This is a genomic window from Methylophaga sulfidovorans, from assembly GCF_900114205.1.
Classification (GTDB): Bacteria; Pseudomonadota; Gammaproteobacteria; order Nitrosococcales; family Methylophagaceae; genus Methylophaga; species Methylophaga sulfidovorans.
This window is the reverse complement of sequence record NZ_FOSH01000001.1, coordinates 230,523-271,047: the sequence shown is the minus strand read 5'-3', so window position 1 is coordinate 271,047 and position 40,525 is coordinate 230,523. Positions and strand designations below refer to the sequence as shown.

Genomic DNA, 40,525 nt, shown 5'->3' with positions numbered 1-40,525 from the left:
AAGAGACAACCTTGATACCCATTATTAGACAGACGGTGAAACCTGACAGTATTGTCTATACCGATACTTGGCGCAGTTATAATGCGTTAGATGTAAGCGAATTTAAACACTATCGTATTAACCATAGTAAGCTTTTTTCCGATAAGCAAAATCATATCAATGGTATTGAGAATTTTTGGAATCAAGCTAAGCGCCACTTACGGCGATTTAACGGTATTCCAAAGGAGCATTTTCACTTGTTTTTGAAAGAGTGTGAGTGGCGATTTAATAACAGTGACCCAAAGAGTCAATTAAAACAATTAACTCAATGGGTTAAAGCGAATATGGGCTAGTTATCTGGATCAGCCCCTTTTTCTTTCTTCACAACAACGCTATAAAAAGATGACAGGATGAATAAAAAGAGCGCTTTGATTAAGCGCTCTATACTACGATTAAAATGCTTTTTTAAAGCAGTGTGAATAAAACAATCTACTACTGAATAGCAAACATAAGTAAGCTGTATGCAATCCAGGCAAAGCCAATAGTTGTAATAATAAAGCTCAGTGCAGAGAAAATTTTCCAGATAGTTTTATTCCAGAAATCGGTATCAAAAGCGGCGATGACAAAAATCGTTGGGTTGGTAAATCCGCCAATAGCGACACAAAGACAGGCGATCTTTGACAACTCAATATTGGCTCCAGTAGCTGCACCATAGAAACCTAAGCTAAATAAGGCCATGAGTGCATAGTCCACGTGAGCCCTTATCATGGTTTTGTAGTCGACTAAAAAATCGCCATCTATTCCTTCTATAGGAAACCATCTGGCAAATGTCATTAACCATGCCGATAGAATTAATGCTGCAATCATAGCAACAGCACCTATTAACAAAACATTCATTTCTCTCTCCTTAATGTTGGAGAGCATATTAAAAATGTTTATATAGTTTGGAGCAGCTGATAATTACCCCAGATTTTCGGGCATATATCCTAGCTGTTCGCGTTCTACATGGAGCGCATCGGCAATGAAGATCTTGTCCTCCAGTAAACCTGGAGTTAAAAAGTTGAAATACGTTCACCGCCTAACTGGCTCAAGCGCTATTTATAAGCAGAGATTAGAGACATCAGTTGTCGGGCATACGTAGTTTCACGTGTTGCTGAAAAGTCTTGAAGTAGATTCAATGGGGAATAGTTGAGTTATTCACTAGGAATTAAAGTGTTTGGTCTTGGACTTATAAAGCATAAAAAAAAACTAACGGAAGGTTTTTCGAGCTGTTTTTCTCCTCTGAAAGATGAGCTGGGGAATGTACCAGTAGAAATGCAGTTTGATGCGTTTACAAATGGCGCTGTTTTACAGGTTTGTGAAATCTATTTGGAAGAGCATATTATTCAAAAAAACACATCAAAAGCGTCTATTCTTGATGCTGTGTTTGAAGAGATATATCGAAGAGAATCACTGAACGTACAAGAGCGTGTACAGGCATGGAATGAAACAAGTGACGAACATTTTAAACAAGGGCAGGAACAAGCAAATAGACATGGTGATTCTTCTGGGCAACTCAAATGGTTGTCAAAATATTCACAAGAGCATTTTAAGAGAGCAAATAACTTGATGCTATAGTTTTCAACTAGCATTCAACTTCTTTGAGGCGATATGGTTATGTTAGGGCTATCAGTCGTAAAATATAAACGAGAACTTATGCAGGCATTTTCAGACTGTTTTCTACCTGTTAAAGATTCGCTTGGTAATGTGCCCGTTTTAATGCAGAAAAGTAAATTTATTACTGCTTCAATATTGGGAGTTTGCCGAGGTTATAGTGAAAGCCGGGTACGGGATGAATCAGATTTTGATCTCATCGTCGATGCGGTATTTGAAGAAATCTTCAGGCGAGAATCTGTAGAAGTACAAACAAGAACAGAGTCCTGGTTGCAAAGCAGTGACGATGAGTTCATGTTTTTTTATTTTCAAGCTAAATACCGAACGAAAGATAGTGCGGATTTAAAATGGCTGCAAAAGACCGTGCTTGATTATTTCGAACCTGCCCATACAGTTGTTTTTCCTCTCTGATAGCAGCAATGCTGCCAGCATCAGTAAAAGCACGTTCCCATATTCATCAGCTGAGTAGTTGATTTGTCTGGTATTTGTTCTATGAGATAAGGCCCTCGTAATGGTGAGGGCCTTATCTGAACTGAAATAGTGTAAAAACTACCACTCAACGCAGATTTTACCAAAATGTGAACCATTCACCTGAAACTCAAAAGCCTCAGCAAGCTGTTGGTATTTAAATACTTTATCAATTACCGGGCGCAAATCATTCATTTCCAGCGCTTTGACATAGTCTTGTTGCTGGCTGCGATTACCGACGAGTAGGCCTTGTAGGCAAATCTGTTTCATCATCAGTAAACCAGTTGGAATTTTCCCTTCGAGTCCCGTCATAACGCCAATTAGAGAAATATGACCACCAACGGCAGCCGCTTTTATGGATTGTTCTAATGTGCCTGGTCCGCCCAGCTCAATGATGTGATCAGCGCCCTGATTATCAGTTATGGCAGCGACTTCACGTGCCCACTGTGGGTATTCTTTGTAATTAATTGTGGCATCAGCACCCAGCGCTTTAGCTTTTTCGAGCTTTTCATCGGATGATGAGGTAACAATTACTTTAGCACCGAAAAGTTTGCCAATTTGTAATGCGGCAATGGAGACACCGCCGGTACCTAAGGTCAGGATTGTATCGCCGGCTTTTAGCTTGCCATCAACCACAAGCGCTCGCCAAGCTGTCACTCCAGCCGTGGTGATAGTTGCTGCCTCAGTATGCGACCATCCCTTAGGCGCATGCGTAAATGCCTCAGCAGGTCGGGTGACCACTTCTGCCGCAAATCCATCAGCGCCGTCTCCAGGTGTCTGCTGGAAGCTGCCAGCAGATTGAATGACATCACCTGCCAACCATTGAGGAAAGAAGGTAGAGACAACATGATCTCCTATTTTAAACTCTGTGACTCCTTCACCTACACTTTCTACGATACCGGCGCCATCTGAAAGCAATATACGACCATTCTCCGTCTTGAGTTGTCCAGCAGCTACTAGATAGTCGTGGTAGTTCAATGAACTGGCAAGAATACGAACTGTGATTTCGCCTTTCTGCGGACGCGTGGGTTCATTCGTATCATCAATGAAAATATTATCTAAGCCGCCAGGTTGATTTACCTTGATTGTGAGCATAACTGAATCTCCATAAGACTATAAGTTTGACGTTGAAATGTTACAGAAAGCCGGTTTGGTATCCAATAACTAACTTCAGTACGATGTTTAATTACTCAATAAGTTATGAACCATCTGTTTATTTAGATTTGATATATCTTTTCTATAAAGAGTAGGGTTTTTAGCAAAAATCAAGCTGACAGTTTATTTGACCGCCATCATAAGCTCTTGGAATCGTGGAGAAAATGATAACTGCACTCATAGCCTCCACCGTTTATGATTGGCCTAAATATTGATGAAAAGTCAGGCTACAGTAGGTTTAACCTTTAGATTTGTAACAATCTATAGTTTCAAACACGCATAGAAAAGAATGCTTATTTAGCAATATACGCGGTATCTAGTTGCGTTAAAAAAGACCAATTCCGCTTCAGCTATCATGCTCTAGAAGACGGTATCGATCATTTCGTGTAACAGTTTTTTGGTTTCTTCATCATCAGTAATGGCATTAGCTACGCCGCATTTGCAGGCTAAATTAGCTTCAAAGCCGCGCGAGATGAGCTTAGCCGTGTGAACCAACAAACGAGTACTGGCACCTTCTTCAAGACCATTACCGACTAAGTTTCGTGTCATATGGGCTAACTTAACTAGGTGCTCACATTGTTGCATAGATAATTTCGATTCTTGATGAACAATGGCCGCTTCAATATTTTCAGCAGGATAACTAAAATCGATAGAGATGAAACGTTGCCTGGTACTTGGTTTCAGATCTTTAACAGCGCTCTGGTAGCCCGGGTTATATGACATGGTTAGACAAAAGTCAGGCGAAGCTGGTAGAAGTTCACCTAATTTTTCCAACGGCAAAATTCGTCTATCGTCACAGAGTGGATGAATAACCACGGTTGTATCTTTACGAGCCTCGACAATTTCGTCCAAATAGCAGATGCAGCCATTTCTCACTGCGGTTGTCAGTGGACCATCCTGCCAGACAGTACTGTTATCTTTGATCAAGTACCGACCTACCAAATCAGAAGTACTGAGATCATCATGACAAGATACTGTGATCAAAGGTCTTTTGTGATACCAGCTCATATATTCCATAAACCGTGTTTTGCCGCAACCAGTCGGACCTTTCAGCAAGACGGGAATATTTTCAGCTAAAGCACTGTTAAAAATGTCGACTTCATTGGCCGATGGCTCGTAATAAGGCTCATCGTGGATGAAATATTCTGCATTGTTGATAATGTGTTGTTTATTCATAGTTTTATGTTGTGAGTTGTTTATAAATTGTTGAAATCTGAACCGGAAGCATTGATATGTCGGAAATCAGTTTGTAGCGGTTTTTACCTAGCATATATGGCAAATAATCCATCGCTTCCTGATCAAACGTTAAAACGAAAGGATTGAGATAGAGCGCTTTTGCCTCATTGAATGCGCGGCGGGTATCTTCCACGCCATAGTTACCGCGATAGCTGTCAATATCATCTGGTCTACCGTCAGTGAGGACGAATAGAATTTTTGTTTTGGCGTCAGCCTGACTCAATACTTTGCTCAAGTGCCTGATTGCCGCACCCATTCGGGTATATTGCTTGGCGCTTAAGTCGGTGATTCGTTGTTTGATAGTATTGCTGTAGTTTTCATCAAAGCGCTTTACTGGGTAGATATCACATTTTTCACGGCCGACGCCGGAAAAGGCATAGATGGCAAATTGATCATCAAGTTTTGATAGTGTTCGGGATAGAAGCCATGTTGATTGTTGTATGATTCTATTCTTCCAACCGGAGGTTGAACCACTGATATCAACGGCGAACATAATGGCAATACTGCGTGTATTTTTATTATTTCTGATATAGAGGCGTTGGAAGTCGTCAGCCTGCTTGATTTTGTTCGAGCTTGCTTCCACCCAGGCATCAATATCAATGTCTTCGCCGTCATCCTGATGGCGCATCAGTTTTTGATTATTAATAACCTTGTCTAGGGTCTTTTTGATTTTATATTCGGAAAAACGGGTATCAGCGATATCAAGACTTTGCTGGCTAGGATTATTCGCAGTAATGGCGATTTCTTCTACACGACACCAGTTCTGACGGTATTGTTTCAACGACGCATCCCACTCAGGATAGAGATAAACATTTTGTTTATTCTCATCACGTAGACTCTCTTGTTGCTGCTGATATTGCTTCACAGTTTCATCAAGTTGAGACCAGATATCAGTTTTGGCATCCCCGGATTGGTAAACAGGTGCCGCACTGGCATTGTGTCTTAAGGTAATGCGATCTGCCGCCTTGTCATCCTCAGTAAATGTTTCTTTGAGATCATTATTATCTAACTGAACATTCATCAAAACAGATTGGTCAGCTTCGACATCGACTTCGAATAGAGAAAATGCTCTGGCTGAGAAATCACTCATATATGGTAGTGGAGTAGGAAAGCTGACTTTTTTGTCAGACTGATCTATCAGATCCAGACTATCGAAAACGCTGGTTTGTTGGTCGGAGGAAAACATTTTTTCTGGATAACTAGGAAGATCTAGTAATTTGTGTATATGTAGAATATTCCTCCAGACACCAGGAAATGATTTTTTGAGATGATGATTAATTCTTAATGTTTCTATGATGCTGAATTGTTCAAGAAATTCATTATCCTTAGCAGAAGTAGCCTGCGATATACGTTTTTTTGCAAGGATAGTGTCGCATTGAATCTGGCCGAGCAATTGAAAAATAATAACTTTTAGCAGTAAGTAGTTATCGTCGTAATGATCAAATAGGCTAATAGATGATGGTACGAATAATTGGTTACCGTCTGTATAAGCACGTTTTATTTCTGACTCTTCGATAGTACTCAGTATTAAATCTTTTTCAGTAACAGATTTAATAAGCTTTTCAAGTCTTTCAGATACCTCTTCAAGCTGAACCGTTGATTTATCGAGTGTAGATGCAAACTTACTGTAGTTATTAATTAGTGAGCTTGCCTCATCGGAGTGCCCCTCATTGAGGGTGTGCTTTATCTTTTCCAGCCATAGGCTATGTTCTGCACGACTCATACTATTCAATGCGGGGGTGTAAGCCCGCATGAGTGCATTTGCATGTGTGACTGACAACTCAGCGACCTCTGCCAGCTCAGTCAGAAACTCCGATTGTAAAGCGTGACTCAGTGCGGCGATCTTGGTAACTGGCTCAATAATATGATTTGTATCGATACCATCAAGGATGAGCTCAATACGTATTTTGAGCTCAGTTGTGCTCATACCACCACAAGAACCTGTTTGCCGGGACTCCAGCGACAGTTTATTTGAATCTCTTGGTGGTCGTAACCATGGCCTGACCAATGAACGCAATCCCATCGCTTACCCCACAATATTAATGTTTGACAGTTTAAAGCTGTATACCGTTGTGACGTGACTCGTATTTGTACTTAGAACCAACTGAGACACTAACCTGAAAATAGCGTTAAGTCGGGCGACTAAGTGAGCTTATTAATCTAGGTGTACTAACTGCTTTTCATAGTTAGTAGGGATATATACGTATTTAAATATCGAATATAGGGTAATAGAGTTGCTGACAGTTGGATACAAATCTACCGCTTATTTAGTGGTTGACCAACATTAATAGACTAAGTCATTTAGGAGCTGGAGGGAGAATATATGAAAAAAGTACTAATTAATATTCGATACTTTATGGCGCCGTTACTCATACTTGTCAGTATGATCGGTGTTCTTGTAGGTGGACAATTCGCTTGGACAGGGGTTGTTTTATTTGGCGTGGGTATTTTACTCGATACGCTAAGTATGCCAATGCACACGAAGGGTGCTGGTTTTGATGAAAATGGTGAAACAAACGGTATTCCTGGCTTACAGAATGCGGTTATGTACATCATGCTGCCTATCTTTGCGCTTTTACAAGTAGTAATGGCATGGCGCATTTACCAATATGTGAATGGTGTACCAGTTGAACCAGGTATGTTCATGGGCTTCCCAATTCAAATGGGTATGACAGGTGCTGAACTTATCGGTGCAACTATCTCAACAGGTATCTTTGCCGGAATCGGTATCATTTACGGTCATGAACTGGCTCATACTAAAGGGTTTAGTTTCGTTATCTCTAGATGGATGATGGCATTAAGTGGTTCTTCTCACTTCTGTTATGCCCATGTTTACAACCATCACTTGGAATTAGCACATCAGGATGATCCTGCTACATCTCCACGTGGTCGTAGTATTTACAGACACTTCTGGTTATCTCACATGGGGCAGTCAAAATTCCTTTACAAAATGGAAGAAGCTCGTCTGAAAAGACTGGGTAAATCATTTATTTCACTTGAAAATCGCTGGATCCGCGGTTACTTCATGAGCCTGCCTACATTTATTCTGTTCGCTTGGGCTGGTGGTCCGATCGGTGTGGCTTGCATGTTCCTTATCTGGACGATTTCTAACTTCGAACTTGAAGCTCTGAACTACATGGAACATTACGGTCTTATCCGCGAAAAAGGTCAGCCTATCGATTATCGCCATTCTTGGGATAACGACAATATGTTCACTAGCTGGTTCTTTATCGAAATCGGTCGCCAAGGTGATCACCATGACCGTGGTGAAACACACTTCTGGGAGTTAGATGAAGTTGGTTCTCCTAATCCAGGTTGGGGTTACTTCACTGAATTCTCTATGGCACTGGTTCCACCACTATGGCACTCAGTTTATAAGAAAAAACTGGCTACATGGGATAGAGATTTTGCTTCTGAAGGTGAACAGGCAATCGCAGCCCGAGTTAATGCTGAAGTGGGTTACGAAGTGAATGACACACCAAGTTCATACGCAAAAATATAGTTGATAAATCTGATTGACGGCTGGGGCTTTTGCCCCAGCCAACAGGACTAAACTTAGGAGAATAGATATGAGTGAAGAAAGTTTATATCAAAGATTAGGCGGTCATGATGGCATTACTGCTCTAGCACGCACCGTTTTCAACAATCACTGTAAGAACGAAGTAATTAAAAACCGTTATGCCAAAAGCGACCCTGAAAATGTCGTTCAAAAAGTCGGCGAGTTTATGTGTGCTGGTTTCGGTGGTAGTGAGAAATACACCGGGGAAGACATGCTAACAGCGCATACAGGAATGAACATCTCTGATGAAGAATTCAATGCCGTTGTCAATGATGTAATGAGTGCTCTCGATACACATAATGTAGCTCAGAAAGAGAAAGACGAAATTCTGGTAGCTCTCTGGTCCATGCGTCCAGAAATTGTTCATGTTTAATACTTACCTGAGGATAACGAAATGAATGTGAAATGGGATCAAGATGTATGCCAGCACGCTGGTGTATGCGTTACAGAGTATCCATCTTTATACAAAATTGAAGATGGTCAATTCGTCATCACCCTTGAGAATGCCTCAGAGGAACAGATCAGAGAAAGTGTTCAAAGATGTCCCTCCGGTGCACTGAAAATCGAAGACTAAACCACGTATAAACCCAAAACTATAAAAAATGGGAGAGAGGAAATGGCAATAGGCGATCACCTAGCAGATGTAAAAGTTTTATATGGTATAGCGGGCTGCTCGAATACAAGTAAATGTTTGTTTACAGCAGCTGAAAAAGGCATAGATATTGAAGGCAAAGCGGTAGATATCAACTCAGAAGCTGAGATGGCAGAAATTCGTGCGATTTCTCCATTTGGTACATTGCCTGTATTAAAAGATGTTGATTTCTATGTATACGGAATTGAAGCCATCCTGTCATATCTTGATGACAAAGGCTTTGGTAACTCACTGATACCTCGTAACGGTGTTGCAAGAGCACAAATGTATCAGTGGATCCACATTGCTCAGCATGTGTTTTCACCAGCGGTAAAAGCGCTTAATGAAGACGGAACTGGTGCTGCAGAAATGGAAGCTGTTAAAGGCATCCTCTCAAAACTAGAAGATCAACTTAATGCCCGTGGTAAACGTGGTGACTACATTGTTGGTGATCTGACTTTGGCTGATATTCACTGGGCCCCTTATATCCACAATTGCTGTTTATATGGGCACGAATCAGTTATTGATGCTTTACCAGGCGTGAAATCTTGGTGGTCAAATATGAAAGTGAGAAAGAGCACAAGTAAAGAAAACTATGTGGCTTATACCGTTTTGCCATCGATTGATGAGATACGCAATAACAAAATGCGTTCAGTCAGCATCAATGTCTAACAAGTCTGCATTATTTTCACTTAACTAGAAGAAGTAGCAATTATGTTTGGATTTTTCAAAAATAAAAAGCAAGACTACGAAGCGAAAATTAACTCAGTAGACACGCTGATTGTTAGAGCTGGCGATAATCTGTTGAAAGCAGCATTAGAGTCAGATATCGCATGGCCTCATGATTGCAGAGTCGGTAGTTGTGGTAAGTGTAGATGCAAGCTTGTGGACGGCAAAATCAAACCTCTTGCAGATTTTAGTTATGTTTTGGGAGGCGAGGAGCTTAATCAAGGATACATCCTCGCCTGCCAAACACAATTAAGATCAGATGTTTCAATTGAGGTTGAATTACTCAGTGATGCTGAGAAGCAAAGTCACTGGGAGGCGGATGCGTCCATTACCAAAATCAATGATCTGACACATGATATTAAAGAGATCATTGTTGAGATCAATGCGGCTGAGTTGCCTAAGGGTATCGAACTCTTCAAGGCTGGTCAGTACGCTGAACTCAAAGTACCTGAGGTTAAGGACGGTAGGAACTATTCATTTGCCTCTGCACCACAACCAGGTCAGAACGTATTCCAATTTTATATACGGAAAGTACCTGGAGGTGAATTCACTGGTTGGTTGTTTGATCAAGACTGTACTGGTGCATCACTAAAAATGTCAGGACCTTATGGTTTATTTGGTTTAAAAAATGACCCTGTTCCTATGACTTGTGTCGCTGGTGGTAGTGGAATGAGTGCCGTCATCAGTGTTCTACAGGAAGCATTAGAGTCAGGTGTAAAACGAGATGTGCGATTCCTGTTTGGTGCTAGAACGCAGGGTGATCTCTACTGTGAAGAGTTGATCCAGCAAATAGCAGCAGATTGGGAGAAACAAAATCTCGGTTCGTTTGAATTTATTCCATGTTTATCAGAAGAACCTGAAGATAGTTCATGGCAGGGAAGAAGAGGTTCCTGTGTCAATTTTATTGTAGAGAATGGGGCTGCACTTACAGGTCAAGCCTATCTTTGTGGACCCCCAGGAATGATTGATGCAGCAATAGAAGTATTTGTAAGTAATGGCATAGCGAATGATGACATCTTCTTTGATAAGTTCCTTGATAAGAGTAATACACATCCAGTCGCGAGTGCTAGAGCGTAACCCTTAGGAGAAATTAAATATGGCTTCATTTAAAGCAATTGTAGTTATGGTTTTCTGGACAGCATTAGTTGGCTACGGCTTATACAGCGTAGGTGCTCAGGATAATTTCCGTGATCCATTATGGGCGGTTGGCATTGGTTTAGCTTTGCTAATCACTCACATGGTGAATATGGCGATTTATTTCAAAGTGGCTGGAGAAAAGCCATTTCAATGGCCTGGCTCTGTTAATAGCTAATCTGAGAGCAGCCTTCAACGTTGGCCATCTATAGATGGCCAACTATAGCAAGAGACGCGGAGAGAGAAATGAATAATAAAAAATATTTAGCTATAACAATCGGAATGTTAACGTCATCTTCAGCAGCATTAGCAGGAACATTTGGTACTGATTTAAATAACAATATGCTACCAGCAACTGGCGGTATGGGTGGAGCCAGTGTTGCACGTACGGTTGAACCCGCTGCAGCTGTTTTTGGTAATCCAGCCAACTTGATTGAATACAATAAAGGCACTAGCTTCACCTTCGGGGCGACATTTTTTGATCCCCATCTGACAGCTGATCACGATGATACTACTGCGCTTAGAAATACAGGCACGCGCTGGAAAGGTACATCAAATGCTGATGATTATTTAGTCCCCACCGTCGCTATTACCCATGCCATTAATTCCAAGGCTGTCATAGGGCTCGGACTTACAGCGCAATCTGGCGTCGGTTCAGATTTCAGGGAAACATCAAATAGTTTGAATCCAACTGGCGAGCTGCTTGTATTTAACGCCAATGTTGGCCTTGGATATCAAGTCACTGATAATTTATCACTGGGTGCAACAGCTACGATTGGTAATGGTTATTTTCAAGCCAGTCTTTCTGATGCCACAGGTTCTGCACATGGTTATGGTGTTAGAGGTACTGTAGGTGCGAAATATGATATCGGAGCTACGAGTTTGGGTGCCTATTACAAAACTCCGCTTAATATTGAGTATAAGGATTATATTGACCGTGGTGATGGTACTTTCTGGAGTGACGATGTAGAACAGCCACAGGAATTTGCTGTAGGTGTGGCTAATAATAGTTTTATGGGTGGTAATTTGCAACTTAACGCCGATATTATCTATAAAGACTGGTCAAGCGCTAGATTCTATAAAGATTTCTATCGAGACCAAACCGTGTTTGCCCTGGGTGCTCAGTTGACGACTGGTGATGCACAATGGCGTATCGGTTACAGCCATGCAAGAGATCCTATTAAACGTAATCTTCCTGTTAATGAGGTCATTGGTATTGGTGGGAACACTAAAATAAAAAGTGCAATTGGACCTGTTCCTGTTACCGGTGGGATAGTTGAATACTTTCAGGCTACTAATGCTGGCGCTATCTGGGAAGACACTGTCACGGCTGGCTTTGGCTATCAATTGACCACTGCATTAAAAGTCGATTTACATGCGGCATATACATTGAAAGAAAACCAGCAAATAGGTTCAACGAAAGTCGAAGCTAGTGCTTGGCAGGCAGGTGCTGGTCTCACATGGCACTTCGAATAAATCACATAGGACATGTAGAAATGAAATTAAAACTTAAAACATTACTAGCAAGCGCCATTGTGATTACTCCGATGTTATTTGGGGCCGTACAAGCGAATGATGAAGCTGATGAAAGTCTGTTTGAACGTTTAGGCGGACCAGAAAAAGTGAGAGTGATTGTAGAGGATACATACCACAATCATGTGACTAATCCGATCATTAAAGACAGATTTGTAGATAGTGATCATGAAGTGATTAAACAAAAGGTATATGAAATTTTTGCTGCGGCTACAGGTGCAGAAAATGTTGAATATACTGGTAGAAGTATGGATGCAACTCACAGGGCAATGAATATCAATGAAATGGAATTCAATGCCGTTGTTGATGATGTCATGGCTGCTCTTGATAAAAATGGTGTAGGTCAGCAAGAAAAGAATGAAGTATTAGCTATTCTATGGTCTGTACGTGGTGATATTGTTAATCCGAATATTACGACAAAAGCACTTACTTCAGCAGATAGGTAGCCCTGAATAAATAAGGGAATGTAAATGCCCCAGGAAACTGGGGCATTTATTTTGAGGCTCTAGAAATTGAGCTTGAAGTCTGAGCCATTCATTAACGTAATTATGTAGAGGTTGACAATGCCTAAATTTATTATCGAGAGAGAAATTCCCGGTGCAGGTGATCTAACCAAAGAAGATCTGACAGGTATCTCTCAAAAGTCTTGTTCAATTCTGAAAGAAATGGGACCACAGATTCAGTGGGTTCAAAGTTATGTTACAGATAACAAGATTTACTGTGTTTATAACGCGCCTGATGAAAAAACGATAATGGAACATGCAAAAGCGGGTGGTTTCCCTGCAAATCAGATAACACAAGTGAAAAACATTATTGATCCAACAACTGCAGAGTCATAGTAACCGCTTACTCAAAAGATAGTGAAAATGCTATTTACAGACCTATTAAATATTGATTTTCCTATTGTGCAGGCCCCGTTGGTTGGAGGCTATAGCAGTCCTGAAATGGTTGCTACAGTCTCTAATCTCGGCTGTTTGGGAACATTAGCTCTTGGTAACTCAAGCCCTGAGCAGATTGAGGCGCAATGTCTTGCAACACAGGCCTTAACTGATAAGCCTTTTGCAGCTAATTTCTTTGTTATCCAAAACCAAAGTTCTCCTGGCGATTCAGAAAAAGTGAAGGCACTACAGGCTTTAGATGCTTATTACACTGAGCTGGGTATAGATCCATCATGTCTTTATCAGGAAAAATTATCTAAAAGACCTGATATTCATGAACAAATTGAAGCAGTTATGGCCTTCAATGTGCCGATAATTACTTTTACGTTTGGAATTCCTTCAATAGATATTCTGAAAAAACTCAGAGAGAAAAGTACTTTTCTGATGGCGACAGCCACAACTATCGACGAAGCAAAGATGATCCAGGATATTGGCTTCGATGCCGTTGTGCTTCAGGGGATTGAAGCGGGTGGTCACCGAGCTTCTTTTCTGTCTGAAGGGAATAAAGGGCCTGATACCTCATTACTTTTGCAACAGATGAAAGGATCGATTTCCATTCCTAAAATTGTGACTGGTGGGATAATGAATGGACAACAGATCTCAAACTATATCAAGCAAGGTGCTGATGCTTGCCAACTGGGAACGGCATATTTGTTTACCCATGAAGCCAAACTTAACGAAGATTATATTGCGGCAATACAGAAAAGCCCAATTGATACTTGTCTCACCAAGACCTTTACTGGCAAATATGCACGGGTTGTTCGGAATAAATTTACACAAGAGATGGAAAATAAAACGGCGATGGATTTTCCTTATCAATCTCAATTAACATCAGTTATTCAGAGGAAAGCTGCTGAACTTAAAAAGTTTGAATATATGCCATTTTGGACAGGTAGTTCAGATGTTCGGGGGTATAAACAGTCAACGGAATCACTCACCAGACAGTTGATAAGTGATCTCCAACTTTCACTTAGCAGAAAAAACTAAACACATCTTATTGTTGCAGTTTTAATCAGACATTTCTTAATGTTTCATCTCATCTATGTCATAGCCAAGAGAATAAAAAATGACAGATCTAATAATCCATAAGAATGAAAAATATATTGAAGAGGATCTCGCCTATTATTTTTCTGATCAACGTGATGTCAATAATCAAATACGGCCTAATCAAAATATTTATAGTCTTACGCCTGACTCACAACACTTTGATCTTGACTTTAATGATGGAAAAATAGGCAATCTATTTTTCCCATTCGCACCATATTCTATTGACCGAATATACATCGGTATCAGTTTCCCATTATTTTCAAATAATTGGGGAACAGCATTCCTCAGACATTTGATGACACGTGTTAAACCAGAAGGAAGTGTTATTTTACCTGTCTATCCTGAGATGCAGGCAGGAGAGAAAAATTTTTGGTCACGTAGCTTTTTGGAAAATAACTTCCTTAGTAGAAGTCGCTGGAAAGGAATAAGTAATATTTGGGCAGAAAATGATGGTGTTATGTCACTTCGCATTGGCAGAAAATTTCCTGTCGAAACCAAAAGCATATTAGCCTTTTTTTTCGAGGAAGCTGGAAATAAAGTTCTACGACTTTCTATATCATCGAATTCTGCTCCTACTCAGACTATTGACCAAATACTTTTCAATCTAGGACAGCGTTATTGGAAGGCTGCTAATGAATATGCCATAACAGAACGAGTCATTTATGATTACTTTGGTATGAAAAGGCCAGTGAGTTTATGCGAAATAGACAATCATAACGGGCTTATCGCATTGGAGAGCTTGCTCAGTAACTATATCAATGTAAGCAAAGCTGTCAGCTTGATAACAAAGGATCCAGAAAAGAGCTTTAATGAGCCAGAAGAGTTAACAAACCGATACCACTCAGAAACAAATACTAGGTTTGTTCCTGTTACGAGTACCGCTGAAGACGCACTAAATGTTGCTCCAAGTTACGATATTGTCTGTATATTTAATATTGAATCTAGCCAAATAATTCCAAACAGAATAAATGAACTAATAGCACTAGCTTTAGACAAGCTCTCACCAGGTGGGATCGTGATCGTTTATGAAGAGCAAGGTCTTTCAAGCGAGATAACCCAAGTATTGGATGCGTATGAGAGAGTAACTTATTACTCTTCATATGTAGCGTCGAAGCTGAACGCTAACGAGGCTATTTCACATTATTGTTCATCTATTGAGGAAGAACTTGTCACTGAGAACTCAGGTAGGCAAAAAGCATTCAGAGTTATACAAAGATAATACTATTCATTCTGATTTCATCAGGTATTAGTATTCGCCAGTTCCTTCCCTAACTATGAGATTTACTGTCATTTTAGTTAAATGCTGAGTGGTGATGGCAAATAGTTTACAGTAATAATTCTTATCAAAACTTAGTCTAAGCAGGGATTGCTTAGGGAAGGTGGTGGTGACTTTGAGTAATCTTATATTAGTTTGGTATATATACGTATTCTAATTTCTAATTAGAGTTGTTAACTTATATCTAAATGATAATTTTCAGCTTACCGCTACCATGAGTGACATCTTCTCTCGTCAATGCCCCCTTCTGGTAGTGGTTTTTTTTGCCAAATATTTTTGCCATATAGATATTAAGTTATATATAAGTATAGTTATATAGTATATGTATGTTTGATTGGCAAAGTCCTTCTCTACAATTCCATACAAAAGCAAGCCGATGTCTAAGGGCTGATACTACGTATAAATACGAAATGTAAATTATGCCATTCAGCGTTTAACTATAAGTTAACAATCAATAGGTGGGTAAACATGAGTGCCAATACATACTACAGTGCAGAACAGCATGGTGATTTTGAAGTATATGATTTAGGGGATTTTGTATTAGAAGGTGGGGCAACACTTCGAAATGCCGAGCTAGCATACACTACGTATGGAGAACTGAATGAACAGGGTGATAATGCGATTTTATTCCCCGTCATGTTCTCAGGAACACATGCTGCCATGGCTCCATATGTTGGAGAAGGCTTGGCACTGGATCCTAGCCAGTACTTTATCGTTATTCCAAACCAGCTGGGGGGAGGTTTATCTACTTCACCACATAACTATTACGGCCCTTATCACGCAAGACATTTCCCAGAATTATCAATAGGGGATGACGTCAGAGCTCAACATCAATTGCTGGAGTCTTTAGGGGTTAAACAACTCCAAATGGTTACAGGATGGTCAATGGGCGCACAGCAAACTTATGAGTGGGCTGTACGATACCCAGACATGGTAAAGAGAGCTGCACCAATCGGTGGAACAGCAAAAACGACATCGCATTGTTCATTGTTTGTTGATGTTTTTTGTGAAGCTTTAAAGTCCGATCCTGCCTGGAGTAAAGGTGACTACGACTCGTCTTCTGAAGTGCAGGAAGGTCTGCGTCGAATGGGTCATGTCTTTGCCATGATGGGCGTAAGTCGAGAGTTTTATAACCAAAACGTATGGCAAGAGTTTGGCTTTTCTTCTTATGAAGATTTCCTGACAGGTTTATGGGAAAACTGGTTCCTGCCGATGGATCCGAATAATCTGCTGTGCATGGCTAAGAAATGGCGTCAAGGGGATGTGAGCAGGCATTTTGATGGTAATTTAACTCAAGCATTAGCTTCGATTACCGCGAAGGTTTCTGTTGTTTCTTTTGAGAAAGATATGTTCATTACTGCTGCAGACTGTAAGCTGGAACAACAAATGATTTCTGGGAGTGAATTAATTTCAATTCCCTCTTTATGGGGGCATTTTACTATGCTGGGGGTTAATCCAGATGACTTTAAGTTAATAGATAACACATTGAAAAAAATACTGGCTCAAGCAGTATAGGTTTCCACTGGCTGTGATGTTTCATGTGTTATTAATATTCGTGATATTTTCAATAGTGTCACAATAGTGAATAAACCGTCGTAAACTCATTATAGGGATTGCCACTTTTTGAGTGGACATGGGGTTAAGTATATGTATTCAGATACAACCAGAATTTTAGAAATGGTTGAAGACGTTAGTAGCACAGTTATTGCCAAAAATACCAGTGATACAGACAAGTTTGCCAGGTGGCCTGAACAAGGAATTAGAGCATTACAAGCTGCAGGACTAGGAGGGTTGACTGTCCCAATAGAATATGGGGGCTTAGGCTTCGGCACAGAGACCTTAGCAAAGGTCTGCGAAACAATAGGTCGACATTGTGCCTCTACATCCATTTGCTTTGGAATGCATTGTGTAGGGAGTGCAGTCATTGCCTCAAAGGTGACTGATTTTCAGCAGGATAACTATCTCACGCCCATATGTGAGGGCAAGCACATTACCTCTTTGTCATTGAGTGAGTTAGGGTCGGGTTCCCACTTTTATCTGCCTCAAACAAAAATGGTGAATACAGGAGATGGCAACTATATTGTTGAAGGGGAAAAGTCATTTGCAACCAATGGCGGTAGAGCAGATTCTTACGTTGTTTCGGCGGTAGTAAATGAGCCTGGTCAGGCGATAGGAAAGTTTAATTGTGTCATTATACCAGGCGATAGTGATGGACTTGACTGGGGACCTAACTGGGCAGGCTTAGGATTAAGAGGAAATAGTTCGCGTAACCTATCATTGAATAAAGTTAAGGTTTCTGAAAACCAGATACTGGGTAATGAAGGCGATCAAATCTGGTATATTTTTAATGTCATTACACCTTATTTCCTGACAGCTATTGCTGGAGCTTATTTGGGATTAGCTCGGGCGGCAATCGATGAAGTGAAAGCGCATATTACTAATAGAAAATACTCATTTAATGGTAAAACTTTAGCATCTTCATCCGTTATTCAGCACCAAATGGGTACAATGTGGGCAAAGTATGCTCGGGTTCGAGCACTTTTATATTGGGCAACACAATGTTATGACAAAGGGATAGCTGATAACCAGCTGGACTTATTCTCTGCTAAGGCAGAAATTGCGGAAACGGTGATCGAAATAGTGAATGATGGTATGACATTCTGTGGAGGAACTGCGTATCGAGAAGAGTCTAACTTATATAGGATGCTGAGAGACGCGCGGGCTGCCCATATTATGTCACCTACTACAGATATGCTACGAATATGGGTTGGTAGATCCATTCTGGATCAGCCACTACTAACAGATACTTAATATGAGCAGTCGAATTTCGTTATTCCTTGATGATGGTTATGGAGACTTGCTGGATTACTTAAATGTAAATTTAAGTGCCGGCGTATTTTTAGAAAAAATAGACTCACCGGATGGACTTTATCATTGCCTGGAAAATAAGTTCGGTGTCCCAGATATACTTGTTTTGGGTTTAAATGTTCAGGAACCCATCAGAATCGCCGAGCATACGCTTGTCCTTCACAAGGGGATAAAGGTCATTATTTTTTGTAATGAAAGTCAAAGAGATGCCATAAAAAAGGCCATTCTTTTCTCACCCTTTCTAAGTTCCGATGTGAGCACTTATAACTTTCAGAAAGCCGAGGACTTCTTGGAGCTGCTCCAGGAAGAGGTTAACGCTATTGAGAAGCAGCGGAAATATGAAACAACTATAGCCGAGGTTGAGAGAGAGCGGATGGCAAGTATGACAAGCCAGCCGCTGATAGCCAGCTATTTGGATAAGTTATTAGATAGGATTCCAATAGGTGTCTTGAATCTAGATTCAAAAGGAAAAATATTAAATCTAAATGCAAGTGCTCAGAACTTGCTTGAGTTCAGCGAGCGTGAGCTTGTAAGTACCTATATCTGCGATGTTTTTCTGCCCGACTATGTTGATGACGTCAAAAGATTGATCAACTCCGTATTAAGTGCAGAGCATACCAACTACAGCGGAAATCAAACAGTCGCTTCCACTGGACCTAATGGAAATCGATATTTTGATATGACAGTTTCCTTATTGGCAAAGTCAACTTCAGAGCCAATATTAACGGTCATATTACAAGAGGTGACTTTCAAGGTCCAAGAAGAAAAGAAAAGGCAGAAAATTGAACGAGCTCTCCATCAAAGTGAACAGCAATTACGATTGGTTATTAATGCCATCCCGGAGTTAATTGCTTATGTAGATAACAATCTCTGTTATCAATTCAATAACAAGGCATTTGAGAAATGGTTTGGTCTATCCCGAGAAGCTATCTGTGGCCGGAAAGTATGGGAAGTCATTGGAGAACAGTCGTACAAAATAGTAGAAAAATATGTCAATAAGGTCATGGCTGGCAATATTGTCACCTTCGAGGAAAGAATTAGTTACCCTAGTATGGGTGTAATTTTTATTCGAAGCACTTATGTACCAAATTTCTCTGAGTCAGGAGAAGTAACAGGTTTTGTTGTATTAACAGCAGATATTACTAAATCGAAAAGTGATGAAGAGCTTGAAAAGAAACATCTTCTTGAGTCAGCACATACATCAAGGATGGTCACAATTGGTGAAATGAGCTCACAGCTTGCACATGAGTTATCACAACCACTTACTTCGATCGAGGCATACAGTCGCGCATGTATCACCTTGATTGAACAAGATAAGACAACAAAAGAAGAAGTACTCTCAGCATTGGAAAATGTTTCAGCCCAAGCTATCAGGGCACAACAAATCATGCATGAGCTGAGAAACTTTGTTAAAAAAGATGATTCCAGAAAAAGTATCAGCGTAAATGGCCTGATTGAATCGGCTATTAATTTAATGCGGTTCGAATTTCAGGAGCAAGATCCTGAAGTAGAATTACATCTCACTGATAATCTACCTCAGGTATTTGCTGATCGTATTTTGATTGAACAAATACTTATCAATTTAATTAAGAATGCAATCGAGGCAATGAGAGAGCTTGATACCGATAAGCGCCGATTAATCATTGAGTCGAATTCTGATAATCAGGAAGTCTGGGTTTCTGTTCAGGATAGTGGGCCTGGTTTGACAGATTATGAAATTAATAAAATTTTTGAACCCTTCTATACAACAAAGCCTGAAGGTATGGGGATGGGGCTTGCAATAACACGTTCGATTATCTACACACATGGCGGGAGATTGCTGGTGGAGCAGAATGAGTATGGTGGAACGACATTTAAATTCACTCTTCCTGTAGAAGATATCGAATTTTTAGAGGACTAAAAAATGAAACAGGTATACATAGTTGATGATGATGATGCGGTTAGAGGATCGTTATCTATGTTATTACGCTCAGAAGATTTTGATGTTATTGCGTACGGTGATCCCATAATATTTATGTCTGAGGTAGAAGAAACAGAGTGTGGATGTATCGTTCTGGACTTATGTATGCCAAATATGTCTGGCATGGAGGTCATGGAAGAGATGCATAAGCGTGATATCAAGATCCCGGTAATTTGTATCACAGGGCATGGTGATATTCCAACGGCAGTCAAAGCGTTGAAAAGTGGTGCTTATGACTTTCTGGAAAAGCCTTTTGACTCTACCAAGCTCATAGGGATTATAAAAGACTGTATTGCTGACCGGATGGATAAACGCCGGCAGGAGCTGTTTGAGTCTAATGCCAAAGAGGCTGTAAATAGTCTTACACCACGAGAGCATCAGGTTTTGAGAGGAATGGTGGACGGATATAGAAATAAGCAGATTGCCTTTGATATGGACATCAGCATTCGAACTGTTGAGTTACATCGCGTTCATGTGATGGAGAAGCTTGGTGCAAACTCATTATCTGATGTTTTGAAAATAGCTATTGCATCCGGGTTCGACTATGTCGACTTATCTATCATGAAAGATACATAAATCTTTCAAGGTCTTTTTACTTTCTCTAGGTAAATCAGATCTGTTTATTGTGGGAGCGACGAGTTGATTGTTGCTCTTTTTTTTGCAAAAAATTCCCTAAAGATGATCTTTTTTTCAATATTTCGCCATTAATCAAGCTTATATATGAATAAGTACGTACATAACTTTACTCTGGAAATGGTTATTATTTTTACAAACGAATAATCAAGTTATCACTTCCATTAGTGAATTAAAGCCACATAGAGCGATGGTTATTCCGTTTGATTATAAAAACTATTTATAGAGGTGGAATGATGGGCTTATTTAGTAGAAAGAAAGATAAGGGTAGTAATAATCTGGAATTACTTGGTCTGAAAGGACAAGTCTCAACAATGAAATGTCTACTTATGGCAGGCATTAGAGATGTTCCATTAAAAACGACGCTTGCTTCATCAGAAGTAGCAGTTGATCAAGTTAATAGCTATCAGTATCTGGAAACATCTGACAAGGTACCTAATTTAACTCAAGGTGATTTTAGTGTCTCTGGTGTTCGGGCGATCCTGACTTATATTGATGTCAAAGGTAAGGGAGTTTCACTTATTCCCAAAAAAGCAAGAAACCTTGGCTTACAAAATTACTGGATAGATGTTTGTTATCAAACGTTTGGACCAGCCACTCAGGCTTTCATTAATAATTCTATGACAGAAAAAGACACCGCTACTTTAAGTGATGTATTAAAAAGTTTAGAAAAAATTCTGGCAGAAAATGAATTTATAGTAGGCCAGCTCAGCTTTGCTGATCCACATGTTGCTGCTTATATATATGTACTACGTGTTGGTGGATACGATCTGACTGATTATCCAAATATTGGTAAATGGATATCACGGCTGGAAGGAAAAATGTCCGGTTCTTTGAATATTGAGGGTTTCCAGGCAGATATGCAATCTGGTGCCAGTCAAGTAGCGTAATTATCTAACAGGTAAATAGAAAGGAAGTTGATGATGGACTTATTTGAACAACGTGCTCCAGTAAACCTTGAAGGCGGCTATGGCAGCGCAGGTGATATGAAAAAAACACAGTATATGCTGCAATTGCTTGGAACACCGTGGGATGCAGATACATTAAAATGTATTATTACCGCAGCAGAGCAGGGTATGGAAATGACGACTGGCTACCTTGATACAATCAAGGGCGAGCAGGATAATCAAGAATACCGCGATATTTTCGAGTTTGGAACATATCCTGGTATGAAAGAGGCTGACTACAATGTTGCTGGCGCGAATGCCATTATGGCTTTCATTAATGCGAGAGGCTTGGGATATTCTCTTGTCCCCAAAAACGTTAATGATGCAGCCATGCAGGATTTCTGGGTTGATGTAGCCGTAACTGAAGCGACACCATATGTGAATATCTTGGTTCAGGAGCAAATTATTCAGCCAATGGCCGACTCAAGTTACAAAGTAGATCAGGATGCTTGTGCTCATGCAAAAGAAGCTCTATCTAAGATCCTTGATGCATTAGATAAACAGCTGACAGGTAATACTTATATTATTGGTAAATATTCCTTTGCAGATATTCATTGGACTGCACTGATTCATCTGCTGATGTTGACAGATGAGTCTGGCATCGTTCAACAGCGTAAACAGATTTTACGCTGGTATGAATCATTATCTACGCGTAAGAGTAATTGTGGCCAGAATATCGTGTCATTCTCGCTTTTACCAAGCAAAGAAAATATTCAACGTAAAGAACTTTCCTCAGTCATTATTGAGGATTTCTAGGCATACCTGACAAGCCAAATATGGCACTTCTTGTGCCATATTTGGTTTATGTCCTATGTATCCAGTATCAAAGATGAGAGATACTCTCAGAGAGTATGAATGCCCATGCCAAGTACTATTAAGTAGGCAATAGTTAGAGCAAGCCTGGATATATTTTCACTAAGAAATGCTATGTCAAATTCATATTGAACCGTAATCTGTGCCGTCGAGGCTGTTATTAAATTGATAAAGTTCATATCCAATAACTCCCTCCAAAATTGCATAGAGCAGTGCATCAATTGCGGCATGAAAACTAGACTAGTCCAGTCAATAAAGAATCGATAAATCACAGGTTTTTTTTGTAGAACATCCTAATTCCCATTAGTTTGAAGCATCGAGGCTTATGTCCGAATAATGAGAAAATCAACGGTACAACATCTTGGAACAGATGGTGAGTCTAGTGCCAAAGGTAGATTGTGCATTGAGTATTTGGTTGATTGTTTTCATACAACTTTATTAAATAAAGCCACTTCAATTGTCGGTGCATCAATCGCCGAGGAGGTTGTGCAGGATACTTGGCTGACACTGATAGAGTCCTGGAATAGTATAAACGATACAGACTCACTCGGTTCTTGGTTGCACCGGGTCGTATTTAATAAATCTCTTAACAGAATAAAAAAAGATAAACGTTGTGTATCATTGGAGTGGCTAACTTCACATGATGGAGGGTATGGCAGAGAGATAGAAAACTATTTTCTTACTTTCAACGATGAGCCAGAGGCATTGCTCACATTACAGCAAACATTGTTGAAGCTTGAAAAGCAGTGGTCTGGTTTATCAACCAAGCAACAACAAGTCTGTGAGATGCGTCTGATTCACGGTTATTCGTATGACCACATTGCCGAAAGTCTTGATGTGACTATTTCGAATAGTAAAGTTCTATTGCACAGAGCCAGGGTATCAATGCTAGAGGCAATTAGTTAGCAGGCCTTAAGCTTCATTAATATTTGGAGCGAAACACTTAACCGCGTCAGTGGTTTGGAAAAAGACCTGACCTGGCAGCAAATCCTTAAGGAAATCTATTTTCTCAAGTTTATCAATAACAGGGCCTTTAACTTCAGCGAGATGAAGTACAACTCCCTTGTGTTTCAGGCTGTTTATCAGTTCCTTAAGATAAAGGATCGCCGTTGTATCAATATAGCTTACTGATGAAAAGATCAGCACGATATTCTTTGCATCTGTCTCACGTGATTCTGCTTCAATAAACTCTGAAATAAAGTTGATGTTAGCAAAAGTAATGTTTTCATCAATTCTGATCAACAAAAGGTTATCCCATGTTTCTACCTTATGTCGTCTAATATTTCTATAATGTTCAGTATCATGGATTCGACCAACTACGGCAATGTGAGGTTTGCCAGTTCGGCGTAAATAGCAAAATATAGTGACGATAACGCCCAATATAATGCCTTCTTCAATGCCAAGGATTAGCACTCCTAGCAGGGTGATAAGCTGGCTAATTCCATCAGATCTATCCTGCTTCCAGACATTGACAACACTGCCAAGCTTAACCAGAGGGTAGACTGCGACAATGATGATGGATGCTAATGCAGCCTTAGGAATGGATTGCAGCGATTGTGAGATACTCACGAGTACTAGTGAAATTACAGCGACAGCAATCAGCATGGCAATTTGTGTTTGCGCACCAGCAGAATAGTTCACCATAGTACGACTGAAACCGCCTGCAACAGGCATCCCACCCGATATTGATGCTGCTAGATTAGATGCTCCAAGTGCCGTCAGCTCTTGATTGGTATCAATTTTCTCACTTCTGATTGAAGCCATAACTTTAGCTATTGCTACACTCTCAACATAAGCAATCAGGCTGATAAAAAAAGCACTAGGTAATAGAGCAAGAAAATGGTCATAGCTTGTTGATAGAAAGCCTACACCAATAGCCGGTAATCCTTGAGGAATATGGCCGACAATTTCAACAGAATGCGTTGTATCTAATGAGTAGGCCGTAACTAAGATTGTGCCAATTATTACGGAAAGTAAGGGGGCTGATTTAGTTATCCCAGTTCTGATTGTCTGTTGAGTGCCAAGGTTAACTAACAGTTTACTGAGAGGAGCTCCCATAAGCAGTAATGTAGCCAATGCTAACAAGCCTATCCCCATATCAAAGATGTTTAGTGATGACTGGGCATTGTTAAGGCATTCAGTAATAGAAGTACACGAACCGATCTTTATCCCCATCATGTTAGGGAACTGGCTGAACAAAATGATTAGTGCTGCTCCGGAAGTAAAGCCAGAAAGTACTGGCTGGCTTATGAAGTGTACTAATGATCCCATTCTGAAAGCAGACATGATGGTTAATATCAAACCACCTTCTAACGCTAAAATCATGGCATTTTGAGTTGAGCTTCCAAGTGCTTTTATTTCAGGGGAGGATAGTGCACTTGCAACCATGATTGCTGCGATAGAGACAGGGCCAACAGATAAGACTCTGCTTGTACCAAACAATACATACATTAATGCGGGCAGCAAGCTGGTATAGATACCAACTTGTACCGGTAGTCCCGCAAGTAAAGCATAGGCCATACCCTGAGGAATTAACAGAATGGCCGTGATAATGCCAGCGAATAAGTCACTGTTAAAAGTCTGCCAATCGTATGAGACCAATGACTTATTTAAGGGCAGTTTAGAGGTTATTTGTTTTAATTTATTAATTGGCATAAGTCACTGTTGGACAATATTTCATCATTGCTTAGCAACATTTGGCAAAGTTTTGCCAAATGTATACTATTAGCATAAGCGTTTAATTATATACTATAAGATTATAAGTATATTAAGAGTCTAGGAATTTTTTGGCGTAACTTGCTTTGCTCGGTAAATCAATTCGGCGACCTTTTAACATAATTGTCCAATAAAGCCATGGCAGACCAAAACGCTTGACTAGCCACCAGCTGTAACGGTTCTTTCTTGGGTCAATGAATGGGAATGATGGCGTTACTTCACCACCATAGGAAAATTCAGCGAGCATCGCGGTTGAACGTGATGTGGTGAGCGGGCAGGAGCCATAACCATGGTATCGGTTTTCAACACTTGCTGAATTAGTCAGATGCAATATATTGTCCACGACCACTGGAACTTGTTTACGGACTGCGGCAGCTGTTTTGGCATTCGTCGTATTGATAACATCGCCTAAACCAAACACATTGCTGTACTTTGTATGCTGCAGAGATTCCTTGTGTACATCAAGCCAGCCATTATCATCTGAAAGCGGACTATTTTTAATGAAGTCTGGAGCACTTTGAGGTGGTGTGACATGTATCATGTCGAAAAATTTGGTCACAGTTGTTTTGTTATCGAGTGAGTCGGTAATTTCAAAAATGGCTTTTTTAGCTGGTCCATCTATCTCAATAAGTTTGTGACCATAATTGGTCTGAATGCCATAGTTTTTGATGACTTTTTCTAAAGCTTTAGCAAAAAATGGTACCCCAAATATACCCGGACCTGCGTTATAGAACTCGACATCAATCTTATTCAAGTAACCTTTTTGCTTAAAGTAATCACATGCCAGGTACATGGCTTTTTGTGGTGCACCGGCACATTTAATAGGCATTGGTGGTTGTGTAAATAAGGCACGTCCAGACTGCATTTTCTGCACTGTCTGCCATGTGTATTCAACATGATCAGGTGAATAATTACAGCACACACCATTTTGACCTAAAGTGGCTGAGAGTCCTTTTATTTTGTCAAAGTCCAGTTGAAGACCTGGACAAACGACGAGATAGTCATATGTCAATTCACAACCGGTATCGAGAACAACGGTATTCTTTTCAGGCTCGAAGCTTTCTGCATAATTTTGAAACCAGGTCACACCGGCTGGAAGCAAATCAGCCTGTTTTCTTGCTGTATTTTTAAACTTGAATACGCCACCGCCAACTAAAGTAAATGCCGGTTGATAATAATGTGTTGATGATGGCTCAATAACGGCTACGGTTAATGCGGAGTTTCTTTTTTTTACATCATTTGCAACAGAGGTACCACCTGCACCACCTCCAACGATCAAAATATTATAGTGACTATGCTTCATTTCTCTCTCCAATCTGTATTGATTGTTGTGATTAGTTTTTATGATTGTTTCCAGGCTTGATAACCACCAGCCATTGACATAACGTTCTTGTAACCCATGTTTTCTAGACTTACGGCGGCGAGTGCTGAGCGATTACCTGAGCGGCAAAATAAAATAATTTTTGTATCCACTACATTTACAGCGTCTTCATCACCAATTTTGAACTCAAGCAGGCCTCGTGGAATTTTGAGTGCACCATTTATCACACCTTCCTCATATTCACTAGCTTCTCGAACGTCGATCAAACAAACTGATTCTTGCTCTAACAGATTTTTAGTATCAGATACGCTAATTTCAACGATCTGATTTTTGATTTGAGCGACCAATTGTGATGCATTGATTTTAGATTTCACCTCGGCAGGTTTTTGCATTTCTGGTTCGGATGACTGAACCAGATCTTCTTCATCCACGCCACAATAGCGGTTTGCCGGGACTGCAATATCGATGAGCTTAGGTTTTGGCAGATTGAGGTTGTTCATCAATTCAATAAACTCGTCTCGTGTTTTACCTGCCAGACGAGGATTGATCCGTTTTTCCTGTCCAATGGAACTGACTCTATAACCTTTATAGTCGTGGCCAGGATAAACAAGTGTTTCATCAGGCAAAGAGAAAAGTTTGAGAGTGATACTGTCGTATAAGGCACCGGCATCACCACCCTGAAAATCTGTACGCCCGCAACCATTGATAAGCAAACTGTCACCTGTGAAAACGCGATCACGCCACAAGAAAGAAACACTTCCTTGTGTATGTCCAGGTGTAGTTCGTGCCGTAATTGACTCGTTATCACCCAGATGAAAGATTCTCCAATCGACGATTTCAATATCAGGAGACTTAGCGCCACAAGCCTGACTCACGGCTGTTTTACACTTCAGTTCTTTGCGAAGGATGCCACTGCCTGTGATGTGATCGGCATGTACATGAGTTTCCAGTGAGTATTTCAGAACAAGGCCGTATTCATTAAGCAGTGCTTTATAGATTTCAACCTCACTTTTGACGGGATCGATTAATGCCGCTTCGCGAGAAAAAGTGTCTGCTATCAGATAGGTTAAAGTGCTGCTTTCTGGATCAAAGAGTTGTTTGAATAACATATTATCTATCCTGCTTTAGTACTTTCTATTTACCAGTAGACTGGCTGATGAGTGCTTTCATTTGTTTGACATCCCAAGACCGTGGTCCTATTGCTTGATAGATAAGCTCACCCTTAGGATTAACCAAGTAAGTGGTTGGCAGCGCTAGAACTTTCCAGCCTTTAAGGCTGGTGTCAGGATCACTTACAATTGGAAAACTAATCTTATACTTTTTTATAAACGCGGCTGCGGCATCATTATATTCACCCGCATGTATACCGATAATTTCTAATTTATCCCTATCAACCTGCTCATAAAGAGCCTGCATATCGGGAAGTTCCTTGATACATGGCGAACACCAGTTAGCCCAGAAATTAACCAACACGAACTTGCCTTTGAAATCACTCAAGCTCAGATCAACGCCTTCTGGGGTCTTCAGAGTAAAATCACTAGCTACTTCGATAGGTTCAACAGGTTTCATCAGATCTTTGGCATTAACTGATAAACATGAAAATGCCATGACGACGGTGAGAATTAGCTTGAGCATTATGGTGTGTCCTGATGTTCGTTTGAGTGATCGCCAATAGGTGTGGCAAATGAATCTGAAATAATCTCAGCGACATTGTCTCCATTGAGAGATTTCAAAAACGCAACTAAATCATTCATTTCTGAGCGTGTCAGGTTTAGTGGATGGATAAGGGGGTCTTGGGTTTCATTTTTAAAACCACCTTTGTTGTAAAACTCAACGACATCTTCCAGCGAGGCCAGTGAACCGTCGTGCATATAAGGCGCTGTCAAAGCAATATTACGAAGTGTCGGTGTCCGATATTTCCAGCGATCATCAGGATTTTGGGTGATTTCATAACGTCCTATGTCACCTTCAGGTTCGTTGCCAACTGATTTGATTATCTCTTTCCTGACATTGAGATAACGCCCTGGCGCAACTTGAACTTTTTCTGTGTCAGAATCTTTTTTCATGGCACGTTGCCAGCCGATTCCCGTGTTATGAAGGCCATTATCTGTAAATAAAGCATGATCCTTAGCAATAGTATGACAGCTCATACATTGTGCTTTACCAGTAAAGAGTTTAAAGCCACGTATAGCCGACTCTGACATAGCATTTTTTTCATTATTAAAATACCAGCGGTCAAACTTAGAGTTACCCGATACTAGCGTTCTTTCATAGGTCGAGATGGCTTTGGCAATATTCATCAGACTCGCCTTTTGTCCATCAAATGCAGCTTCAAATAAGCCATTGTAATCTTTAAGTTTTTTAACTTTTTCGATTACTGCGCCAAATGATGGGTTAGCCATTTCATTTCTCGCCAACATAGGCTGCCATACCTGGTGTTCAAGTGATGTTTCTCGACCGTCTAGAAAAAGCTTGGTGAGATAAGCAGTATTGTAGATAGTTGGTGCGTTGCGTCTTACAGAACGCCCTTCAAATCCTATGGCGGTCATTAACTCATGACTGGTAAATCCCTGTTCGGGAATGTGGCACATTGCACAGGATTGCGTATCGTTGAGTGATAATCTGCGATCAAAAAATAATTTCTTACCCAGTTTGATTTTATCCTCAGTTATCGGGTTATCTTCAGGTTGAGGAACTGCTGGTAAACCTAATGGTGGATTTTTAACAAAGCGAAGCAGGTCTGTCTCTTTACCTTTACGGCTTTGCAGGCTCAAAGAATTGGTGACGTACTCTTTCGACTCATAGCCTTCCTTAGAGTCACGAGCACCGATTCGAATATCATCCTTTTGCTTGTCAGAGGTCTGATTAGCCTTAACACCATATTCCATAAGTAACGTTTTCAGATCATTAATAATGATGTCTGGATGTAAAAAAGATACGCTATAAATATTGCGTATTCTCAGTTCTGGATCGATAAGGAAAACCCTAAGAACATGAGAGAACTTGCCTGTTTCCTTGCCATCACTGTCTGTTTTGGGAATGACAGATTGATTATAAGCATCAAGAACAGGTGCCAGCTCATCATAGGAATGTGTAGTGAGGTATTTCCATGTCACTTCATTTTGCGCTGAATTATCAGGCATATGGTGACCTTCATGACCATCATGTCCCATTTCCATGTGGCCTGAGTTATCTCCATGATCCATAAGGTGATCATGTACGCCTAGTTCCATTTCTTTCAGTACTTCAGGCGTGTCGTGTTCGGGATCGAAACTCATGCTAAACATCTGCAGATTTTCAGCTAAGAGCGGATCTTTTGCAGCTCTGTTTTTGATACGGTCAAAGACGACATGTGACAGAGGGCAACCGTTAATATCATCACAACGGGTGTACATGAAGTTTAATAAGGTGTATTTACCTCGAAATAATTCATGAAATCTGACCGATTTATCGTCGGTATCGACTGCTTTTGCATTTTGGGCATAGCCTAAGACAGGCAGTTTATAACTGCCTGCCTTAGGTGCCTCGAAGTCTAATTCACCATAACCCGCAGCAGGGAGTGCTGTCTGCGGTTCTCCTTGTCCAGAAAAAGAAAATGCTGAATTGCTAATAACCAAAAAGCTGAAAAAGGTGGCTATAGCAGTTTTAACGTGTTTCTTCATGGTGAATTTCCTACTTTTTACTTAGCTGCTACTTGAGCGTTTTCACTTGCTGCTTGAGCGTGTTCATGTAAATGATCTTTCGCATCCATACCGTAAAGTGAGTATGCACCGAAACGCATTTGGTGAGCACGGCCTAGCTTCTCTTTATAAAAGTCCAAGCTGAACTGTTCTTTCATTTCTTTACCATCCCAAGAGTAAAGCTTCAGGAACTGAACGTCTTTTTCACCTTTGTGATCCCAGTTAGCAAGCAGTGAGGTGGTGTAGTACAGACGAGAGTTATCCCAGCTTGAAGACACCATGTTGATCTGTTTACCAATATATTGCTCATGTGCAAGTTTAGGGTGGTGTGGATCAGTAATGTCATAACCACGGGTTTTACCGTCCATAAAGGTGTTAACCCAGATCATCTTGTCATCACTAGAGATAGAGAAATCTACAGGTAATGGAACATCAGCAGGATTACCAACTGTAGCTACAGGCTCTGCTTTCCAGCCACCTTTACCATCTTCTTCAATCAAGACGATTTCAGATGTTAGAGCTGTAATGCTGAAACAATAGTTATGATTAGGATCCCAAGCACAACGAACTTCCAGAGGTGCACCAGCAACATCTAAAACTTGTTTTGGTTGACGTGTATGTAGATCCCAAATCACCATGGTGTTACCGAAACGTTTCATGGCTTCTTTATCTTTCAGCATTTTACCGAAGTCCATCATATAGTTGGACCAGCCAGTGAAAGATGAAGTCAGCATCATGTTACGGCGTGGCATAACTTGGATGTCATAACCATAACCGTCAGCATACTGGCCAGTTTTTTCTGCACCCTGCAGATTATCGTCAGTTGGAATCCAGTAAGTATCGATATATTCACCATCATTGGTGTATTCAACCAATGCAGTACGTCCACCGTGATCCTGATTGTTAGACAAAGCTGTCCATATCATACGACCTGGCAGAGCATAAGGAGTGTGAGGACCGACTACACCACCTGATTTTTCAACAAAATCATCAATGGTTTTTACTAGTTTTGGTTTAGCTGGATCGGTGTGTACATCAAAGATGAAAATCTTACTTGTATCTAGGCTACCAGCCCATAAGTATTTACGATCATCGGTAAAGCCTGAGTGATGAGCTTCATTACGACCACCAACAGACACAGTACTTCTGACTTTACCAAAATCGTCAGCATCAGGGTTTACAGATACAGTGACCAGCTTATCTTGGCCATCACCCATGCCTTCAATACCCAGAGTCCACACATATACAAAGTCTTCCTGACCTGTGATTTTGGCCATATACGGTGACATACATGTTTCATCAGCTTGAACCGCTACTGGACCACCCATCAGCAATGCTGTGGAAAACAGTACGGGACTGATAAATCGAAGAGCAGGCTTAACCTTCTCTCTTATGACTTCAGTTATCTTCATTTTTCTCTCCTCGCTTTGATTATCTGCCCCTTATCTATAAAGATTTAAGGCATGAAAATTTAAATTTCGATAAATGTTGTTTTAATGAATACAAAATTTCTAAATTTTGATCTGTTTAAGTGACGAACTTGTATGAGCATGATCTTCAGCTATCAGCAAAATAGGGGATATTTGTTTGCTGCTCCCACATAGTCATCACATAGTCTTAAAAACTTGTAAGCAATGAAATCAGTTCAAGCTATCCTCCTCCATATACTTTAACCTGTATATGTTTATATTAAAATAATATAAAAATGGGTTCGTTCTATATTTTCTGACTTAGAAAATTAAAACCCACGTGCTAGCGTTAACTATTTTCAAGTAACTATTTATCATGGATGGGGGTAATTATTGATACGTATTAACCGTAGTGATGGCTGATGATTGGTTTAGACAAGCCTTATTTTGTTGATTCAAAATCATTTAAAACAAGGGTTTAACAAGTAGTTATTTGTATGGTGCTGCTTTTTAATATTTATATATAAATTTAGAATAAAAAGTTGGATTATCCTTTTTTCGGAAAGTAAGCCGACAATCGGAATTAAGAAGAAATAACAGCCACTCTTAATGAGTGACGAGATGAAACTGGAGAAAATTAAATATCTATTGGGAGTAGTCAATAATGATTGGAAGGTATCGAAAACGACAATAATTTTATAGTTCTTTGCAAGGGAAGATGCCTCTCTAGCTCAATCTCAGCGAGAGTTTTATCGACTTGGCACTAGCAATATAATCAAGCGTAGCATTTGGTATTTATCGATTTATGACGAGACGGGGAGTGGGGGGGGGATCTGGTCACTGCGAAATGATTTGTGGCTACAGAGCATACTTTTTTTAATATTGCCGGTTAGCGGGGGCTGGCTTTTGAAGCGGTATGCTTATTACTTTTTATTCTGGGACTACAAGTTATGAAGCGTCTGGATATCAACTATTATGTTCAGCGTTATGCTGTCATTAAGTTAATCTTTGTTCAATAACTTCCTTGGTCAGGTGTGGAGCAAAACACTCGATAAAGGCGTAGGTATAGCCGCGTAAATAGCAGCCACGGCGGAAAGCGAGTAGAGTCGTACTAGGCTGAAACAGATGACTGGCATCAATTTCTTTGAGTGGTCTATCTTTCTTGGTATCAAATGCCATGCTGGCAATAATCCCTATCCCCAGACCTATCCCCACGTATTTTTTTATGACATCGGCATCAGTTGCTGTGAATATCACATTAGGTTTCAAGCCTCTGTTTTTGAAGGACTGATCTTGCTGGGCACGACCTGTAAATTCCATCATATAAGTCAAAATGGGATATTTAGCGACGGCTTCTAAAGTGAGTATTTTTTCAGATAACAATGGGTGGTTGTCTGGTACTACAATAGTTCTGTTCCAGTCATAGCAAGGAAATGTTATCAGGTCAGGATTTTGATCCAGTGTTTCTGTAGCAATGGCTAAATCTATCTCACCCACAGCAGCAAGCTCAGCAATTTCCTTTGGCGACCCTTGCAGCATATTTAGATGAATATTGGGATAGCGTTCAGAGAAGGCTTTTATCGAGTTGGGGAGTGCATAAAGTGCCTGGGTTTGCGTTGTGCCAATTGAGAGTGTGCCATGTTCTTCATCATGGCTTTCATCGGCTAGACTTTCGATATTCTGAACATCCCGCAGAACTCTTTCAGCTATCTCCAGAATATTTTTACCCATAGGGGTGATGGCTACAAGGCGTTTACCTCTTCGTTCAAACACCTTTAACCGAAGTTCTTCTTCTAATTGTTGAAGTTGGTTACTAACGCTGGGCTGTGATGTTTTTAACACCTTTGCTGCTTTCGATATACTCAAATCGTTTCTAACAATTTCTCTAATGTATCTTAACTGGTGTAGGTGCATGAGATATTAATATAGTCATTCGCGTATTAAATAAGTAATAGCATCATATTGAGATCGTTGATATTTAGCAATTAATATTGCTTAGGAAGTCGTAGTTAGCCACGTGAGCAATTATCTTGCAAAGTAGTACCACTGATAAGCGTGAATTCTTAATGCATGAAGTCGGACATTCAGATCTTCAGTTTCTGTTGAGCTAGAATTGGTTGGATCTTTGAAGAAATGAATAGCTAATTACTGTGAAATGGCGCGCCTGACAGGAATCGAACCTGTGACCCCCAGCTTCGGAAACTGGTACTCTATCCAACTGAGCTACAGGCGCGTGAAGTTGAGCCGAAGATTATACGGACTTTGCCGGTAATCTGCTACGGCTCAAGATACCTTTCGCCAAGAGAGTGATATCACTCTCTTGGCATTAGTACAATTAATATTATGGATTAATTTTTTCTAGTTTCCAGATATCGTTGTTGTATTCATCCATAGTTCTATCTGTCGAGAACATACCACTGTTGGCACTGTTGATAATGCTCATGGCAATCCAGCGTTCCTTATCTTGATAGACCACTGCTGCACGTTCTTGTGCTTCTACATAGCTATGGAAGTCCGCGACGGTCATCCACGGGTCATTGGGACTGGTAAAGGCCGCAATAATGTCATCAAAACAGCCTTCTTCACACTGGTTGAAGTGTCCTGACTCCAGTAAGTCGACAACGCGTTTCAGATCAGCATCATTATCGATAATAAAGCGTGGATTGTATGTCGGTTTGAGTTCAGTCACTTCATCTTCAGTCAGACCGAACAGAAAGAAGTTTTCTGCACCAGCTTCATCACGGATTTCAATATTGGCACCATCGAGCGTACCAATGGTCATTGCACCGTTCATCATGAACTTCATATTGCCTGTACCAGACGCTTCTTTACCCGCGGTAGAAATTTGTTCTGATAAGTCAGCTGCAGGACAAATCACTTCCATGGCTGAGACCTGGTAGTTTGGCAAAAACACAACTTTTAACAGATCACCTACATCTGGATCATTGTTAACCGTGCTGGCGACATTATTAATCAGTTTAATGATGCGTTTCGCCATGACATATCCTGGGGCCGCCTTACCTCCAAATAAGACACAACGCGGTGTCATGTTTTTGGTGTCGCCACGCTTGATGCGGTCGTACAGGTGGATCACGTGCAGGATATTCAGTAACTGACGTTTATATTCGTGAATACGTTTGACCTGAATATCAAACATCGCTTCTGGCTTGAATTCGACGCCGCAGCTATCTTTCACTAATTTCGCTAAACGTTGTTTATTTGCAAATTTAGCAGCGTGCCATTTCTTCTGGAAAGCTTTGTCATGGGCATAATCTTCCAGTTTTTTCAGTTCAGTCAGCTGAGTAATCCATTTATCACCAATAGTGTCTGTAATCAGTTCGCTTAAATCGGGATTACACCAAGCCAGCCAGCGACGTTGAGTCACGCCGTTGGTTTTATTATTGAACTTATGAGGCCAGAGTTCATAAAAATCATGGAACAACCCTTTTTTCAATAATTCAGAATGCAAGGCAGCTACGCCATTAATCGAGTAACTACCGATGATAGCGAGGTGGGCCATGCGAACTTGCTTTTCATCACCTTCTTCAATAATCGACATACGTGATAAACGGTTTTTATCTCCGGGCCAGCGTCCGGCGACTTCACGCAGGAAGCGAGCATTAATTTCGTAAATAATTTCCAGAATGCGTGGCAGCAGACGACCAAACATATTGACCGGCCAGCGTTCCAGAGCTTCAGGCAGTAAGGTATGGTTGGTATAGGCCATAGTATTGGAAGTAATTTCCCAAGCTTTATCCCAGCCCAGGTTATGTTCATCCATTAATAGACGCATCAGCTCTGCAACTGCAACGGTGGGATGGGTATCGTTTAATTGAAAACAATTTTTCTCAGCAAAATTATCAAATGTTTCGCCATGTGTTGTGACCCAGTAATCCAGAATATCCTGCAAGCTGGCGGATGCTAAAAAGTACTGTTGGCGCAGACGTAGTTCTTTACCATTCTCACTGGCATCATTCGGGTAAAGCACCATGCTGATATTTTCAGCTTCATTTTTTGCCGCCACCGCTTCTGTATAAGAGCCTGAGTTAAAGTCTTCTAAATTGAATTCATCGGTGGCACCGGCTTTCCATAAACGCAATATATTAACCGTGCCATTTTGATAACCGGGAATCGGTAGATCAAAGGGAATAGCTAATACATCGTTTGTGTTGACCCAGTGAACTTTCATATCACCACTGTCGGTTGGGTGGTATTCGGTGTGACCGCCAAATTTCACACGTTGGGTAAATTCTGGGCGTTCTAGTTCCCAAGGGTTGCCATCCTGTAGCCAGTGATCAGGCTTTTCCACTTGAAAACCGTTTTCGATACGTTGCTGGAACATGCCATATTCGTAACGAAGACCATATCCAGTCACTGGTAATTGTAATGTGGCACAACTATCTATAAAGCAGGCAGCCAGACGTCCAAGGCCACCATTACCCAGCCCTGCATCATGTTCCATTTCGATTAAATCTTCAAAATTTAAATGAAGCTCGTTAAGGGCTTGGGCGGTTTCTTTTTCTAAGCCCAGGTTGAGCACTGCATTGCCCATGGCTCTTCCCATCAGAAATTCCATTGATAGGTAATAAGCGTGTTTACACTGCTTTTCTGCATAGGCGCGCTTGGTTTTTTTCATCCGGTTGAACAGACGATCTCTTAATGTTAAAGCCAGCGACGAGTATAGATAGTGGCCCGAAGCACAACCTTTATCCTGGGCTAAGTGTGTACCGTAATAACGTTTAAAATCTTTGATGAGAGCATCGCTATTCATTCCCAGTTTTTCAGTGTCGAATAATTCCTGGGCAGGGTTAGCAGTACATGCGTAACGTGGGCTCATAGACAGATCCTTAAATTATTTCAGCGTTTGTTTGGATAGACGGGAGAAAACCCATCCCGATTAGGCATCTTTACCTCAGGTAGTGTGACTTCATTGAGTTCCACATTGTTCTCGAGTATATCATCCTGGCTTAAAATATAAGCGCAAAGTGCGTAGATTTCATTACTGTTTAGAGAAAAAGGCGCTGAGGGAGGCATCGCTCGCCGAATATAGTCATAAAGCGTTGTTGCATAAGGCCAATAACTGTTCACTGTTTTCTCTGGATATTCATCAGTGAGTGAGCCAACATCACCGACCAGAGGCATGGCACTGGCGCCTATAGCGCCAAAACCATGACAGCTTGCACAATGTTGTTTAAAAAGTTGTTCCCCTTGCTGTGCATTACCATGTCCGATAGGCAAGTTTTTTCCATCAGGTGTAATGGTGAGGTTCCATACCGCTTGCTGCGGTTGTTGTTCAGCATTTTTACCTAAAGCCTGAAAAAGTGGCTCAGCGACAAGCGCTGGAGAAAATAGTAAAAAGAAGAGTAGGTATCTAAACATAGATATGACTAATCTGACCGTCTTCGTTAACTTCCCAACTGACGATCGCGTTGTAGTGAAAAAAACTATTGTCACCTCGTTCAGCAATTAGGGCTTGCCGAGTAGGTTGTTGATAGCCTGTTTCATCCGTTGCCCGGCTCTGTAATACTGCGTATTGACCTTGCCACTGCCACGGCAGACTAAAACGAGTGAAGGCTTTATCCAGAATAGGAGTATGAAGTTCGGCCTCAACCCAGCTATCACCACCATCTGCAGATACCTCGACTTTACTGATTTTACCTTTACCTGACCAGGCCAGTCCGGTGACTTGATAAATGCCAGGATTATCTGGCAGTGTCATGCCAACTGAGGGACTAGTAATGAGCGACTTGGCTTGCATGGTGAAGCTGAATTGACGCGCTTTACCACTCGGTAATAAGTCAGTGTACTGGGCGGTCTCATCACGAGTCATTGCAGGCTGTTCTACCAATTTTAGTTGTCGTAGCCATTTCACATTGACTATGCCTTCCCAACCAGGCAGTAACAAACGGACGGGGTAACCATTTTCGGGACGAAGACGTTCGCCATTCTGGTATAAAGCCAATATCGCATCATCCAGTAATTTTTCGACGGGAATACTGACATTTAATGCCGCGCCATCGGCTGCTTCAGCGATCGCCCATTTAGCTTCAGCTTGAATACCGCATTCATTTAAAAGTAGTCTGAGAGGAACGCCTGTCCATTCAGCATTAGAGACTAAGCCATGTACATAGCCTGCGGCAGACTGAATGGGGGAGCTACGCCAGCCAGCATTACTGTTACCTCCGCATTCAATAAAGCAGATTTTTGTTGTTTGAGGGTAACGTTTTAATGCATCAATCGAAAATGTTAGTGGTTTATCGACCAAACCATCAATCAAGATTTCATGTGTGGACGGATTGATATCAGGCACGCCATTATGGTGTCGCTCATAATGCAGGCCATTAGGCGTAATAGTACCTTGTAACTCTTCTAAAGGTGTCCATGACACACCATTTCCAGGAACGTTTGGATTGGCAGATATCCAACGAATAATATCTTTTTCGTAAACAGAAGGTTGACCGTAGTTACTGAAATTCGCTCCCGGTTTTAGCATGGAGTCGGGAAGGGATTGCTGTAATTCTGTTGAGATTGGTTGTGCTTTTAGAGGTAAATTGAAACCGAGAAAAACACTACTTAAAGCCGTGCCTTGAATAAATTGACGTCGGCTTTTTAGTAATGATTTTCTCATGGTTAAAACCTCTAGTCACCAGAAGAGGGGAGCGTATTATCAGTGACCTCAAACCAGTTATCAAGTTTTTGAATAGCTTCCTCTTTACCTGATTTGTTGAGTGAGGAAAAAAGCTGTACAGAGGCTTTTAATGATAATTTTTGCAATTCATTTCGCACAGATAACAAACTTTGTTTACCTGCACCCTTTTTGAGTTTATCGGACTTGGTCAACAGAATATGAACAGCTAAGTCTGCTTGGTTAGCCCAGGTTAACATTTGTATATCAAATGGTTTGAGTGGGTGGCGAACATCCATCATCAACATCATTCCCCGCAAACACTGACGTGTTTCCAGATATTGAGCGAGGGTGTGCTGCCATTTTAACTTCATTTTTTCAGGGACTTTGGCATAGCCATAGCCAGGAAGATCGACCAATGCCCGCTCATCATCGAAGCTGAAGAAGTTGATCATTTGAGTTCGGCCAGGTGTTTTACTTGTTCTTGCAAGCGCGCTGATTCCGGTTATGCAATTGATTGCACTGGATTTTCCGGCATTTGAGCGGCCTGCAAACGCAACTTCATACCCCTGATCGTCTGGTAACTGGGACAGTTCGGTTGCACTGCCGTTATAATAAGCTTTTCTATATAGTTGTGACATGGAACCATTTTGGGTGAAATATTATCCTAACAAGAGTAGCATACCCAAAGTTCTGGATGATGATTTAGCTTAGTTTTCAGGTAATAAAATAATGAAAAATTTATTAAAGATAACCATGCTTGGCATGGTAGTTACGATGAGTGCTCAGGCGATTGCGGCTGGTGATATAAACGCAGGCAAGAAAAAGGCAGCTGTTTGTGCGGCTTGTCATGGTACAGATGGAAATAGTTTGTCCGATGCCTTTCCTAAGTTAGCCGGACAAAATGCCGGGTACCTTGAGAAACAATTAGCCAATTTCAAAAGTGGTGAGCGTAAAAATGCGTTGATGGCACCGATGGTTGCGAACTTATCTGAACAGGATATGGCGGATTTGGCTGCCTATTTTGCTAGTAAAAAAATGGCACCAGGTGCGGTTTCTGAAGATTTAGTGGCTGCGGGTGAAAAAATCTTCCGCGCGGGTAATAAAGAAACAGGACTTCCTGCCTGTATGGCCTGTCACGGTCCAAATGGTAACGGTATGCCAGCAGCAAAATGGCCTAAAATATCATCACAATACAGCACGTATGTAGAAGCTCAACTTCATGCTTTTGCTAAAGGGGAAAGATCCAATGATCCCAATGGTATGATGCGTGATGTTGCTAGCAAAATGAGTGATGCTGAAATTAAAGCTGTCTCAGCTTATGTCTTTGGTTTGAAATAATCGTCACATTTTCTCTACATAGCTAAGTCTTAGTAGCTATGTAGAGAATTTAAAAAATCGAGTAACGGAACTCGTTTCAAGGCTCACCCATGTCACAACATCAGGATTCATCAGTTTCTCATCGCAGTTTAGCTTGGCGGGTTTTCCACTTTTTAGGCACGATGGAATTAGCGATCACTTTGCTGATCACCTTAGCTATTGCCTCTATCATTGGTACTGTTCTTCAGCAAAACCAACCCTATCCTGATTACCTTATTAAGTTTGGGCCATATTGGTTTGACGTTTTTGAAAAACTGGGCCTATATGATGTTTACAGTGCGATTTGGTTTTTAGCCATATTAGCGTTACTGGTGATATCGACCTCTGTATGTGTGATTCGTCACGCTCCCTCTATGTTCAAGGATATATTTAATCTGAGAACGAATGTACAACTGAAATCGTTACGCTCAATGCATCATCGTAGCGAATGGGAAGCTCCACATACACAGACACAAACGGTTGAGTATCTTCAATCCACATTAGCATCAAATGGTTACCGAACACGAATAACGGATAAGAATGGCAGTACTTTAGTGTCTGCGATGCGAGGTGGTATGAATCGCCTTGGGTATATTCTGACGCATGTAGCGATTATTGTTATTTGTGTAGGTGGTTTGTTTGATAGCAGTTTGCCGTTAAAACTTGCTGAGTGGCAGGGGCGCATTCATGTTGAAACGCGTAATTTACCTTTACCACAAATTCCAAAAGAAAGCCGTCTGCCCGTCGGTCCGCAAGCCTTCAGAGGAAGTGTGAGTATTCCGGAAGGCAGAGCAGCGAGTGTGGCTTATCTGGCCATGCGTGATGGGTATTTAGTGCAAAACTTACCTTTCACTATT

38 protein-coding genes and 1 tRNA gene (1 of these 39 running past the window's edge) are annotated in these 40,525 nt (G+C 40.9%); 23 read left to right on the top strand and 16 right to left on the bottom strand.

Features of this window, described 5'->3' with window-relative positions; translation table 11 throughout:
- The coding region (locus BM232_RS01350) for an IS1595 family transposase (RefSeq protein WP_143092243.1) at positions 1–332 on the top strand (332 nt) is incomplete at its 5' end.
- A 139-nt stretch (positions 333–471) separates the two neighbouring features.
- Here BM232_RS01350 and BM232_RS01345 read toward each other — a convergent pair.
- A complete protein-coding gene (locus tag BM232_RS01345) occupies positions 472–876 on the bottom strand; it encodes a hypothetical protein (RefSeq protein ID WP_091711385.1) in 405 nt (134 codons plus the stop codon).
- A 291-nt stretch (positions 877–1,167) separates the two neighbouring features.
- Between BM232_RS01345 and BM232_RS01340 the strand changes: the two genes are divergently transcribed.
- Together BM232_RS01340 and BM232_RS01335 are read left to right on the top strand one after the other, a co-directional pair.
- A complete protein-coding gene (locus BM232_RS01340) occupies positions 1,168–1,596 on the top strand; it encodes a hypothetical protein (protein WP_143092242.1) in 429 nt (142 codons plus the stop codon).
- 78 nt (positions 1,597–1,674) lie between these two features.
- Positions 1,675–2,043, top strand: coding sequence for a hypothetical protein (locus BM232_RS01335; RefSeq protein WP_143092241.1), 369 nt, complete (start codon positions 1,675–1,677; stop codon positions 2,041–2,043).
- Positions 2,044–2,181: 138 nt separating this feature from the next.
- Here BM232_RS01335 and BM232_RS01330 read toward each other — a convergent pair whose 3' ends face one another.
- From BM232_RS01330 to BM232_RS01320, 3 genes are all read right to left on the bottom strand, one after another.
- Positions 2,182–3,195: a zinc-dependent alcohol dehydrogenase family protein gene (locus BM232_RS01330; protein ID WP_091711382.1), complete on the bottom strand. Its 1,014-nt coding sequence runs from the start codon at positions 3,193–3,195 to the stop codon at positions 2,182–2,184.
- 420 nt (positions 3,196–3,615) lie between these two features.
- Positions 3,616–4,431, bottom strand: a complete 816-nt coding sequence (locus BM232_RS01325; protein ID WP_091711381.1) for a CbbQ/NirQ/NorQ/GpvN family protein — start codon at positions 4,429–4,431, stop codon at positions 3,616–3,618.
- Positions 4,432–4,435: 4 nt separating this feature from the next.
- Positions 4,436–6,514: a nitric oxide reductase activation protein NorD gene (locus BM232_RS01320; protein ID WP_091711380.1), complete on the bottom strand. Its 2,079-nt coding sequence runs from the start codon at positions 6,512–6,514 to the stop codon at positions 4,436–4,438.
- Positions 6,515–6,814: 300 nt separating this feature from the next.
- On the opposite strand from BM232_RS01320, the gene BM232_RS01315 reads away from it, so the two are divergent.
- The 18 genes from BM232_RS01315 to BM232_RS01230 all read left to right on the top strand — a co-directional run bounded on the left by BM232_RS01315 (position 6,815) and on the right by BM232_RS01230 (position 23,465).
- Positions 6,815–7,993, top strand: coding sequence for a fatty acid desaturase (locus BM232_RS01315; protein WP_218153271.1), 1,179 nt, complete (start codon positions 6,815–6,817; stop codon positions 7,991–7,993).
- A 67-nt stretch (positions 7,994–8,060) separates the two neighbouring features.
- Positions 8,061–8,423, top strand: a complete 363-nt coding sequence (locus BM232_RS01310) for a group I truncated hemoglobin (RefSeq protein WP_091711379.1) — start codon at positions 8,061–8,063, stop codon at positions 8,421–8,423.
- A gap of 21 nt (positions 8,424–8,444) precedes the next feature.
- Positions 8,445–8,624 carry a (4Fe-4S)-binding protein gene (locus BM232_RS15250; protein WP_091711378.1) on the top strand — a complete coding sequence of 60 codons (180 nt, stop codon included), beginning with the start codon at positions 8,445–8,447 and terminating at the stop codon, positions 8,622–8,624.
- Between the two features lie 42 nt (positions 8,625–8,666).
- Complete coding sequence (locus BM232_RS01300; protein WP_091711377.1) at positions 8,667–9,353, top strand: glutathione S-transferase family protein; 687 nt, start codon at positions 8,667–8,669, stop codon at positions 9,351–9,353.
- Between the two features lie 42 nt (positions 9,354–9,395).
- Positions 9,396–10,487, top strand: a complete 1,092-nt coding sequence (locus tag BM232_RS01295; RefSeq protein WP_091711376.1) for a 2Fe-2S iron-sulfur cluster-binding protein — start codon at positions 9,396–9,398, stop codon at positions 10,485–10,487.
- Positions 10,488–10,506: 19 nt separating this feature from the next.
- Positions 10,507–10,722, top strand: a complete 216-nt coding sequence (locus BM232_RS01290) for a hypothetical protein (protein WP_091711375.1) — start codon at positions 10,507–10,509, stop codon at positions 10,720–10,722.
- Positions 10,723–10,790: 68 nt separating this feature from the next.
- A complete protein-coding gene (locus BM232_RS01285; RefSeq protein WP_091711374.1) occupies positions 10,791–12,020 on the top strand; it encodes an OmpP1/FadL family transporter in 1,230 nt (409 codons plus the stop codon).
- Positions 12,021–12,040: 20 nt separating this feature from the next.
- The gene (locus tag BM232_RS01280; protein ID WP_218153269.1) at positions 12,041–12,523 is read left to right on the top strand and encodes a group I truncated hemoglobin; all 483 of its coding nucleotides are present in this window, start codon (positions 12,041–12,043) and stop codon (positions 12,521–12,523) included.
- 117 nt (positions 12,524–12,640) lie between these two features.
- On the top strand, positions 12,641–12,916 hold the full coding sequence (locus BM232_RS01275) for a DUF4242 domain-containing protein (RefSeq protein WP_091711373.1): 276 nt from the start codon (positions 12,641–12,643) through the stop codon (positions 12,914–12,916).
- Between the two features lie 27 nt (positions 12,917–12,943).
- Positions 12,944–14,002 carry an NAD(P)H-dependent flavin oxidoreductase gene (locus tag BM232_RS01270; protein ID WP_091711372.1) on the top strand — a complete coding sequence of 353 codons (1,059 nt, stop codon included), beginning with the start codon at positions 12,944–12,946 and terminating at the stop codon, positions 14,000–14,002.
- 79 nt (positions 14,003–14,081) lie between these two features.
- Complete coding sequence (locus BM232_RS01265) at positions 14,082–15,281, top strand: hypothetical protein (RefSeq protein WP_091711371.1); 1,200 nt, start codon at positions 14,082–14,084, stop codon at positions 15,279–15,281.
- A gap of 525 nt (positions 15,282–15,806) precedes the next feature.
- On the top strand, positions 15,807–16,853 hold the full coding sequence (locus BM232_RS01260; protein WP_091711370.1) for an alpha/beta fold hydrolase: 1,047 nt from the start codon (positions 15,807–15,809) through the stop codon (positions 16,851–16,853).
- A gap of 132 nt (positions 16,854–16,985) precedes the next feature.
- The gene (locus BM232_RS01255; protein WP_091711369.1) at positions 16,986–18,149 is read left to right on the top strand and encodes an acyl-CoA dehydrogenase family protein; all 1,164 of its coding nucleotides are present in this window, start codon (positions 16,986–16,988) and stop codon (positions 18,147–18,149) included.
- Between the two features lies 1 nt (position 18,150).
- Entirely contained in the window at positions 18,151–20,106 is a 1,956-nt protein-coding gene (locus tag BM232_RS01250) for a PAS domain-containing sensor histidine kinase (RefSeq protein ID WP_091711368.1), read from the top strand.
- Positions 20,107–20,109: 3 nt separating this feature from the next.
- On the top strand, positions 20,110–20,742 hold the full coding sequence (locus BM232_RS01245; protein ID WP_091711367.1) for a response regulator transcription factor: 633 nt from the start codon (positions 20,110–20,112) through the stop codon (positions 20,740–20,742).
- A gap of 260 nt (positions 20,743–21,002) precedes the next feature.
- Positions 21,003–21,689: a glutathione S-transferase family protein gene (locus tag BM232_RS01240; protein WP_143092240.1), complete on the top strand. Its 687-nt coding sequence runs from the start codon at positions 21,003–21,005 to the stop codon at positions 21,687–21,689.
- A 30-nt stretch (positions 21,690–21,719) separates the two neighbouring features.
- Positions 21,720–22,502 carry a glutathione S-transferase family protein gene (locus BM232_RS01235; protein ID WP_143092239.1) on the top strand — a complete coding sequence of 261 codons (783 nt, stop codon included), beginning with the start codon at positions 21,720–21,722 and terminating at the stop codon, positions 22,500–22,502.
- Between the two features lie 393 nt (positions 22,503–22,895).
- Positions 22,896–23,465 (top strand): RNA polymerase sigma factor, encoded by a 570-nt coding sequence (locus BM232_RS01230; RefSeq protein WP_091711364.1) that lies wholly within the window; start codon positions 22,896–22,898, stop codon positions 23,463–23,465.
- Positions 23,466–23,471: 6 nt separating this feature from the next.
- Here the strand turns inward: BM232_RS01230 and BM232_RS01225 are convergent, their stop codons facing one another.
- From BM232_RS01225 to yihA, 12 genes are all read right to left on the bottom strand, one after another.
- The gene (locus tag BM232_RS01225; RefSeq protein WP_091711363.1) at positions 23,472–25,214 is read right to left on the bottom strand and encodes a SulP family inorganic anion transporter; all 1,743 of its coding nucleotides are present in this window, start codon (positions 25,212–25,214) and stop codon (positions 23,472–23,474) included.
- A gap of 112 nt (positions 25,215–25,326) precedes the next feature.
- Positions 25,327–26,577, bottom strand: coding sequence for an NAD(P)/FAD-dependent oxidoreductase (locus BM232_RS01220; RefSeq protein WP_091711362.1), 1,251 nt, complete (start codon positions 26,575–26,577; stop codon positions 25,327–25,329).
- Positions 26,578–26,615: 38 nt separating this feature from the next.
- Positions 26,616–27,704, bottom strand: a complete 1,089-nt coding sequence (locus BM232_RS01215; RefSeq protein WP_091711361.1) for a rhodanese-like domain-containing protein — start codon at positions 27,702–27,704, stop codon at positions 26,616–26,618.
- Between the two features lie 25 nt (positions 27,705–27,729).
- On the bottom strand, positions 27,730–28,230 hold the full coding sequence (locus BM232_RS01210) for a TlpA disulfide reductase family protein (RefSeq protein WP_091711360.1): 501 nt from the start codon (positions 28,228–28,230) through the stop codon (positions 27,730–27,732).
- Entirely contained in the window at positions 28,230–30,257 is a 2,028-nt protein-coding gene (locus tag BM232_RS01205; RefSeq protein WP_091711359.1) for a cytochrome c peroxidase, read from the bottom strand. The genes BM232_RS01210 and BM232_RS01205 overlap by 1 nt, the downstream gene beginning before the upstream one ends.
- Positions 30,258–30,274: 17 nt before the next feature.
- Positions 30,275–31,687 carry a methanethiol oxidase gene (mtoX, locus tag BM232_RS01200; protein ID WP_091711358.1) on the bottom strand — a complete coding sequence of 471 codons (1,413 nt, stop codon included), beginning with the start codon at positions 31,685–31,687 and terminating at the stop codon, positions 30,275–30,277.
- Between the two features lie 993 nt (positions 31,688–32,680).
- Positions 32,681–33,598, bottom strand: coding sequence for a CysB family HTH-type transcriptional regulator (locus BM232_RS01195; RefSeq protein ID WP_091711357.1), 918 nt, complete (start codon positions 33,596–33,598; stop codon positions 32,681–32,683).
- A 242-nt stretch (positions 33,599–33,840) separates the two neighbouring features.
- A tRNA-Arg gene (locus tag BM232_RS01190) sits at positions 33,841–33,917 on the bottom strand.
- Between the two features lie 108 nt (positions 33,918–34,025).
- Positions 34,026–36,521, bottom strand: coding sequence for a glycogen/starch/alpha-glucan phosphorylase (locus BM232_RS01185; RefSeq protein WP_091711356.1), 2,496 nt, complete (start codon positions 36,519–36,521; stop codon positions 34,026–34,028).
- A gap of 20 nt (positions 36,522–36,541) precedes the next feature.
- Entirely contained in the window at positions 36,542–37,063 is a 522-nt protein-coding gene (locus BM232_RS01180) for a c-type cytochrome (protein ID WP_091711355.1), read from the bottom strand.
- Positions 37,056–38,312 carry a sulfite dehydrogenase gene (gene soxC, locus BM232_RS01175; RefSeq protein WP_091711354.1) on the bottom strand — a complete coding sequence of 419 codons (1,257 nt, stop codon included), beginning with the start codon at positions 38,310–38,312 and terminating at the stop codon, positions 37,056–37,058. The genes BM232_RS01180 and soxC overlap by 8 nt, the downstream gene beginning before the upstream one ends.
- Positions 38,313–38,323: 11 nt before the next feature.
- Positions 38,324–38,950: a ribosome biogenesis GTP-binding protein YihA/YsxC gene (gene yihA / locus BM232_RS01170; protein WP_091711353.1), complete on the bottom strand. Its 627-nt coding sequence runs from the start codon at positions 38,948–38,950 to the stop codon at positions 38,324–38,326.
- A 91-nt stretch (positions 38,951–39,041) separates the two neighbouring features.
- On the opposite strand from yihA, the gene BM232_RS01165 reads away from it, so the two are divergent.
- Both BM232_RS01165 and BM232_RS01160 read left to right on the top strand, forming a co-directional pair.
- The gene (locus BM232_RS01165) at positions 39,042–39,650 is read left to right on the top strand and encodes a c-type cytochrome (RefSeq protein ID WP_091711352.1); all 609 of its coding nucleotides are present in this window, start codon (positions 39,042–39,044) and stop codon (positions 39,648–39,650) included.
- Positions 39,651–39,739: 89 nt separating this feature from the next.
- A protein-coding gene (locus BM232_RS01160; RefSeq protein ID WP_091711351.1) for a cytochrome c biogenesis protein ResB crosses the window boundary here: on the top strand, positions 39,740–40,525 show its beginning. It continues 1,224 nt past the right edge of the window; only the first 786 of its 2,010 coding nucleotides appear in the window; it begins with the start codon at positions 39,740–39,742; the stop codon falls past the right edge of the window.

Bases quoted from the DNA above. Each gene is read 5' to 3' on its own strand.
- BM232_RS01250 (WP_091711368.1), top strand. From the start codon at position 18,151: ATGAGCAGTCGAATTTCGTTATTCCTTGATGATGGTTATGGAGACTTG.
- BM232_RS01195 (WP_091711357.1), bottom strand. From the start codon at position 33,598: ATGCACCTACACCAGTTAAGATACATTAGAGAAATTGTTAGAAACGAT.
- BM232_RS01320 (WP_091711380.1), bottom strand. From the start codon at position 6,514: ATGGGATTGCGTTCATTGGTCAGGCCATGGTTACGACCACCAAGAGAT.
- BM232_RS01215 (WP_091711361.1), bottom strand. From the start codon at position 27,704: ATGTTATTCAAACAACTCTTTGATCCAGAAAGCAGCACTTTAACCTAT.
- soxC (WP_091711354.1), bottom strand. From the start codon at position 38,312: ATGAGAAAATCATTACTAAAAAGCCGACGTCAATTTATTCAAGGCACG.
- BM232_RS01325 (WP_091711381.1), bottom strand. From the start codon at position 4,431: ATGAATAAACAACACATTATCAACAATGCAGAATATTTCATCCACGAT.
- BM232_RS01255 (WP_091711369.1), top strand. From the start codon at position 16,986: ATGTATTCAGATACAACCAGAATTTTAGAAATGGTTGAAGACGTTAGT.
- BM232_RS01275 (WP_091711373.1), top strand. From the start codon at position 12,641: ATGCCTAAATTTATTATCGAGAGAGAAATTCCCGGTGCAGGTGATCTA.
- BM232_RS01205 (WP_091711359.1), bottom strand. From the start codon at position 30,257: ATGAAGAAACACGTTAAAACTGCTATAGCCACCTTTTTCAGCTTTTTG.
- BM232_RS15250 (WP_091711378.1), top strand. From the start codon at position 8,445: ATGAATGTGAAATGGGATCAAGATGTATGCCAGCACGCTGGTGTATGC.
- BM232_RS01345 (WP_091711385.1), bottom strand. From the start codon at position 876: ATGAATGTTTTGTTAATAGGTGCTGTTGCTATGATTGCAGCATTAATT.
- BM232_RS01220 (WP_091711362.1), bottom strand. From the start codon at position 26,577: ATGAAGCATAGTCACTATAATATTTTGATCGTTGGAGGTGGTGCAGGT.
- BM232_RS01185 (WP_091711356.1), bottom strand. From the start codon at position 36,521: ATGAGCCCACGTTACGCATGTACTGCTAACCCTGCCCAGGAATTATTC.
- BM232_RS01295 (WP_091711376.1), top strand. From the start codon at position 9,396: ATGTTTGGATTTTTCAAAAATAAAAAGCAAGACTACGAAGCGAAAATT.
- BM232_RS01225 (WP_091711363.1), bottom strand. From the start codon at position 25,214: ATGCCAATTAATAAATTAAAACAAATAACCTCTAAACTGCCCTTAAAT.
- BM232_RS01210 (WP_091711360.1), bottom strand. From the start codon at position 28,230: ATGCTCAAGCTAATTCTCACCGTCGTCATGGCATTTTCATGTTTATCA.
- BM232_RS01235 (WP_143092239.1), top strand. From the start codon at position 21,720: ATGATGGACTTATTTGAACAACGTGCTCCAGTAAACCTTGAAGGCGGC.
- BM232_RS01290 (WP_091711375.1), top strand. From the start codon at position 10,507: ATGGCTTCATTTAAAGCAATTGTAGTTATGGTTTTCTGGACAGCATTA.
- BM232_RS01245 (WP_091711367.1), top strand. From the start codon at position 20,110: ATGAAACAGGTATACATAGTTGATGATGATGATGCGGTTAGAGGATCG.
- BM232_RS01310 (WP_091711379.1), top strand. From the start codon at position 8,061: ATGAGTGAAGAAAGTTTATATCAAAGATTAGGCGGTCATGATGGCATT.
- yihA (WP_091711353.1), bottom strand. From the start codon at position 38,950: ATGTCACAACTATATAGAAAAGCTTATTATAACGGCAGTGCAACCGAA.
- BM232_RS01260 (WP_091711370.1), top strand. From the start codon at position 15,807: ATGAGTGCCAATACATACTACAGTGCAGAACAGCATGGTGATTTTGAA.
- BM232_RS01270 (WP_091711372.1), top strand. From the start codon at position 12,944: ATGCTATTTACAGACCTATTAAATATTGATTTTCCTATTGTGCAGGCC.
- BM232_RS01315 (WP_218153271.1), top strand. From the start codon at position 6,815: ATGAAAAAAGTACTAATTAATATTCGATACTTTATGGCGCCGTTACTC.
- BM232_RS01335 (WP_143092241.1), top strand. From the start codon at position 1,675: ATGCAGGCATTTTCAGACTGTTTTCTACCTGTTAAAGATTCGCTTGGT.
- BM232_RS01230 (WP_091711364.1), top strand. From the start codon at position 22,896: ATGAGAAAATCAACGGTACAACATCTTGGAACAGATGGTGAGTCTAGT.
- BM232_RS01280 (WP_218153269.1), top strand. From the start codon at position 12,041: ATGAAATTAAAACTTAAAACATTACTAGCAAGCGCCATTGTGATTACT.
- mtoX (WP_091711358.1), bottom strand. From the start codon at position 31,687: ATGAAGATAACTGAAGTCATAAGAGAGAAGGTTAAGCCTGCTCTTCGA.
- BM232_RS01180 (WP_091711355.1), bottom strand. From the start codon at position 37,063: ATGTTTAGATACCTACTCTTCTTTTTACTATTTTCTCCAGCGCTTGTC.
- BM232_RS01265 (WP_091711371.1), top strand. From the start codon at position 14,082: ATGACAGATCTAATAATCCATAAGAATGAAAAATATATTGAAGAGGAT.
- BM232_RS01330 (WP_091711382.1), bottom strand. From the start codon at position 3,195: ATGCTCACAATCAAGGTAAATCAACCTGGCGGCTTAGATAATATTTTC.
- BM232_RS01300 (WP_091711377.1), top strand. From the start codon at position 8,667: ATGGCAATAGGCGATCACCTAGCAGATGTAAAAGTTTTATATGGTATA.
- BM232_RS01285 (WP_091711374.1), top strand. From the start codon at position 10,791: ATGAATAATAAAAAATATTTAGCTATAACAATCGGAATGTTAACGTCA.
- BM232_RS01165 (WP_091711352.1), top strand. From the start codon at position 39,042: ATGAAAAATTTATTAAAGATAACCATGCTTGGCATGGTAGTTACGATG.